We start from the raw sequence: 56,808 nt of genomic DNA, 5'->3' as shown, positions 1-56,808 counted from the left end.
GCACGGACTCGTCGGCGGCGAAGAGGACCGGGTCGCCCTTGCGCCGCGGGACGGGCACGGGGGCCAGCTCCGCGTCGAAGAGGCCGTCGGCCTGCGCCTTGGCGGCCTTGTGGTGGGAGGCGAGCGCGAACTCGTCCTGCTGCTCGCGGGTGATCCCGTGCTTGTCCGCGACGAGTTCGGCGGACTCGCCCAGCGGGACGGTCCAGCGCGGCTCCATCCGCGGGTTGACCATGCGCCAGCCGAGGGTGGTCGAGTAGAGCTCGGCGTGCCCGGCCGGGAACGGCCGCTCCGACTTGGGCAGCACGTACGGGGCGCGGGTCATGGACTCCACACCGCCGGCCACCGCGATCGAGGCGTCGCCGACGGCGATGGCGCGGGCGGCCTGGACGACCGCCTCCAGCCCCGAGGCGCACAGCCGGTTGACGGTGACGCCGGGCACGCTGGTGGGCAGCCCGGCCAGCAGGGCGGCCATCCGGCCGACATTGCGGTTCTCCTCGCCGGCGCCGTTGGCGTTGCCGAAGTACACGTCCTCGATCCGGGCCGGGTCCAGGCCGGGTGTCCGGGCGAGCAGTTCGCGGACGGCGTGGGCGGCCAGGTCGTCCGGGCGCACGCCCGCCAGGGCGCCGTTGTAGCGGCCGATCGGGGTGCGCACCGCGTCGACCAGGTAGACGGTCCTCACGGCGTCCCTCCCGACAGGTCCTGCGCGACGGTGAGCCGGGCATCGGTCCTGGCGGCGATCTCGTCCGCGGTGACGCCGGGCGCGGTCTCGACGAGGACGAGTCCGTCGTCGGTGACGTCGAGGACGCCGAGGTCGGTGATGATCCGGTCCACGCACGCCCTGCCGGTCAGCGGCAGCGCGCACTCCTCGAGGATCTTCGGCGAGCCGTCCTTGGCGGTGTGGGTCATCACCACGATGACCGTGCGGGCGCCGTGCACCAGGTCCATCGCCCCGCCGATCCCGGTGACCATCTTCCCGGGCACCGCCCAGTTCGCGAGGTCACCGCCGGCCGACACCTGCATGGCGCCGAGCACGGCGACGTCGATGTGGCCGCCGCGGATCATCGCGAACGAGAGCGCCGAGTCGAAGAAGGACGCCCCCGGCAGGACCGTGACGGTCTCCTTGCCGGCGTTGATCAGGTCCGGGTCGACCCGGTCCTCGGCGGGGTAGGGGCCGGTGCCCAGGATGCCGTTCTCCGACTCCAGGACCACCTCGACGCCGGGGGGCAGGTGGTTCGGGATCAGGGTCGGCAGTCCGATACCGAGGTTGACGTACTGGCCGTCGCGCAGCTCGCGCGCCGCGCGGGCGGCCATCTCCTGGCGCGTCCAGGCCATCAGCGGCTCACCGTCCCCTGCTCGGCGGGCGTGGAGACCGTCCGCTTCTCGATCTGCTTGTCGGCCGCCTGCCGCGGGGTCAGCGCCAGCACGCGCTGCACGAAGATCCCCGGCAGGTGCACCGCGTCCGGGTCCAGCTCGCCGGGCTCGACCAGCTCCTCCACCTCCGCGATCGTGACCTTGCCGGCCATCGCCGCGAGCGGGTTGAAGTTGCGGGTGGACCTGTTGAAGACGAGGTTGCCGTGCCGGTCGCCCTTCGCGGCGCGCACCAGCGCGAAGTCGGTGCGGATGCCGCGCTCCAGCACGTACTCGACGCCGTCGAACTCGCGGACCTCCTTGGGCGGCGAGGCCAGCGCGACGCCGCCGGAGCCGTCGTAGCGCCAGGGCAGCCCGCCGTCGGCGACCTGGGTGCCGACCCCGGCGGGCGTGTAGAAGGCGGGGATCCCCGCGCCGCCGGCCCGCAACCGCTCGGCCAGCGTGCCCTGCGGGATCAGCTCCACCTCCAGCTCCCCGGACAGGTACTGGCGGGCGAACTCCTTGTTCGCCCCGATGTACGAGCCGGTCACCCGGGCGATCCGCCCGGCCGCCAGCAGCACGGCGAGCCCGGACTCCATCGCGCCGCAGTTGTTGGAGACGACCGACAGTCCGCCGGCCCCGCGCTCGTGCAGCGCCTGGATCAGCACGTTGGGTACGCCGCTCAGCCCGAAACCGCCCACCGCCAACGACGCGCCGTCCGGCACGTCCGCCACCGCCTCCACGGCCGTGGCGACCACCTTGTCCATCGAAACAAGCCCCATCTCTACCGAGCGACACCCCGCGGCACGAAGGCCTCAGCGCCTAGATAGTCAGCGCACTGATTATTTCCGCGAGGACGCCCACACGCTGCCACTCGGTACGGGAACCGTCAAGAGCCCCATGAAATGGCCTTTCAGTCACCGGAGAGGGCTGATCCGCGGTGCGGCCACGCGCTGTATCGTTCAGTACACCTACGGATTCCTGTGGGGCAGCGACAAACTCTCGCGAGGAGCGCACATGGCCGCGGTGGACCTCACCACCCACCCCGGGCACCTGGCCCGGCGGCTGCAGCAGGCCCACTACCTGCTGTGGAACGCGATGGTCTCCGAGGAGATCACCTCGCCGCAGTTCGCCGTCCTGAACACCCTCGTCGCCGAGCCGGGGCTCGACCAGCGCACGGTGGGGGAGCGGGTCGGCCTGGACCGGTCCACCATCGCCGAGGTGATCAGCAGGCTCGGCCGCCGCGGGCTGCTCGACAAGGTCCGCGACCCGCGGGACGGCCGCCGCTTCCTGCTGCGGCTGACCGAGGACGGGGTGCGGACCCACCGGAAGCTCGCCGTGCGCACGGCCAGGATGAACCAGGTCTTCCTCGGCCCGCTCAGCGCGGCGGAGCAGACCCAGTTCTTCGACCTCATCCGGCGGGTGGCCGACGCGGCCGAGGGCCTGCGCAACCCGGCCGAACCGCCGCGGGCCTGAAGCCGGCGCGGGCCGCGGGCCGCCCGCGTGCGGCGCCGGTCACCGGTCCGGGACGAAGACCACCCACACCTGCCCCGCCGCGAAGTTCACGGGGGCGCCGTCGGCCGTCGTGAAATCGGTGCCGTCCGAGGCGCGCGGACGCTTCCAGACGGCCTCGTACACCCGGCCGTCGCGCAGCACCTGCGCCGTCCCCGACCCCACGGTGCGGGTGTACGGCGTGTAGTTGCCGAGCCTGTCGTGCAGGCTCGACCTGCGCACCCTCACGTGCTGCACCACGACCGTCCCCGGCGCGGGCCGCCCGCTGTCGGTCGTGGTGGCCGCCGCGCCGTCCATCGCGACCTGCCAGCCGCGGCGCGGCGCGGACCAGGTGAAGGTGAACCGGGCCGCCGGGTAGCGGACGGTGCGCGAGGCCACCGGACGGCCGCCCGCGGGGGCCGGGCCGTAGCGGAAGCCGGCGGGCAGCGCGTCCGCTCCCGGCGCGGCGGCGAGCAGCCGGTTGGGCCGTACGAAGAGGTTGTGCGGAGCCGCCCGGCCGGCGGCGCGGAAGTAGGCGTCGGGCTCGTCGTCCGGCGTCCTCGCGGTCAGCGGGGCCGCGTCGATCAGCGGCAGCAGCCTGGCCTGCGCGCCGGAGAAGGCGAGCGTGGGACGGCCGAACTGGCGCAGCAGCTCCAGGTCGGACTCGCGCGCGCTGCGCACCGGACCGACGACCGGCGGCAGCTTCGTGGCGTAGACGGCCAGCAGCCGACTCAGACCGCCCTCGACCTGTTCGGCGTAGACCACGTCGGCGGCGGCCAGGCCCGTCTGGGGGCGGGCCGGCGCCACATTGTCGATCTTGACGGCGAGCAGCGGACCCGTGTGCCCGGAACGCGGCGTCCGCGGCTGCCCGGACTCCCGACCCGGCCGGTCGGCGTGTCCGCCCCGTCCGTCCTGACCCCCGCCGTGCGGCGCCGTGCAGCCCGCCGCCACACAGGCGGCCGTCGCCGCCAGGGCGGCCAGCAGCGCCGCACCCACCGGGGCCCGCCGTCCGCGCGCTCTTCGTCCCATGCCCACGCTGCCCGCCGTCCTGGCCCGGCCGCCGCGCGTCCGTCCTCGCGCCCCGGCCCGCCGGTCATGTGCTCATCCGTTCATCGGTGGCCCTACCCGCTCGACTCCGGCCGCGCCTCCCGCACTGGGCCGGTCGGCCCCCGGCGGTTCGCCCGTACGGGGCCGGGTACCCGGCCGTCCGCGAAGGTGACGGACCGCGACGAAAGGGCGCGACACGATGAAGGCAGTGACCTGGCAGGGCAAGCGCGACGTCCGGGTGGAGGACGTCCCCGATCCCAGGATCGAGGAGCCGACGGACGCCGTCATCCGGATCACCTCCAGCGGCCTGTGCGGCTCCGATCTGCACCTGTACGAAGTCCTCACCCCGTTCATGACACCCGGCGACATCCTGGGCCACGAGCCGATGGGCATCGTCGAGGAGGTCGGCCCGGAGGTGCCCAACCTCAAGCGCGGCGACCGGGTCGTCGTCCCGTTCCAGATCTCCTGCGGCCACTGCTTCATGTGCTCCTCGGGCCTGCAGACCCAGTGCGAGACCACCCAGGTCACCAGCGAGGGCATGGGCGCGCCCCTGTTCGGCTACACCCGGCTCTACGGCGCCGTTCCCGGCGCTCAGGCCGAGTACCTGCGCGTCCCGCAGGCCCACTACGGGCCGATCAAGGTCCCCGTGGGCCCGGCCGACGACCGGTTCGTCTACCTCTCCGACGTGCTGCCCACCGCCTGGCAGGCGGTCGCCTACGCCGACGTCCCGCCCGGCGGGAGCGTCGCCGTCCTGGGCCTCGGTCCCATCGGAGACATGGCCTGCCGGATCGCCCGGGTGCGCGGCGCCGAGCAGGTGTTCGGCGTGGATCTGGTCCCCGAGCGGCTGGAGCGGGCGCGCCGGCGCGGCGTGAAGACGTACGACCTGCGCGACTTCGACAGCGAGAAGGAACTGGTCGCCGCCATCCGCGACGAGACCAACGGGCGCGGCCCCGACGCCGTCATCGACGCGGTCGGCACCGAGGCGCACGGCAGCGCGGTCGCCCGCATGGTGCAGCAGGCCGCCGCCGTGATGCCCCGCGCCCTGAGCGGACCGCTCGCCGAGCGCTTCAGCGTGGACCGGCTCGCCGCCCTCTACACCGCCATCGAACTGGTGCGCCGGGGCGGGACCATCTCGCTCTCCGGCGTGTACGGCGGCTCGGCGGACCCGCTGCCCATGCTCACCATGTTCGACAAGCAGCTCCAGATCCGGATGGGCCAGGCCAACGTGCGCCGCTGGACCGACGACATCCTGCCCTACCTGGCGGACGAGGACATCCTCGGCGTCGACGACTTCGCCACCCACCGGGTGCCGCTCTCGGACGCGCCGCACGCGTACGACATGTTCCAGCGCAAGCAGGACGGCGCGGTCAAGGTGCTGATGACGCCGTGACGTCCGGGCCCTCGGGCGGCCGGCCGAGGATCTCGGCGAGGTCGTAGCGGACGGGCTCCTCCAGCTGGGCGTAGGTGCAGCTGTGCGGGGTGCGGTCCGGGCGCCAGCGGCGGAAGCGCGCCGTGTGCCGGAACCGCGCCCCGTTCTCCATGTGGTCGTACGCCACCTCGGCGACCCGCTCGGGTCTCACCGGCACCCACGACAGGTCCTTCTTGCCCGACCAGCGGCTGGGCGCACCCGGCAGCCGGGCCGACTCGTGGGCCGCCTCCTCGGACCAGGCGGCCCACGGGTGGCCGGCCGTGTCGTCCATGCGCAGCGGCGCCAGCTCCTCGATCAGCTCGGCCCGCCGCTTCATCGGGAACGCCGCCGAAACGCCGACGTGCTGGAGCCGGCCCTCGTCGTCGTAGAGCCCGAGCAGCAGCGAGCCCACGACGGGGCCGCTCTTGTGGTGACGGTAGCCGGCCACGACGACGTCCGCCGTGCGCTCGTGCTTGATCTTGAACATGGCGCGCTCGTCCTGGAGGTAGCGCAGCCCCGGCGGCTTGGCGATCACCCCGTCCAGGCCCGCGCCCTCGTACTGCTCGAACCAGCGCCGCGCCACCTCGACGTCGGTCGTCGCGGGCGCCACATGGACCGGGGCCGTGACCCCCTCCAGCGCCCGGACCAGCAGCGCCCGCCGGTCCGACAGCGGCGCCTCCAGCAGCGACTCCCCGTCCAGCGCGAGCAGGTCGAAGGCCACGAAGGAGGACGGGGTCCGCTCGGCCAGCATCCGCACCCGGGAGTCGGCCGGGTGGATCCGCTCGGTCAGCGCGTCGAAGTCCAGCCGTCCCTCCCGGGCGATCACGATCTCCCCGTCCAGGACGCACCGCTGGGGCAACCGCTCCTTCAGCGCCGCCACCAGCTCGGGGAAGTACCTGGTCAGCGGCTTTCCGGTACGGCTGCCCAGCTCGACCTCGGCGCCGTCGCGGAACACGATCGCCCGGAACCCGTCCCACTTCGCCTCGTACTGCATGTCCGGCGGGATGCGCGCCACCGACTTGGCGAGCATCGGCTTGACGGGCGGCATCACGGGCAGATCCATGCAAGCGATTGTGCGCGCCCTCGATCGTTCCCGCGCGCCCGCCCGCGCACCGGCTCCGCCCGGTGTGCGGGGCGCTGCCGCCGCGCCTACCGTGGCTCGCATGGGCGAAGCGGTGGAACTGGACGTGGCCGGCCGGACCGTACGGCTGTCCAGCCCGGACAAGGTGTTCTTCCCGGAGCGCGGCTACACCAAGCTGGACGTGGCCCGCTACTACCAGGCGGTCGCCCCCGGCATCCTGCGCGCGCTGCGCGACCGCCCCACCACCCTGGAGCGCTACCCGGACGGCGTCACCGGCGAGTGGTTCTTCCAGAAGCGCGCGCCCAAGGGCATGCCCGACTGGATCCCGACCGCCCACATCACCTTCCCCAGCGGGCGCAGCGCCGACGAGATGTGCCCCACCGAACAGGCCGCCGTGGTGTGGGCCGCCCAGTACGGCACGCTCACCTTCCACCCCTGGCCGGTCCGCCGCGACGACGTCGACCACCCCGACGAACTGCGCGTCGACCTCGACCCGCAGCCCGGCACCGACTACGACGACGCGGTCCGCGCCGCCGGGGAACTGCGCGCCGTGCTGGAAGAGTTCGGCGGGCTGCGCGGCTGGCCCAAGACCTCCGGCGGGCGCGGACTGCACGTCTTCGTGCCCATCGAGCCGCGCTGGACCTTCACTCAGGTGCGGCGGGCCGCCATCGCGGTGGGCAGGGAGCTGGAGCGGCGGATGCCCGAGCAGGTGACGACCAAGTGGTGGAAGGAGGAGCGGGGCGCCCGGATCTTCGTGGACTACAACCAGACCGCCCGGGACCGCACCATCGCCTCCGCCTACTCCGTGCGCCCCCGCCCCGGCGCGCCCGTCTCGGCGCCCCTGCGCTGGGACGAGGTGGGCGTCGCGCACCCGGAGGACTTCGACATCGTCACCATGCCCGCCCGCTTCGCCGAGGCGGGCGACGTGCACGCCGACATGGACGACCACGCCTTCTCGCTGGACGCGCTGCTGGAACTGGCCGCACGCGACGAACGCGACCACGGCCTCGGCGACCTGCCCTACCCGCCCGAGTACCCGAAGATGCCGGGCGAGCCCAAGCGGGTGCAGCCCAGCCGCGCCCGGCACGCGGCCCCCGGGTCCTAGTGCCGCAACAGGCGACGTTCGCCCCGTCGCGACGCCCGGCACGCCTCCCCCAAGCTCTTCGAGCAGGGGGGACCCCCACTCGCCGCACCGGCCGAAAGCCCGAGTACGTCCAGTACGAGGGCTTCCGGCCGGCACGGCGAGAGCACGCACCGGACGCCGCTCCTCGACGGGCAAACGTCACCTGCCGCGGCACCAGGTGTATCGATCACGAGCGTTGTCGACGTTCGTAGGGTCCCTCTGACGCATTCCCGCCTGGCTCGCGGCGACGGGGATTCGTCAGACAGGCCCCATGGCCTCTCGAAAGACCCTGGAGCGTCGCCGGCCGAGGGCGCCGGCCGAGGCCGCGTCCCGGGCCCCGTCCGCCGCGCCGCTATCCTGATCCGCGTCCCGCGGTGAGGAGTGCGCAAGTGTCCGAGACAGCGTCGCGACCCACGCTGGAGGCCGTGGCCGCGCGGGCGGGGGTCTCCCGGGCCACCGTCTCCCGGGTGGTCAACGGCGCCGAGGGCGTCAGGAAACCGCTGGCCGAACGGGTCCGGCGCGCCGTGGCGGAACTCGGGTACGTGCCCAACCAGGCCGCCCGCAGCCTCGTGACCAAGCGCCACGACGCCGTCGCCGTGGTCATCGCCGAACCGGAGACCCGGGTCTTCGCCGACCCTTTTTTCGCGCTGCAACTGCGCGGCATCAGCAAGGAGTTGACGGCGCACGACGCCCAGCTCGTCCTGCTGCTGACCGAGGGGCGCGAGGACCATGCCCGGGTCGGGCGCTACCTGGCCGGCGGCCACGTCGACGGCGCGCTCGTCTTCTCCCTGCACCTCGACGACCCGCTGCCCGGGCTGATCCGGCGCGCCGAAGTGCCCACCGTGTTCGGCGGGCGGCCCGGCTGGAGCGACGGCCCGCAGCCCGGGGCCCCCGGCCGCGAACCCGACCCGGCCGGCGCGGGGCGCGCCGTGGTGTACGTCGACAGCGACAACCGGGGCGGGGCGCGCGAGGCCGTGCGCCATCTCCTCCGCACCGGACGCACCCGGATCGGGCACATCGCCGGTCCCCTCGACCAGACCTCGGCGGTGGACCGGCTCGACGGCTTCCGGGACGTCATGGGCGACGCCGGCCCCGAGCTGATCGTCCAGGGCGACTTCACCCCCGCCGGAGGCGAGCGCGCCCTGCGCGAACTCCTGGACCGGCGCCCGGACCTCGACGCCGTGTTCGCCGCCAACGACCTGGCGGCCTCCGGCGCCCTGCGCGCGCTGCGCGAGCGCGGGCTGCGGGTGCCCGAGGACGTCGCCGTGGTCGGCTTCGACGACATGCTGCCCGTGGCCGAGCAGACGGATCCGCCGCTGACGACCGTGCGCCAGGACATCGAGGAGATGGGGCGGCTGATGGCCCGTCTCCTGCTGCGCGGCCTGGACCGGCCGCAGCCCGGTGAGCACACCGGCGAGGACGCAGGCGACGGGCCGCGCAGCGTCGTCCTGCCGACGACCCTGGTGCGGCGCGCCTCGGCCTAGGGCCCGTCGCTCAGGGTTCCCGGCGCGGGGCGGGCCGGAGCACGGCGAAGCGGGCGCCGGCGGGATCGGCGAGCCGTGCCACGCGGCCGACGCCCGGGATGTCGGTGGCGGGCACGCGGACCGTACCGCCCAGTTCGCCGGTCCGGGCGACCGCGGCGTCCGCGTCCTCGACGGCGAAGTACGGCAGCCAGTACGCGCCGGCCGCCGCCTCCACCGGATCGTCGGCGAGCGGGACGACGCCGCCGAACATGGCGTCCGCGCCGCCCTCGGCGGGATTGACGCACGTGTACGTGCCACCGGGGAAGGACGCCGCGGAGGTCTCCAGCCCCAGCACCAGGTGGTAGAAGGCGGCGGCCGCCGGGACGTCCGGCGTGTACAGCTCGACCCAGCACAGCGCGCCGGGGGAGCCCGCCAGATCCACGCCCCCGGTCCGCCCCGGCTGCCACAGCCCGAACGCCACGCCCGCCCGGTCGGCGAGGACCGCCATGCGCCCCTGGTCCGTCACATCCGTCGGGCGGACCAGCACCGTGCCGTGCGCCCGCTCGGCGTTTCGGGCGGTCGCCCCGGCGTCGGCGCTGCGGAAGTACACGGTCCACGAGGGCGGCCCCTGCCCCGCCGCGAGCCCCGCGCAGCCGGCCACGGTCCGGCCGTCCAGCCGGAAGAGGCCGTAACCGCCGTCCCCGGGCCCCGCCGGCCGGAACTCCCAGCCGAACAGCCCGCCGTAGAAGGCGCGGGCGCCGTCGAGGTCGAAGGCGCCGACGTCGGTCCAGACGGGAGCGCCGTCGACGAAACGGGTGGTGAGCATCTGCGCCCTCCTCGCAAGGGACCCGCTGTCTGCTCTGCCGAGTCTCGCACCGCCCACCGGCGATCGCCGCCGGGGCGCGCGGCCGGGCGCGCCGCCGTGCGCGGCCGTCGCCGCCGGGCCATCATCGAGGTGGCCGGCGGCCCCGGGGTGCGGCGTTGAGCGCGCGTTGATCGAACGTTTTTCGCCGCCTGCCACGCTCTCGATCATGCACACCGAGACCATCACTCCGGCCGACCCCGCCTGGCAGGCCCAGGCCCTGTGCGCGCAGACCGGGGCCGACTTCTTCTTCCCCGAGCCGGGCAGTTCCGTCCGCGAGGCCAAGCGCATCTGCGCCATGTGCGAGATGCGCCCGGCCTGCCTGGAGTACGCGCTGGCGCACGACGAGCGCTTCGGCGTGTGGGGCGGCCTGTCCGAGAAGGAGCGGCTGAGCCTGCGCCGGACCGCGCGCTAGGCGCGCGGTCCCGGAGGCGGTCCCGGAGCCGGGGCGGAGAGCGGGGGCGGTCAGGCGCCCGCGCGCGCCGCCATCCGTGCCTTGCGCGCCGCGAGCTTCTCGTCGAACTTGGACGCCTCCGCGTTCAGCCCGCCCAGGAACAGGCCCAGTTCCTCCTGCGCGTGGCGGCCCTCGGGGCCGAGGCCGTCGATCTCCATCACCTTCAGGAAGCGCAGCACCGGCTGCAGCACGTCGTCGTGGTGGATGCGCAGGTTGTAGACCTCGCCGATGGCCATCTGCGCCGCGGCCCGCTCGAAGCCGGGGATGCTGTGGCCCGGCATGCGGAAGTTCACCACCACGTCCCGCACCGCCTGCATGGTCAGGTCGGGGGCGATCTCGAAGGCCGCCTTGAGCAGGTTGCGGTAGAAGACCATGTGCAGGTTCTCGTCGGTCGCGATGCGCGCGAGCATGCGGTCGCACACGGGATCGCCGGACTGGTGGCCGGTGTTGCGGTGCGAGATGCGGGTGGCGAGCTCCTGGAAGGCGACGTAGGCGATCGAGTGCAGCATCGAGTGGCTGTTGTCGGACTCGAAGCCCTCGCTCATGTGCGCCATCCGGAACCGCTCCAGCTTGTCCGGGTCGACCGCGCGCGAGGCGAGCAGGTAGTCGCGCATCACGATGCCGTGCCGGCCCTCCTCCGCCGTCCAGCGGTGCACCCAGGTGCCCCAGGCCCCGTCGCGGCCGAAGAGGCTGGCGATCTCGTGGTGGTAGCTGGGGAGGTTGTCCTCGGTCAGCAGGTTGACGACGAGGGCGGTCCGGCCGATCTCCGTGACCTTGGACTGCTCCTTGTCCCACGCCTCGCCGTCGGCGAAGATACCGGGGAAGTTGCGGCCGTCGCTCCACGGGACGTACTCGTGCGGCATCCAGTCCTTGGCGACCTTGAGGTGCCGGTTGAGTTCGTTCTCGACCACTTCCTCCAGCGCGTACAGCAGCCGGGCGTCGGTCCAGACGGACGGGCTGCCGAGGTGAGGGGAAGTGATCGTCATGGAGACTCCAGGGGGACGTGCGAGCCGGGCGGGAGCCGGCACAGACAAGCGGGGGACGGACAAGCGAACCGGCGAGCGGTGCCGGGAACCTACGGGATCGTAGGCTACGAACCCGTAGGTTACGAAGCCGTAGGTTAAGGCGGCTGTAAAGACCGCTGATCAGGCCACCGCACCAGGGCGCATGACGGTACGTGAGCGGACCCGGCCGGACCCCAGCCGAACGATCCGGACGCGCGGACGTCACGCGGCGACCGTACGACACCTGCCCCGCACGCCGAGTCCTACTCGCGCACCGGAGCCCGCCCCGCACGCCGAGTCCCACTCGCGCAGCGGACCCCGCCCCGCGCACGCCGCGTACCCGGCCCCCGGTGTTCCGGGCCGGGTACACGGTCCTCGTCGCGCTTTCACGCCGTGGCCGCGACCGCCTCCCACGTGGTCTCCCTCAACTCCCCCTCCTCCACGATCAGCCAGCGGGTGACCCCGATGGACCGCAGGAACGGCAGGTCGTGGCCGGCCACGATCAGCGCGCCCTCGTAGGACTCCAGCGCGCTCGTCAACCGGCGCACGCTCGCCATGTCGAGGTTGTTCGTCGGCTCGTCGAGCAGCAGCAGCTGCGGCGCGGGCTCGGCCAGCATCAGCGCGGCCAGCGCGGCCCGGAAGCGCTCGCCGCCCGACAACGTCGCCGCCTTCCGGTCGGCCCGGGCGCCCCGGAACAGGAAGCGGGCCAGCCGGGCCCGGATCCGGTTGGCGGTGGCGTCCGGCGCGAACCGGGCCACGTTCTCGACGACGCTCAGCTCGTCGTCGAGGACGTCCAGCCGCTGCGGCAGGAACCGCAGCGGCACATGTGCCACCGCCTCGCCGGACACCGGCGGCAGTTCCCCCGCGATGGTGCGCAGCAGGGTCGTCTTGCCCGCGCCGTTGCGCCCGACCAGCGCCACCCGCTCGGGACCGCGCAGGTCGAGCCCGCCGGTCACACGCGCGCCGTACGCCGGCCGGAGGTCCCGCAGGGTGAGGACGTCACGGCCGGGCGGGACCGCCGTGCGGGGGAGCTCGACGCGGATCTCGTCGTCGTCGCGCACCGCCTCCACCGCCTCGTCCAGACGTTCCCTGGCCGCGGAGAGCTTCTCCTCGTGCAGGATGCGGTGCTTGCCGGCGGACTCCTGGGCGGCCCGTCTGCGCGCGCCCATCACGATCTTCGGCTCGCGCCTGTTGTCCCACATCTTCTGCCCGTACCGCTTGCGGCGGGCCAACTTGACCTGTGCGTCGGCCAGTTCGCGCTTCTGTCGGCGCAGATCGGCCTCGGCGACACGCACCATCCGCTCGGCGGCGTCCTGTTCGACGGCGAGGGACTCCTCGTACGCCGAGTAGTTGCCGCCGTACCAGGTGACCCGACCGGCGCGCAGGTCGGCGATCTGGTCGACCAGTTCGAGCAGGTCGCGGTCGTGGCTGACCACGACCAGCACGCCGGGCCAGGCCGCGACGGCCTCGTACAGCCGCCGGCGCGCGTACAGGTCCAGGTTGTTCGTCGGCTCGTCCAGCAGCAGGACGTCCGGGCGGCGCAGTAGCAGCGCGGCCAGCCGCAGCAGCACCGACTCACCGCCGGAGACGTCGCCGACGGTGCGGTCCAGGCCGATGTGGCCGAGACCGAGTTCGCCGAGCGTGGCCAGGGCGCGTTCCTCGACGTCCCAGTCGTCGCCGACGGCCTCGAAGTGCTCCTCGGCCGCGTCGCCCGCCTCGATGGCGTGCAGGGCGGCCCGCCGCGCGGCGATGCCGAGGGCCTCGTCGACCCGCAGGCCGGTGGCGAGCGTGACGTTCTGCGGGAGGTGGCCGACCTCGCCGGTGACGCGGACGACGCCGTCGGACGGCGTCAGCTCGCCCGCGATCAGCTTCAACAGGGTCGATTTACCGGTTCCGTTGACGCCGACGAGTCCGGTGCGGCCGGGGCCGAAGGCGATGTCGAGGCCGGTGAGGACGGAGGTGCCGTCGGGCCAGGAGAAGGACAGGGAGGTACAGGTGACGGATGCTGACATGGGCGCCTCGCGGTTGCTGGGTGCGGTCTGGGGCAGACGCGTGTCGAGACACCGCTGGGCGGGACGCCGTGTGGGAGAGGAGCCGCGGGGCATGAGAAAAGCCCTGGGCCGGTCTTCCGGAGGACGGCTCGGACGCCGAGGTCGCACGCGACGCACACACCTGTTCGGTGTGACGCGGTGTCTCAGGACCTCAGACGAGCAACGTCCTTCTCCAATCGACGGCAACAGGACCGCTGTAAACCGTACGAGCGGGCCGGTGCGGCTGTCAACGAATTACCGGCGTGGGCCGGCCCCCGGGCCCACCGTGCGAAGGAGGCCCGCCCCGTGTCCGACGTGTCCGACGGTCCGCTCCCGCCGTCCCCGCTCTCGCTGCCGGCCCGCCTGTGCCTGCTGGCCTGGGACACCGACCGGCAGCACGCCCCCGACGCCCCGCACCTGTGCCACCTGGTGCGGGCCGGTGCGCTGACCGAGCTGGCCCTCAGCGGGCTGCTCGTCGACGACGACGGCGTCGCCACCCCCGTCGACCTGGACTCGCGCTCCGGCGACGCGGTGCTCGACGGCCTCCTCGACCTGGTGCGGGAATCCTGCCCCCGCCGCTGGGGGACCTGGGTGACGCTGCGCGCCCGGCACACCCTCGCGGACCTGCGGGAGCAGCTGGCCGCCGAGGGGTACCTGCGCACCGAGAGGCGGCGCGTCCTCGGGCTCTTCCCGTCCGTGGCGTACGGCCTGGAGCGCGTCGCCGCGGCGGAGGCGCTGCGCGCGGAGGCCCGGCAGGCACTGGAAGGGGCCCGCCCGGCCGCGGAGGTCGCCGAGCGGACCGCCGCCGCGGTCGCCCTAGCCGCCGCGGCGCGGCTGCGCACCGTCGTTCCCGATCCGGGCCGCGAGCCCGACCGGTGGCGCGTCGAGGAGCTGGCAGAACGCGGCGCGGCGGCGGCCCCCGCCCTGCGCGGCGTCGTCAGCGAGGTCCGCGCGGCGCTCACCGAGGCGACGACGGCGCCCGCCGCTTCGGCGGCGGGCTGACCGGCCATCGGGTCGATGTGGGCACTCCGCCCGGACGGCCGTTCCGCGCGGGCCGGCGGCCGGGACCGGGGCCACCGGCTCCGTCCGTCACTCCCGGCACGGGTCCGGACCCGGATTCGGGTCCGGACCCGGGTGAACGACCTAGCAGGCGTCCCGCATCAACTCGGCCAGGCCGTGGTCGAGGTCCAGCTGAAGGTGCTCCAGACCGGTGGGCACCAGCTCGCTCGCGGCCCGCAGGAACCGGCGTATCTCACCGCTGCGGACGTGGATCACGGCGGTTCCCTCGGGGGCGTGGAACTCCAGGACGGTGCGGTCGTACCCGTACGGCCGCACCCGCACGTCGCCGTCGCCCTCGGGCTCGTCGAGACCGGCCTCCAGGAGCTCGCGGGCGAAGGTCCAGCAGACCTCGACGCCTTCGAGGGTGGCCGGGGCCGGGAAGGTCATGCGGACGGCGAACGGGTCCCGGCGGTCGTAGTGCAGCGTGGCGGGAATGCTGGGCATCCGCGGCGCGGCGGCGACGAGGCGCGCCTCGACGGGCTGCTCGATGACGGTGGACAACGCCTTGCTCCCTTGTGACGTATGACGTACGACGGCTGGACGGACGTTCGGGTGGACGAGGCCGGGCACTGGAGGAGACGACGGAACCAGCCGGTCCGTGCACACGAGAAGCGAGTGACCTCTGTCACCGCCTTCATGCACGGACGTGATCCGCCTTACGCGCTCCGGCCGCGTTCGCGTGCGCGGCCCCCGGGTATCCGGCGACAAGGGACACTTCGCTCGACTGGGGGATTGAATATCGCCTGATATGACGAACTGTTCCAGGATGCGGGTATCCGTCCCTTGACAGAGAGGAAGTGAACGGCATGCCACGCGGATCCAGTTCCAAGCGGGAGCGCCAGTACGAGCACATCAAGGAGAGCGCGCAGGACCGGGGCGAGAGCACCGGCCGCGCCAAGGAGATCGCCGCCCGCACGGTGAACAAGGAGCGTGCCCGCTCGGGCGAGTCGAAGACCTCCAGCCGCACCTCTACACAGGACATGTCCTCCGGCAAGCGCGGCGGACAGCGCTCGGGCCGGGGCTCCGAGGGCCCCACCTACGACCAGCTCTACGAGGAGGCCAAGCGGCGCGACATCCACGGCCGCTCGGACATGAACAAGCAGCAGCTGCGGCAGGCGCTCGACAAGGGCTGATGCCGGGCCCGCGGGCAGGACGGGCCCCGCGCCCGGCCTCCCGCGAGCCCGCCCGCGCCGGCTTCCCGCACGCGGCCCCCGCGCGCCGCCCGCGTCGCCTCCCTGGGCCCGATCTCCGCGGACCCGCCTGGCGACGCGCCCCGTGAACCGGACAGCCTCCGCGAGTCGCCCCGCCACGCCGGCCGCCCCCGGCACGGCCCCGCCGCATCCGCCGTGGTCGGCGAAGCCGTACGCTCGTCACCACCATGACGACGACCGTAGGCATACCCGCGGGCTGGCCCGCGACGACGGAACAGGCACGTGCCGTGCAGGACGAGTTGCGCGCGCGGGTGGTGCTGGACGAGCCCGGCCCGCCGCCCGGGACGGGGCACGTCACGGGGGTGGACGTCGCCTACGACGACGAGCGGGACGTCGTCGCGGCGGCCGCCGTCGTGCTGGACGCGGCCACGCTGCGGGTGGTCGCCGAGGCCACCGCCGTCGGCCGGATCTCCTTCCCCTACGTGCCCGGACTGCTGGCCTTCCGGGAGATCCCCACCGTGCTCGCCGCCCTGGACGCCCTGGACCGCCCGCCCGGCCTGGTCGTCTGCGACGGCTACGGCCTCGCCCACCCCCGCCGGTTCGGCCTCGCCAGCCACCTCGGCGTCCTGACCGGCCTCCCGACGATCGGCGTCGCCAAGAACCCGTTCACCTTCGCCTACGACGACCCGGGCACCGCGCGCGGCAGCGCCTCCCCGCTGCTGGCCGGCGCCGACGAGGTCGGCCGCGCCCTGCGCACCCGCGACGGCGTCAAGCCGGTCTTCGTCTCCGTGGGCCACCGCACCACGCTGGACGACGCCTGCGCCCACACCCTCGCCCTGACCCCGGCCTACCGCCTGCCGGAGACCACCCTCCGGGCCGACGCCCTGTGCCGCCGCGCCCTGCGGGAGGCCACCGGAGGACCCGGGAGGCCCGCCCCGCGGGCGAACGACGGGGATGCGTCAGACAGGCCCTAGTGCCGCAACAGGCGACGTTCGCCCCGTCGCGACGCCCGGCACGCCTCCCCCAAGCTCTTCGAGCAGGGGGGACCCCCACTCGCCGCACCGGCCGAAAGCCCGAGTACGTCCAGTACGAGGGCTTCCGGCCGGCACGGCGAGAGCACGCACCGGACGCCGCTCCTTGACGGGCAAACGTTGCCTGCCGCGGCCCTAGCGGGCCGCCGCCGTGCGGAAGGTGAGGCCGGACGCGCGCAGCCGGTCGATGAGGGCATCGCCCATCGCCACGGCCGTCGTCACCTGGCCGGCCGTGGCGGGCAGGTCGTCCAGGGCCAGGCACAGGGCCGACTCGGCGAACATCCGCGCCGTCTCGTCGTAGCCGGGGTCGCCGCCCGCGACCTCGGTGAGCACCCGTCGGCCGCCACCCTCGCCCACGAACCGCACCGAGAACCAGCTCCTGGCCCGCCTCTCGGCGCTCGGTCCGTCCCCCGGCTTGAGCCGGCCGGACAACCAGTCGCGCACGGGCGCGAGTTGGGCCGCGGCGGCGAGGGCTCCCACGGCGGCGACCCCACCCACGGCGACCGGCAGGCGGCGTACGGCCGCGTAGTGGCGGTAGCGGAAGTCGGGGCCGTAGCGCTCCAGAGCCCGGGCGGAGCGGACCACGATCTGCGGATCGATGGTCGGCAGCGGCAGCGCCCACGCGCCGACCTCCCCGGCGAACCGAGGCGCGGCCACCGGCGCCGAGGCCCGCCGCCCCACCAGCCGCGGTTCGTGGCGCGCCCGGTCCCGCGCGGCGGCCCGCATCCGCAGCGGACGGGAGAACTGGCCCAGCGCCGAGGCGAACGTGCCGCCCGAGAAGGCCGCGTCGACGCGGACGAACCCGTCCACGGTCAGCGGCACGCCCTCCGGCAGCTGCCGCACCGTGTAGTACACGCCGAGATCGTGCGGGACCGAGTCGAACCCGCACGCGTGCACCAGCCGCGCCCCCGTCTCCCGCGCGCGTGCGTCGTGCCGGACATACACCAAATCCACGAACTCGGGCTCGCCGGTCAGGTCCAGACAGTCCGTACCGCTGTCAGCGCAGGCGGCGACCAGCTCCTCGCCGTACGTCACGTAGGGGCCGACGGTGGTGGCCACCACGCGCGCCTGCCGGGCCAGCGCGCGCAGGGAGTCCGGTTCGGCCACGTCCGCCCGCAGCACCCCGACGGACGCCCCGCCGGGCAGCCGCTCGCGCAGCTCCTCCAGTTTGCGTTCGCTGCGGCCCGCCACGGCCCAGCGCAGTCCCTCGGGGGCGTGCGCCGCCAGGTACTCGGCGGTCAGCCTCCCCACGAAACCGGTGGCCCCGAAGAGCACGACGTCGTACGGACGCTCCGACCTTTTCAGCCTGCTCATGACACCCCTCGCTCCCGCAGCCCGCGCCGCTGTCGGTGGCCGAGGCTAGCGCGAGGGCGCGGAGCGCTCACGGCGAGGGGGTGCGCCGGCCGCCGGCGCGCTCACGGTAAGGAGGGCGCGCCGGCCGCCGGGAACCGTGGCGAGGGAGTGCGCCGGCCTCCCGGGGTGCGGCGGCGAGGGGGTGGTCCCTGGTACGGCCGGCGCCGCGCCGGGTACGACTTCGGTGCGCCTTGGCTAAGCGCTTGCTCGTGCGGGGCTTGTGCCGGGTGGAACACGTTCTTAACATCGGCGGTGTCACATCGGTTGTGTCACAGTGGTCGCGACGAGGGGGCCCACAGGATGGCAACGGCACAGACGCCGGGGCGGCACGGCCCGCTGACCGGCGTGCGCGTCGTCGAACTGGCCGGCATCGGCCCCGGCCCGTTCGCCGCGATGCTGCTGGCCGACCTCGGCGCGGACGTGGTCCGGGTGGACCGCCCCGGCGGCGCCGGCCTCGGCATCGACCCGGCCCGCGACGTCACCAACCGCAACAAGCGCTCGGTCGTCCTCGACCTGAAGTCCCCCGAGGGCCGGGCCGGCGTCCTCGGCCTCGTCGCGCGCGCCGACGTCCTCATCGAGGGCTACCGCCCGGGCGTCGCCGAGCGCCTCGGCGTCGGCCCCGAGGCCTGCCACGCCCGCAACCCCCGGCTCGTCTACGGCCGGATGACCGGCTGGGGCCAGGACGGGCCGCTCGCACCGCGCGCGGGACACGACATCGCCTACATCGCCGTCACCGGCGCCCTCGGCATGATCGGCGCCCCCGACGGCCCCCCGGCCGTCCCCGCCAACCTCCTCGGCGACTACGCGGGCGGCTCCCTCTACCTCGTCGTCGGCGTCCTCGCCGCCCTGCACCACGCCCGCGAGAGCGGCGCCGGCCAGGTCGTGGACGCCGCCATCGTGGACGGCACCGCCCATCTGGGCGCGATGATCCACGGCATGCTCGCCGCCGGCGCCTGGCAGGACCGGCGCGGCTCCAACCTCCTGGACGGCGGCTGCCCGTACTACGGCGCCTACGAGACCGCCGACGGCGCGTACATGGCGGTCGGCGCCCTGGAGCGGCGCTTCTACGACGAGTTCGCCGCCCTCCTCGACCTGCCCTCCGGCCTCGCCGGCGCGCACGCCGACCTCACCCGCTGGGGCGAGCTGCGCGAGGCCGTCGCCGCCCGCTTCAAGTCCCGTACCCGCGAGGAGTGGACCGCCGTCTTCGCGGGCTCCGACGCGTGCGTGGCCCCCGTTCTGTCGCTGCGCGAGGCGCCGCACCACCCGCACCTCGCCGCCCGCGGCACCTTCACCGACCACGGCGGGATCACCCAGCCCGCCCCCGCGCCCCGCTTCTCGGCCACCCCCACCGCCGTCCGCACCGGCCCGGCCCTGCCCGGCGACCACGCGGCCGAGGTGGCCCGCGACTGGGACCTGCCGGCGGACGCCTGACCGAGCGGCCCGGCCGCGCCCCTCCGCACCGCACAGCCACCGAAACCCTCATCGAAAGGCCTGTCAGTGAGCACCGAAGCGTACGTGTACGACGCGATCCGCACCCCGCGCGGGCGCGGCAAGGCAGGCGGCGCCCTGCACGGCACCAAGCCCATCGACCTGGTCGTCGGTCTCATCCACGAGATCCGCCGCCGCTTCCCGGACCTGGACCCGGCGGCCGTCGACGACGTCGTGCTCGGCGTCGTCGGCCCGGTCGGCGACCAGGGCTCCGACATCGCCCGCATCGCCGCGCTCGCGGCCGGACTGCCCGACACGGTCGCCGGCGTGCAGGAGAACCGCTTCTGCGCCTCGGGCCTGGAGGCCGTGAACCTGGCCGCCGCCAAGGTCCGTTCGGGCTGGGAGGACCTGGTCCTCGCCGGCGGCGTCGAGTCGATGTCCCGGGTGCCGATGGCCTCCGACGGCGGCGCATGGTTCAACGACCCGATGACCAACCTCGCCGTCAACTTCGTGCCCCAGGGCATCGGCGCCGACCTGATCGCCACCGTCGAGGGCTTCTCCCGGCGCGACGTCGACGAATACGCGGCGCTGTCCCAGGAGCGCGCGGCGGCGGCCTGGAAGGACGGCCGCTTCGAGCGCTCCGTCGTCCCGGTCAAGGACCGCAACGGCCTCGTCGTCCTCGACCACGACGAGCACCCGCGCCCCGGCACCACCGCCGACTCCCTGGCCAAGCTGAAGCCGTCCTTCGCGGACATCGGCGAGCTGGGCGGCTTCGACGCCGTCGCCCTCCAGCAGTACCACTGGGTGGAGAAGATCGACCACGTCCACCACGCCGGCAACTCCTCCGGCATCGTGGACGGCGCCTCGCTCGTCGCCATCGGCTCCAAGGAGGTCGGCGAGCGCTACGGCCTCACCCCGCGCGCCCGGATCGTCTCCGCCGCCGTCTCCGGCTCCGAGCCCACCATCATGCTCACCGGCCCCGCCCCCGCCACCCGCAAGGCGCTCGCCAAGGCCGGCCTCACCATCGACGACATCGACCTCGTCGAGATCAACGAGGCCTTCGCCGCCGTCGTCCTCCGCTTCGTCAAGGACATGGGCCTGTCCCTGGACAAGGTCAACGTCAACGGCGGTGCGATCGCCCTCGGCCACCCGCTCGGCGCCACCGGCGCGATGATCCTCGGCACCCTCGTCGACGAGCTGGAGCGCCAGGACAAGCGCTACGGCCTCGCCACCCTCTGCGTCGGCGGCGGCATGGGCGTCGCCACCGTCGTCGAGCGCCTCTGACTCCCAGCGCAGCCCTCAGCACCGGACCTCAACGGAGACCCCTGACATGACCGAGAGCAACACCATCCGCTGGGAACAGGACGACACCGGCGTCGTCACCCTCGTCCTGGACGACCCGAACCAGTCCGCGAACACCATGAACCAGGCGTTCCGCGACTCCTTCGCCGCGATCGCCGACCGCCTCGAAGCCGAGCTCCAGGCCGACCCGGACTCCGTCCGCGGCATCATCCTCACCTCCGCGAAGAAGACCTTCTTCGCCGGCGGCGACCTGCGCGACCTGATCCGCGTCACCCCCGACACCGCGCAGGACCTGCTCGACGGCGGCCTCGCCGTCAAGCGGAACATGCGCCGCATCGAGACCCTCGGCAAGCCGGTCGTCGCCGCGATCAACGGCGCGGCCCTCGGCGGCGGCTTCGAACTCGCCCTGGCCTGCCACCACCGCGTCGCCCTCGACACCCCCGGCACCAAGATCGGCTGCCCCGAGGTCACCCTCGGCCTGCTCCCCGGCGGCGGCGGTGTGGTGCGCACCGTACGACTGCTCGGCATCACCGACGCGCTGCTGAAGGTCCTGCTTCAGGGCACCCAGTACAACGCGCGCCGCGCCCAGGAGAACGGCCTCGTCCACGAGGTGGCCGCCACGCCCGAGGAGCTGATCGCCAAGGCGCGCGCCTTCATCGACGCCAACCCCCAGTCGCAGCAGCCCTGGGACAAGCCCGGCTACCGCATCCCGGGCGGCACCCCGTCGAACCCCAGGTTCGCCGCCAATCTGCCCGCCTTCCCGGCCAACCTCCGCAAGCAGACGGGCGGCGCGCCCTACCCGGCGCCCCGCAACATCCTGGCCGCCGCCGTCGAGGGCGCCCAGGTCGACTTCGAGACCGCCCAGGTCATCGAGGCCCGCTACTTCGTGGAGCTGGCCGCCGGGCAGACCTCGAAGAACATGATCCAGGCGTTCTTCTTCGACCTCCAGGCCGTCAACTCCGGCGCCAACCGCCCCAAGGGCGTCGAGCCCCGCAAGGTCGCAAGGGTCGCCGTCCTCGGCGCCGGCATGATGGGCGCCGGCATCGCCTACAGCTGCGCCCGCGCCGGCATCGAGGTCGTCCTCAAGGACGTCTCCCTGGAGGCGGCCGTCAAGGGCAAGGCCTACTCCGAGAAGCTGTGCGCCAAGGCCGTCTCCCGGGGCCGTACCAGCCAGGAGAAGGCGGACGCGCTGCTCGCCCGCATCACTCCGACCGCCGACGCGGCCGACCTCGCCGGCTGCGACGCGGTGATCGAGGCCGTCTTCGAGGACCCCTCGCTCAAGCACAAGGTGTTCCAGGAGATCGAGCACGTCGTCGCGCCGGACGCGCTGCTGTGCTCCAACACCTCCACGCTGCCCATCACCGTCCTCGCCGAGGGCGTGGAGCGGCAGGGCGACTTCATCGGCCTGCACTTCTTCTCGCCGGTCGACAAGATGCCGCTGGTGGAGATCATCAAGGGCGAGCGCACCGGCGACGAGGCCCTGGCCCGCGCCTTCGACCTGGTCCGCCAGATCAACAAGACGCCCATCGTCGTCAACGACTCGCGCGGCTTCTTCACCTCCCGCGTCATCGGCCACTTCATCAACGAGGGCGTGGCGATGGTCGGCGAGGGCATCGAGCCCGCCTCCGTCGAACAGGCCGCCGCCCAGGCCGGCTACCCGGCCAAGGTGCTCTCCCTGATGGACGAGTTGACCCTCACGCTGCCCCGCAAGATCCGCAACGAGTCGAAGCGGGCCGTCGAGGAGGCCGGCGGCACCTGGCCCGCCCACCCCGCCGAGGCGGTCATCGACCGCATGGTGGACGAGTTCGGCCGCACCGGCCGCAGCGGCGGCGCCGGCTTCTACGAGTACGGCGAGGACGGCAGGCGGGCGGGCCTGTGGCCGGGCCTGCGCGAGCACTTCGCGAAGGCCGGGCACGAGATCCCGTTCCGGGACATGCAGGAGCGCATGCTCTTCGCGGAGGCCCTGGACACGGTCAAGCTGCTGGAGGAGGGCGTCCTGACCTCGGTCGCCGACGCCAACATCGGCTCGATCTTCGGCATCGGCTTCCCCGGCTGGACCGGCGGCGTGCTCCAGTACGTCAACGGCTACGAGGGCGGGCTGCCCGGCTTCGTGGCCCGCGCACGGGAACTCGCCGAGCGCTACGGCGAGCGGTTCACCCCGCCCGCCCTGCTGGTGGCCAAGGCGGAGCGCGGGGAGACCTTCACCGACGCCCGCTGAGCCGCCGCGCTCAGCCGGAGGACGCGTCCCCACCACCGGACGGCGCGCCCCGCGTGCGACCGGGCGGCGCCTCCCGCGCATCCCTGGACGGCGCGCCCTCCGTACCACCGAAGGACGCGCCCTCCGTGTCACCGGAGGGCGCGTCCTCCGCCCGGGCCGTGTCGACCCACTCCCGCAGCTCCTCCTTCAGCGACCGCTGGAAGGTGGTCAGCAGCGCCTGCACCACCAGGGGGTGCATATGGGCCGACAGCGACTTCACGTCCTCGGTGTCCCGCTCGACGACCGCGTCGCGCAGCAGTCCCGACAGATCGCGGGCGGCGGCGCGCGCGTGCTCGACCAGCGCGGTGCGGGCCGCGAGGATCGTCTCCTGGGACAGCGGCACGTCCAGCAGCCGCACGCCCAGCCGGAACAGCCCGGCGTCGACGCGGAACGCCTGGCCGTCCGGCACCAGCACGTTCATCGCCGCCAGCCGCTCGAGCTCCTCGTCGGTGAGCGGCCGGCCGGCCCGCCGCCCCAGCTCGCGCCGGGACACCGTCTCCACGCTCTCCGGGGCCCAGGAGGCGACGACCGCCCGGTGCACGGCCAGATCGTGGGGGGTCAGGTCCGGCGGGAGCTGGCGCAGGTGCCGCTCGATCGCGGCGAGCGTCATGCCCTGGTGCTGCATCTCCTCGATCAGGGCCAGGCGCGCCAGGTGGTCCCTGCCGTAGCGGCCCACCCGGCGCGGACCGATCTCGGGCGGCGGCAGCAGACCGCGGCCGCTGTAGAAGCGGACCGTGCGCACCGTGACGCCGGCCCGCGCGGCCAGCTCGTCGATCGTGAGGGCCGGCTCCCCGGTGTCGGTCGTCGTCATGTGCAGCAGTATCGCTGTTACACCATTGGTGTGAAAGCCGGTGACCGATCTGCGCAGGTCATGTGAGAAGTCCCGCTCTGTGACATCGGCCATCGCATGAAAGTGATCTCGCTGGGAAGCTGGTTTCCTGGTCTGTACCGCGCCCATGGGCAGTGCGGGCCGGAAACGTACGGACACCCGGGCCCACCCCGCCCGGGGCACCAGAGAGTGGATCTTCCCCTTGAGCAAGGACGTGCACACGGCGCCGGTCGTCGAACATCCCGGGACGACCGGAACCCCCGCCGACGCGGGCGACGCCGGGTACAGCAAGGACCTCAAGCACCGCCACGTCAACATGATCGCCATCGGCGGTGCGATCGGCACCGGGCTCTTCCTGGGCGCCGGCGGCCGCCTGCACAACGCGGGACCGGCACTGGCCCTGGCCTACCTGGTCTGCGGCGTCTTCGCGTTCTTCGTCGTCCGCGCCCTCGGCGAGCTGGTCCTGTACCGGCCCTCCTCCGGCTCCTTCGTGTCGTACGCGCGCGAGTTCCTCGGCGAGAAGGGCGCCTACGTCGCCGGCTGGATGTACTTCCTGAACTGGTCGACCACCGGCATCGCCGACATCACCGCGATCGCGCTCTACACGCACTACTGGAGCTTCTTCACCCCCATCCCGCAGTGGGTGCTGGCCCTGATCGCCCTCGCCGTCGTCCTCACCGTCAACCTGATCTCGGTGAAGATCTTCGGCGAGATGGAGTTCTGGTTCGCGATCGTCAAGGTGGCCACCCTGGTCGCCTTCATGCTGATCGGCATCTTCCTGCTGGCCACCCAGCACCAGGTGGACGGGCACACGCCGGGCCTGAGCGTGATCAGCGACCACGGCGGGCTGCTGCCGCACGGCGCGATGCCGGTGGTCCTCGTCATGCAGGGCGTGATCTTCGCCTACGCCGCGCTGGAGCTGGTCGGCGTCGCCGCGGGCGAGACCGCCGAGCCGGAGAAGGTCGTCCCGCGCGCGGTGAACTCCATCATGTGGCGGGTCGCCCTCTTCTACGTCGGCTCGGTCGTGCTGCTGGCGCTGCTGCTGCCGGGCTCGGTCTACTCGGGCGACGAGAGCCCCTTCGTCACGGTCCTGTCGAAGATCGGCGTGCCCGCGGCCGGCGACGTCATGAACCTGGTGGTGCTCACCGCCGCGATGTCGTCGCTGAACTCCGGCCTCTACTCCACCGGCCGCATCCTGCGCTCCATGGCGATGGCGGGCTCCGCGCCCAAGTTCACCCGTGTGATGAGCCGCAGCCAGGTGCCCTACGGCGGCATCCTGCTCACCTGCGCGGTGTGCGTGCTCGGTGTCGGCCTGAACTACTGGGTGCCCAGCCAGGCCTTCGAGATCGTGCTGAACGTCGCCTCGCTCGGCATCGTCAGCACCTGGGTGATCATCATGATCTGCCACCTGGTCTTCGTCCGCCGCGCCAAGGCGGGCCTCATCACCCGTCCGAACTTCCGCCTGCCCGGCAGCCCGGTCACCGAGATCGCCACGGTCGCCTTCCTGCTGGCCTGCCTCGGCCTGATGTGGAACGACCCGGACGTGGGCCGCAAGACCCTCTTCATCATCCCCTTGATCGCGCTCCTGCTGGTGGCCGGCTGGTTCGGGGTGCGCCGCAGGGTGACCGAGGAGTCCGCCCTCACGCGGTAGCCCGCCCGGCGCCACTGTCAGTGGCAGCGCTTACGGTGGCGTCATGCCGGAGATCGGCCATGTCCGGGGTGACGCCACCGCGCCGTCGGCAAAGGGCGTCACGGCGATCGCCCACGTCCGCGATGACATCGGGGGCTGGGGCGAGGGCTTCGTCCTGGCCCTCTCCCGCCGCCGGCCCGAGCCGGAGGCCGCCTGCCGGGCCCGGCACCGTGGCCGCGCGGCGAACGCCTTCGGCCTCGGCGCCGTCCAGCTGGTCCAGGCCGAGCGGGACGTGTGGGTGGCCGACATGATCGGCCGGCGCGGCACCCGAGGGGCGGCGACGGCGTCCCCGTCCGGTACGAGGCGATCGACACGGCCCTCGGCAGGCTCGCCGATCGGGTGGTCGAGCTGGACGCCTCCGTGCACATGCCCCGTACAGGCTGCGGCCTCGCCGGTGGCAGCTGGGAGCGCAACGAGCCGCTGATGACGGACCGGCCGGTGCGGCGCGGGATCGCCGTCACGGTCCACGACCACGAGGGGTAGGCCGGGCGCCCGCGTGGGGCGCCCGGCCGTCGTTCATCCCCTGTGCGCCTCGTGGGCGGCCTCGATCTTCTTCCAGGACTTCGGCCGCGCGATCGCCGCGCCCGCCTTCGCCCCGGCGAGCGACCGGGCCGCGGACGCGGCCGGCTTCGTCGGCTGGAAGAGCCAGGTGTCGAACAGGGCCGCCAGCGGCTTGCCGGAAACCTGCTCCGCGTACTTCTCGAAGTCGGCCACCGACGCGTTGCCGTACGCGTGCGCCTGCGGCCAGCCCTTCAGGATGCGGAAGAACGCGGTGTCGCCGACCTCGTCGCGCAGCGCCTGGAGGGCGGCCGCGCCGCGGTCGTAGACGGCGTCGTCGAACTGGTCGTCCGCTCCCGGGTCACCGGGCGCGACCGTCCAGAACGGGTCGTCGGCCGGGTGCGAGGCGTACACGTAGTCGGCGAGCTGCCGCGCCGTGCCCTCGCCCTCGTGCTCCGACCACAGCCACTGCGCGTACGTCGCGAAGCCCTCGTTGAGCCAGATGTCCTTCCAGTCCTTCACCGACACGTCGTCGCCGTACCACTGGTGGGCCAGCTCGTGCACGACCACCGAGACGTTGGAGCCCTTCGCGAACTGCTTGGGGCTGTAGAAGACGCGGGTCTGCGTCTCCAGCGCGTACCCGGTGGTCGTGTTCGGGACGTAGCCGCCGGCCGAGCTGAAGGGGTACGGCCCGAAACGGTCGCTCAGCCAGTCGACGATCTCCCCGGTGCGCTCCACGCTCGCCCGGGCCGCCCCGTCGTTGTCGCCGAGGTCCTTGCTGTAGGCGTTGACGACGGGCACCCCGCCCTCGGAGACGCCGGTGGTGATGTCGAACTTCCCGAGCGCCAGCGTGGCCAGGTAGGTCGCCTGCGGCTTGTTCTGGCGCCAGCTGTAGCGGGTCCAGCCCAGCTGGGACGAGGTCGACTGGAGGGTGCCGTTGGAGATCGCCTGGGTGCCGTCCGGCACCGCCACCGACACGTCGTAGGTGGCCTTGTCGCTCGGGTGGTCGTTGCTCGGGAACCACCACCAGGCGGCCTCGGGCTCGTCGGCCGCGATCGCGCCGTCCGGGGTGCGGTGCCAGGTGGTGAAGCCGTACGCGCTCTTCGTGGAGGGAACGCCGCTGTAGCGGACGACCACGGTGACCGGCGTGCCCTTGTCCAGCGGCGTTCTCGGCGTGACCACCAGCTCGTGCTGCCCGGACGCGGTGAAGGCGGCCTTCGCGCCGTTGACCCGCACCTCGCTCACGTCCAGCAGGAAGTCCAGATCGAAGCTGGAGAGGTCCTGCGTGGTCCGCGCGGTGATCGTCGCCGTGCCCTCCAGCTCGTCCGTCACGGGCTGGTACTTCAGCCTGAGGTCGTAGTGGGAGACGTCGTAGCCGCCGTTGCCGTAGTCGGGGTAGTAGGGGTCGCCGATGCCCGGCGCGCCGGGGGAGTGGCTCGCGGCCGATGCCGGGATCGCCAGCAGGAGGGAGGCCGCCGCCAGTGCGCCCGGCGCGAGGATTCTGCGGTGCACGTCAGCTCCAAGTCGTAGGAACGTGAAGTCTGTTCGGAGCCTATTGAGTCCCTGTGGGCGCAGGCATGTCCATGGCCACCCTTGTCACACGATCGCCATTCGGCCGACATGCGCCGGGCACGCGGCTCCGTCTCTTCCCGGCGAATGGGGCGACACGTCAGTCGCCTTCTTCTGCACGGGAGTTGTCCGCTGTACCGTCCCGCTCATGCCGAACAGCATGCGCATGACCATCTGGAGATGGCTGATCGTGACGGCCACCGCCGTCCTGGCGGCCGCCTTCCTCACCCCGGCGGCGGCGCAGGGCGCCCCGCACGACGGCCGGGCTCCGCGCGAGAGCCGGCCCGTCTACTCCTACGCGGACGCCGTCCGCGAGTCCGTGTGGGTCGACACGGGTCTCGACGGCGACGGCGACGGACGCACCGACCGCGTCGCCGCCGATGTCGTCCGTCCCCGCGAACCCGCCCTGCGGGGCCGGAAAGTGCCCGTCATCATGGACGCCAGCCCGTACTACTCCTGCTGCGGGCGCGGCAACGAGAGCCAGACCAAGACGTACGACGCGGCCGGCCACGTCGTCCAGATGCCGCTGTTCTACGACAACTACTTCGTGCCCCGCGGCTACGCCTTCGTCGGCGTCGACCTCGCCGGCACCGACCGCTCCGACGGCTGCGTCGACGTCGGCGGCAAGTCCGACGTCCGGTCCGCCAAGGCGGTGATCGACTGGCTGAACGGCCGCGCCCGCGCCTACACCACCCGCACCGGCTCCACCACCGTCAGGGCCACCTGGACCAACGGGAAGACCGGCATGATCGGCAAGAGCTGGGACGGCACCATCGCCAACGGCGTCGCGGCCACCGGCGTCAAGGGCCTGAAGACCATCGTGCCGATCAGCGCCATCTCCTCCTGGTACGACTACTACTTCGCCCAGGGCGCCCCGCTGTACGACTCCGGTCCCGACTGGCTGTCCGACTACGTCGAGAGCGACGCCGCCCGCGCCCACTGCGCCGCCGTGCAGCGGAAGATGGTCGACGGCGCCCCGCGCACCGGCGACTGGACGTCCTGGTGGACCGAGCGCGACTACGTCAAGGACGCGGCCAAGGTGCGGGCCAGCGTCTTCCTCGTCCACGGCATGCAGGACCTCAACGTCCGCACCAAGAACTTCGGCCAGTGGTGGGACGCCCTCGCCGAGAACGGCGTGCACCGCAAGATCTGGCTCTCCCAGACCGGCCACGTCGACCCCTTCGACTACCGCCGCGGCGCCTTCGTCGACACCCTGCACCGCTGGTTCGACCACGAACTGCTCGGCTACGACAACGGCGTCGACCGCGAGCCCGTGGCCGACGTCGAACGCCACCCCGACCAGTGGGCCACCTCCGCCCTCTGGCCGCCGCGCGGCACCGCCGCCACCACCCTGCGCCCCGCCCCCGGCGGCCGGGCGGGCGTCGGCACGCTCGGTCTGCGCACGGCCCGCGGCACCGAGACCTTCACCGACGATCCCTCGCTGAGCGAGACCGACTGGGCGGCGCGCGTCGACCGGCCGACGCCGGAGAAGGCCGGCTTCGTCACCGGGCCGCTCAGCCGGGACCTGCGGCTCGCCGGCTCCTCCGAGGTGACCGTCACCGCGACGCCGACCACCCCCACGGCCCACCTCTCGGCCGTCCTGGTCGACCTCGGCCCCGACACCATCCGCGACTACGGCGACGCCGACGAGGGCATCACCACCCTCGCCGACCGCACCTGCTGGGGCGCGAGCACCGCGGGCGACAGCGCCTGCTACAAGGAGACGAAGGCGAAGACGAAGGCCGTGGACCACACGGTCGTCAGCCGCGGCTGGGCCGACCTCGGGAACTACGCGGGCGACGGCAGGGGCCGTCCGCTCACCCCCGGCAAGGCGTACACGATCACCCTCGACCTGGCGGCGACCGACCACGTCGTGCCCGCGGGCCACCGCCTGGCGCTGATCGTGGCGGGCACCGACAAGGACCTCATCGACCCTCCGTCGAGCACCCCCACCCTCACGGTGGACCTGTCCCGTACGTCGGCCAGGGTCCCGCTGGTCGGCGGCGCGGCGGCGTTCGCCCGCGCCACGGCGGGCGGCGCGGCGGGCACTGCGGCGGGCGCCACCACGGGGGCCACGACGGCGGCCGGCGCGGCAGGATCCGCGGCACTCCCCGCCGTGAAGTCCCCGGACGCCGTCCGGGAAGGGGGCGCCGCGCGGCGGGTGCCCGGCCAGTGACCCGGTGACGGGCTCAGGCGGGCGGGCCCACCAGCCCGGCCGCCTGACGCGCGCACCCCCAGGCCACGGTGACCCCGGCGCCCCCGTGCCCGTAGTGGTGCACCAGGATCCGCCCGCCCGGCAGCGCCTCGCGCTCGATGCGCACCGCGTGCCGGGCCGGCCGCAGTCCGACCCGGTGCTCCAGCACCCGCGCCCCGGCGATCTCCGGCCGCAGGGCGGCACAGCGGGCGACGATCGCCTCGGCCACCGCCGGATCGGGCGTCAGGGACCAGTCGTCCTCCTCGGCCGTCCCGCCGAGGACGAGGCCGCCCGGCTGCGGAAAGAAGTAGACGGAGGCCGCCGCGGCGTGGTCGACACAGGTCAGCCAGGTCGTGATCCCCGGGTTCTCCACCACGACGAGCTGGCCGCGCACGGGCCGCACCGCCGGGTCCGGCACCAGATCGCGGGCGCCGAGCCCCGTGCAGTTCACCACCACCGGCGCGTCCACCGCGGACAGATCCGTGACCGTGCGCTCCTCGACGACACCGCCCGCCGCCCGCAGCCGCTCCCGCAGCCAGGCCAGGTGGACCGGCATGTCGATCAGCGGCAGCCGCCCCCACAGCGCCGTCCCCGGATACTCGCCGGCCGACGCCACGCGCAGGTGCGGCACCCGCGCCGCCCACGGGCCAAGCTCGTCGAAGCGGGTCTCGCCGTGCACGCCGTCGACCATCCGCACACCCGTCCGCGCGGGGCGCGCGGCCATCCCCGCGTACACGGCCAGCGACTGGAGCGCCCAGTCGCCGACCAGCGACTCCGGCTCGATCCGGTACGGCCACCACAGGGCGCCCGCCACGGCCGACGTCGTCCGCTCGGCCGGCTCACGCGTCCACATCCGCACCCGCCGGCCGCGCTCGGCCAGCACGAGCGCCGTGGTCAGCCCGATGACCCCGCCACCGACCACCACGACATCGTCACTCGGCCCACTGCCCGGTCCACCGTCCACGTCAGGACCGTAGCCGACCGTGTCACGCGGTGCCCACCGCGCCCCCGCGCCGGAAGGAGCCACGGCGTCCCCGCCTGCCACGCGGCCCCGGCACCGGCCCCGGCACGGGCCCGGTGGCCGGTGCGGGGCCAGGGGCAGGGCCGGCACCCGGGCCCGCGCCGACGGCGTCCGGCGGGCACTAGGATCTGCTGCCTGATGACTGCCACCCTCGTCGCCAAGAACCTCACCGCCGGACACGGCGACCGCGCGCTGTTCACCGGGCTCGACCTCGTCGTCGCCCCCGGGGACGTCATCGGGCTGGTCGGCGCCAACGGCGCGGGCAAGTCCACGCTGCTGCGGATGCTCGCCGGACTCAGCACCCCCGAACAGGGCGAACTCACCCTCTCCCCGCCCACCGCCGCCGTCGGCCACCTGCCGCAGGAGCCCGACCGGCGGCCGGGCGAGACCGTGCGGGAGTTCCTGGCCCGCCGCACCGGCGTCGCCGCCGCCCAGCGGACGATGGACGAGGCCACCCAGGCCCTCGTCGACTCCGCGCCCGGCGCGGACGACGCCTACGCGAGCGCCCTGGAGCGCTGGCTCGGCCTCGGCGGCGCCGACCTCGACGAGCGGGCCGAGGAGACCGCCGACTCCCTCGGTCTGGCCGTCGACCTCGACCAGCCGATGACCTCCCTGTCCGGCGGGCAGGCGGCCCGCGCCGGCCTCGCCTCGCTGCTGCTGTCCCGCTACGACGTCTTCCTGCTGGACGAGCCCACCAACGACCTCGACCTGGACGGCCTCGAACGCCTCGAACGCTTTGTGACCGGCCTGCGCGCCGGGACGGTCGTCGTCAGCCACGACCGCGAGTTCCTCACCCGCACCGTCACCAAGGTCCTCGAACTCGACCTCGCACAGGGGCGGATCAACCTCTACGGCGGCGGCTACGCGGCCTACCTGGAGGAGCGCGAGGTGGCGCGCCGGCACGCCCGCGACGAGTACGAGGAGTACGCCGACAAGAAGGCCGCCCTCCAGGACCGGGCCCAGACGCAGCGCTCCTGGATGGACAAGGGTGTGAAGAACGCCCGGCGCAAGGCGGGCAACGACAACGACAAGATCGGCCGCAAGTTCCGCAGCGAGGCCAGCGAGAAGCAGGCCGCCAAGGCCCGGCAGACCCAGCGCATGATCGAACGCCTGGAGGTCGTCGAGGAGCCCCGCAAGGAGTGGGAGCTGCGCATGGAGATCGCGGCGGCCCCGCGTTCCGGCGCGGTCGTCGCCACGCTGCGGGACGCCGAGGTGCGGCGCGGCGGCTTCGTGTTCGGTCCGGTCTCCCTCCAGATCGACTGGGCGGACCGGGTCGCGGTCACCGGAGCGAACGGCGCGGGCAAGTCGACGTTGCTGGCCGCGCTGCTGGGGCGACTGCCGCTGGACGCCGGGCACGCGGCCCTGGGCTCCGGCGTCCTGGTCGGCGAGGTCGACCAGGCGCGCCGTCTCTTCCACGGCGACGAGACGCTGCTGGACGCCTTCCGGGCGTCGGTCCCGGACACCGAACCGGTGGAAGTCCGTACGCTGCTGGCCAAGTTCGGGCTGAAGAGCGAGCACGTGCTGCGACCTGCCGCGACCCTGTCGCCCGGCGAGCGCACCCGGGCCGCCCTCGCCCTCCTCCAGGGCAGGGGCGTCAACCTCCTGGTCCTGGACGAACCGACCAACCACCTGGACCTGCCCGCGATCGAACAGCTGGAGTCCGCCCTGCACTCCTACGAGGGAACACTGCTGCTGGTCACCCATGACCGCCGCATGCTGTCGGCGGTCCGGACGACCCGTCACCTGGAGGTGACCGACGGCAAGGTGACGGAGCATCAGGTGTAGGGGTGTGGGTCCGGCGGCGGTGCGGCGGGTGTACCGGCCATAAGGGCGGTCGGTGCGGGGGCCTACACTCGGCAACCGTTGCCCAGCGGAGAGAGACCGCCGACCGAAAGGCCTGGTTGCCCATGTTCCAAGACGCCCCCATCTACCACCAGCTCGTCGCCGAGCGGGGCGATGTGCCCGCACGTGTGCGCGACGCGGCCACGAGCATACTTCGGGAGCTCGAGGAAGTGATGCGGGTGGGGCAGCCGCCGGGTCCGTTCCTGCCCGGCCCGGCGTCGCGCGGCGCGGCCGCCCCACGGCCCCACTCGGCCCTGCCCCCGGGGCCGCACGCCCGCTGACGGTGCGGCGGCGGGGGCGCGTGGGGCCGGGAGGGGCGGGACGCGCGGGCGCCGGCTCGGGTGCGGGTCCAGAGGTTCTCGCCACCGCCGCCCCTATCCGTTCCCCTCCTCGAGAGGGGCTCCGTCCCCTCGACCGCGGCGGGGATTCCGCCCCCGGGCCTGGGCGGGGCCTCTGCCCGTGATGCCTCCGGGATTCCGCCCTCGGGCCTCGGCCGGGGGCTCCGCCCCCCGCACCCCAGGGGGCTCTGCCCGTGGGTGTCCTCCAGGGGCTCCGCCTCCGCATCCCCGACAGGGGCTTCGCCCCGCGCCCTCGAAGGCGTCGCCTCTCGGAACCCCTGTCCGGGCTCAGTGCCCCACGGAGGTTCGCCCCCCGGGTCCCGGGCCCGCCCGGGTGTGCGGCGAGCCCGGGGGCGGGGGGCGTCGCGTCAGCGGCGGGCGTTCTTCGTGTCGAGGAGGCCCGCGCGGCGCAGGGCGTCGGCCATCGCGCTGTTGGCGGGCGCCGCGGCCTGGCGGGAGCCGCCGCCGGCCGCGCCGCCGCCCCGGCCCTGCCGCTGCTGCGGCGGACGCCCGCCGCGCCGGCGCCGGTCACCGCCGCCCTGCTTCTCCTGCGGGGCCGCCTCGTCGTCCAGGCGCAGCGTCAGCGAGATCCGCTTGCGCGGGATGTCGACGTCCAGCACCTTCACCTTGACGATGTCGCCCGGCTTGACGACGTCGCGCGGGTCCTTGACGAACGTCCGCGACATCGCCGAGACGTGCACCAGACCGTCCTGGTGGACACCGACGTCCACGAACGCGCCGAAGGCCGCCACGTTCGTCACCACACCCTCCAGGACCATCCCCGAGGACAGGTCGGAGATCTTCTCCACGCCCTCCTTGAAGGTGGCGGTCCTGAAGGCGGGCCGAGGGTCGCGGCCCGGCTTCTCCAGCTCCGCGAGGATGTCGGTCACCGTCGGCAGACCGAACGTGTCGTCCACGAAGTCGGCCGGCCGCAGCGAGCGCAGCACCCCGGTGTTGCCGACGAGGGACGCCACCTGCTGACCCGTGGTCTTCACCATCCGCCGCACCACCGGATACGCCTCCGGGTGCACGCTGGAGGCGTCCAGCGGGTCGTCGCCGCCGCGGATGCGCAGGAAGCCCGCGCACTGCTCGTAGGCCTTCGGGCCGAGCCGGGAGACCTTCTTCAGCTGCGTGCGCGAGGTGAACGGGCCGTTGGCGTCCCGGTGCGCGACGATGTTCTCCGCGAGCGAGCCGGTGATGCCCGAGACGCGCGCCAGCAGCGGCACGGACGCCGTGTTGACGTCCACGCCCACGCCGTTCACGCAGTCCTCGACCACCGCGTCCAGCGAGCGGGACAGCTTCACCTCGGACAGGTCGTGCTGGTACTGCCCGACACCGATCGACTTCGGGTCGATCTTCACCAGCTCGGCCAGCGGGTCCTGCAGCCGGCGCGCGATGGACACCGCGCCGCGCAGCGACACGTCCATGTCCGGCAGTTCCTGCGAGGCGTAGGCGGAGGCCGAGTACACGGAGGCTCCCGCCTCCGACACCATCACCTTGGTGAGCTTCAACTCCGGGTGCTTGGAGATGAGTTCACCGGCGAGCTTGTCGGTCTCGCGGGACGCGGTGCCGTTGCCGATGGCGATCAGCTCGACCGCGTGCTCCTTCGCCAGCCGGGCCAGCCCGGCCAGCGCCTCGTCCCACTTGTTGGCCGGGACGTGCGGGTGGATCACGTCCGTGGCGACGACCTTGCCGGTCGCGTCCACCACGGCGACCTTCACACCCGTACGGAAACCGGGGTCCAGGCCCAGCGTCGCGCGGGTGCCGGCCGGGGCGGCCAGCAGCAGGTCGCGCAGGTTGGCCGCGAACACGTCGACCGCCTCGTCCTCGGCGGCCGTACGCAGCCTCAGCCGCAGGTCGATGCCCAGGTGGACGAGGATGCGGGTGCGCCAGGCCCAGCGGACGGTGTCCTTGAGCCACTTGTCGGCGGGCCGGCCCCGGTCGGCGATGTCGAACCGGTGGGCCACGACGCCCTCGTAGGACGACGGGCCGTCGGTCGGCTCCTCGGGCTCCAGGACGAGGTCGAGGACCTCCTCCTTCTCGCCGCGGAGCATCGCCAGGATCCGGTGCGAGGGCAGCTCCGTGAAGGGCTCGGTGAAGTCGAAGTAGTCGGCGAACTTCGCGCCCGCCTCCTCCTTGCCCTCCCGGACCTTCGCCGCCAGCCGCCCGCGCGTCCACATGCGCTCGCGCAGCTCGCCGATCAGGTCCGCGTCCTCCGAGAACCGCTCGGTGAGGATCGCCCGCGCGCCGTCCAGGGCGGCCTGCGGATCGGCGACGCCCTTGTCCGCGTCCACGAAGGCCGCCGCCGCGGCGAGCGGGTCCACGGACGGGTCGCCGAGCAGGCCGTCGGCCAGCGGCTCCAGACCCGCCTCGCGCGCGATCTGCGCCTTGGTGCGCCGCTTCGGCTTGTACGGCAGGTAGACGTCCTCCAGCCGCGCCTTGGTCTCCGCGCCCCGGATCCGCGCCTCCAGCTCGTCGGTGAGCTTGCCCTGCTCGCGCACCGACTCCAGGATCGCGCCCCGCCGCTCCTCCAGCTCCCTCAGATAGCGCAGCCGTTCCTCGAGCGTACGCAGCTGCGCGTCGTCGAGCATCTCGGTCGCTTCCTTGCGGTAGCGGGCGATGAAGGGCACCGTCGAACCGCCGTCGAGCAGCTCCACGGCGGCCTTGACCTGCCGCTCCCGTACGCCGAGCTCCTCGGCGATCCTGCCTTCGATGGACCCTGTGAGGGGTGTCGTCACGTTCCCGTACCGCCTTCTCCACTTCGGGTTGCGCCGCAATTGTGGCAGGTGGCGCCGACAATCGGGGATCAGGGCGGCGGGAACGGCGGGGCGGATCACGGCCTGCCGGGCCGCGCGGCCGGGACCGGCCTCCGGGCGGCGGCGCCACCCCGCGGCCACGGGCCGCCATGGCGGGAAAGGTGGGGAACCCGTCGTCGCCGCCACCACGCGGCCCGCCGAGAATCGTCCGCACGGCGCAGCGAACCGTTCTCGTCGTCCTCTTCGACGACGTCCAGAGCCTCGACGCCACCGGCCCCGTGGAGGTCTTCGCCGGTGCCGAACGGCACACCCCGGGCATGGGCTCCCTGCTGCTGGGAGCCGCCGGACCGCTCAAGGGGGGCGCGACCTCCCACTGGCCGGCCCTGGAACAGCTGACGGCCCGGGGCGCCGAACCCACGGGCGGGCGCGTCGTCGTCGACGGCAAGTGCGTCACCGGGGCGGGCGTCTTGGCCGGGATCGACGGGGGACCGACCCTGGTCGGCCGGATCGGCGGCGACGACCTCGCCCGGTCCGTCCCGCCGGGCACGGAGTACGAATCCCGGCCGCCCTGCGACGCCGGATCCCCGGACAAGGCGCCCGCCCACCTGGTCGAGGCCCTGCGGGCCCGCGGCCGGTTCACCCTCCGGTGGACGCGCTCCAGGTGAAGTGCGGCGCCCTGCGCTCCAGGAACGCGGCGACCCCCTCGGCGGTGTCGCCGCTGCCGCGCGCCTGCCGCGCCCAGTGGGCGTCCCGGTCCGTGCGGCCGTCGGCGAACTCCTTCGCCGCTGCCTGGGTCAGCTGCGAGCGCGCCGTCAGGATCCGGGTGAACTCGGCGACCCGCTTGTCGAGTTCGCCCTCCGGCAGCACCTCGTCCACCAGGCCGGTGCGCAGCGCCCGCTCCGCGTCGACCAACTCGCCGGAGAACAACAGGTACTTGGCGGTGGCCGGCCCCACCAGGGAGACCAGCCGCCGAGTGGCGGAGGCGGGGTAGACGATCCCCAGCTTCGCGGGGGTCACCCCGAACAGCGCGCCGGCCTCGGCGAACCGCAGGTCGCAGGCCGCCGCGAGCTGCGCGCCGCCGCCCACGCAGTGCCCGCGCACCGCCGCCAGCGTCGGCTTCGGGAACGCCGCGAGGGCCTCCTCGGCACGCACCGCCAGCCGCTGCGCCTCGTCGGGCGAGCCGCGCAGCGTGGAGATGTCCGCGCCGGCGCAGAACGTGCCGCCCGCGCCCGTGAGCACCAGTGCCCGCACCCGCGGATCGGCCGCCAGGGCGTCCAGGAGGGGCGGCAGCGACCGCCACATCGCGGCCGTCATGGCGTTGCGCTTGGCCGGGTGGTGGACGACGACGGTGGCGACCGCGTCGGTGACCTCGTGCAGCAGCTGCGGCTCCATGCGCCGGATGCTATCCGCCCGGCCGGGCGGGCGATCACCGCGGGGCCCGGGCGGCAGCGGGCGGCGGCCGGCTCCGTGAAGGAACGGTTCGGCGGTGGCCGGTGCCGCGAGCGGTCCGGGCGGCCGGCGGTCGGTCCTGCGGCCGGCGCGGAACCCGTACAACCCGAAGAGTTCACGAAGCCGATCCGGACCGGACAGGAATGGTCACGTACGGGAAGAGGCCGTCCACATACGACCGCAATGTGCCGGGAAGCAGCTGACTTGTGTTCAGTGCTTGGGGCCGGGCACCGGGGCGCCAACACTCGACGGGTGGGGACAATCGAGCGCGAGGGCGGCGACCGGACGATGGACGACCACGGGCACGGGGACGGCCCGCGCCCAGCAGGCGGCACACAGGCACCCCGCGACGCCGAGCCGCCGGACCCGCTGCCGTACGAGGGAGTGTGGCGGTTCACCGCGCCGGCCGTCGACGCCTCCGTCCCGCAGGCCCGGCACGCGGTGCGGGACCTGCTGCGGCGCCAGGGCGTCCCGGCGCCGGGCGACCTCGTCCACGGACTGCTGCTGATCGTGTCGGAGCTGGTCACCAACGCCGTGCGGCACGCGGCGGTGCTGTCGCCGATGCTCGCGGTGGAGGTGGCCGTCGGCGCCGACTGGGTGCGGGTCGCCGTGGAGGACGCGCACCCCTACCGGCCGACCGCGCTCGAGACCGACCACGCCCGGACCGGCGGGCGCGGGCTGCTGCTGGTCCGCGAGATCGCCCGGGAGGCGGGCGGGGTCTGCGACGTCGAGCACACGGCGAGCGGCGGCAAGGTGATCTGGGCCGCCCTGCCGCTGGCCCCCAAGCGCTGAACCGCGGGCGTCACAGCCGTCCGCTCTCACGCGCCGGGACCGCCCACGCCACAGCCGCCCACGCCGGGCCGTCCCGTGACAGAACCGTCCCGTCCGTCGAGCGCCCGCACCGCGCGCCGGGTCCGCCTGTGCCGGAACCGCCCCCACCGACGAGCACCCGCGCGCCGGGCCGGGCCGTGTCACAGCCGCCCCGTCCGTCGAGCGCCCGCACCCGCACGCCGCTCCTGTCCCCTTACTGCCCGGCCGGGCCCGCGGACCTCACCACCCCGCGGGACCCGTCAGCTCCCTGATCGCCGGACGGGCCGCTTCGAGCACGGTCATGAACCAGGAGGAGAACGGGACCCGGGCGTGCCGCTCGGCCAGCTCGACGGGCGTCACGAACGCCGTGTCGCCGACCTCCTGCGCGTCCGGCCGCAGCGGGGCCTGCACCAGGCCGACGAAGAGGTGGTTGTACTCCTGCTCCACCAGGCCCGAGGCCGGGTCCGGGTGGTTGTAGCGGACCGTGCCCGCCTCGGCCAGCAGCGACGGCGAGATCCCCAGCTCCTCGTACGTGCGCCGGGCCGCGGCGGCGAAGGGCGCCTCACCGGGGTAGGGGTGGCCGCAGCAGGTGTTGGACCACACACCGGGGGAGTGGTACTTGCCGAGCGCGCGCTGCTGCAGCAGCAGCCTGCCCTGCTCGTCGAAGAGGAACACGGAGAAGGCGCGGTGCAGCTGCCCCGGCGGCTGGTGGGCGGCGAGCTTCTCCGCGGTGCCGATCGTCACACCGTCCTCGTCGACGAGTTCCAGCAAGATCGTGTCCACGGTGCCGTTCGACGAGTTGTGCGCAGCGGTGGCAGGTGTGATCGGCATACCCATCCTTCACATCGGTCCTCGAGCCCCAAGTCTGCCGCACGCGACCGGCACTCCCGGCACTTCCGGCCCGCCCGCATGTCCCGCGCGGGGCGTGGACGGCGGCCGGCACCGGCCGGCGCCGGCCGGTGCCGGAAGAGGGACCCGGTAGATGATCGTGCCCTGCGCGGCGCCCCCGGAACCGTCCGGGGACACCGCGCGGGGCGGGAGCGCGGGGGCGCTCAGTGGCACAGACCCGCCTCGTGCTCGGCGTGCCCGCCGGGCTCCAGCTGGAAGGTGCAGTGCTCCACGTCGAAGTGGTCCCCGAGGCAGCCCTGCAGTTCGTGCAGCAGCTTCTCGTGGCCGATGGCGCCCAGCAGCTCGGAGCTGACCACCACGTGCGCGGACAGCACGGGCAGACCGGAGGTGATCGTCCAGGCGTGCAGGTCGTGCACGTCCTCGACTCCGTCAAGGGCCAGGATGTGCGCCCGGACCTCGTCCATGTCGACGTCCTTCGGGGCCGCCTCCAGCAGCACGTCGAGGGTCTCGCGCAGCAGCTTGACGGTGCGCGGCACGATCAGCAGCCCGATGGCCAGCGAGGCGATCGGGTCGGCGGTCCGCCAGCCGGTGAGCAGGATCACCGCCGCCGAGATCATGACCGCCAGCGAACCGAGCGCGTCCGCGGCCACCTCCAGGAACGCGCCGCGCACGTTGAGGCTCTCCTTCTGGCCCCGCATCAGCAACGTCAGCGAGACGGAGTTCGCCACCAGGCCGATCAGACCGAACACGATCATCAGCCCGCCGTGGGTCTCGGCCGGGGTGACGAACCGCTGGATCGCCTCGAAGAGGACGTAACCGCCGACGCCGAGGAGCAGCAGGCAGTTGGCGAGCGCGGCGAGGATCTCGGCGCGGGCCAGGCCGAAGGTGCGGTTGCGGCTCGGCGGGCGGTTCGCGATGCGGATGGCGAACAGCGCCATCCCGAGCCCCAAGGCGTCGGTGGCCATGTGAGCGGCGTCCGCCACCAGCGCGAGGGAGTCCGCGAGCACACCGCCGACGATCTCCACCACCGTCACGGCGAGCGTGATCGACAGCGCGATGCGCAGGGTGCCGACGTGCGCGGCGGCCGCCGTGCCGGTGGCGCCGTGCGTGTGTGCGTGCCCGTGGTCGTGACCGGCCCCCATGAGACTGCCCGCCCTCCTGTGTTCCGTCCGGGATCACAGTGAACTACGGGGCGGGGGTATCGGGCAACGCGGCACTGAACACCGTTGTCATGTGCTCTGACCTGCGCAAACGAACCGCAGGTCAGAGCGCGACCACCCCGCGCGCCCCGGCGCGCACCCCGCGCGGGCCCACCGCCGTGACGCCCGCCCGGGCGTCCGCCCGGGGCGTCCGCCCGGATCGTCCGAGGTGGTGCGCCCGACGGCTCGTGGCGTGCACGACGGCTCGGGTGTGCGTGACGGCTCGGGGCGGCCCGGAGCGCGACGGCTCGCACCCCGCGGCGCGAGCGCCCCGGCGCGCGGACCGGCGGAGGCGGCGTGACGCGCCGGGCGTCCCCGCCCCCCGTCTCCCCGTCCCGTCCCCGCCACCCGCCGCACTGCCAGCCCGCGCCGAACCCCGCCACCGCGCGTATGCGACGTATGCCCGTTCTGGGGCGGTGGCGGGCGGCCGGAGTTTGTGGCCCGGCGCTCCTATCGCCCATGATGATCGCGGCGCAGGCTGGGGCGGACGACGTCGAGCGGTCCGTGAACGGGCGGTGAACGCGGCCCTTCGGGCATCCGATAGCCTTCGCCGACATGCCGCCCGGGTGCCTCAGGCAAGCGGCGCCCCATCATGCACATGACCGGCGCGGACGCGTCGGCACAGGGAGTGAGTTCGGTTGTCGACCGCCATCCTCACCGGTCAACCGGTCCCCGGTTCGTCGATCGAGGGCGATCTGCGGTCCCTCGGCTTCGAGGTCCGCCCCGCCGCCGACGCCGGCGACGCAGAGGCCCTCCTCGCCCAGGTGCCCGCCGGCCACCGTGTCGCCGTCGTCGACGCCGCCTTCGTCGGCCATCCGCACGCGCTGCGTCTGGGACTGACCGACCCCCGCTTCCCGCTGGCCGCCGTCCCCGGCGCCGTCACCGCGCAGCCCGCCGCCCGGCAGGCCCTCACCCGCGCGATGGCCCGGGAGACCACCGACCAGACCGGCGCCGCGCCGGCCGCCGACAGTCTCGCCGACCGGATCGCCGCCGCCCTCGACGCCGACGGCGCCGACGTGCACCGCCCGGAGCTGGGCAGTCTCGTGGCCGCCGTCCCCGCCGACCCCCAGGCGCGCAACGAGGCGCGGCAGGCCGTCGCCGCCGTCGACGACGAGGCCGTCCGCCTCAAGTCGGCCGTCAAGGCCCGCGACGGCTTCTTCACCACCTTCTTCATCAGCCCGTACTCGCGCTACATCGCCCGCTGGTGCGCCCGCCGCGGCCTGACCCCCAACCAGGTCACCACCGCCTCCCTGCTCACCGCCCTCATAGCGGCCGGCTGCGCCGCCACCGGCACCCGCGGCGGCTTCGTGGCCGCCGGCGTGCTGCTGATCGCCTCGTTCGTCCTGGACTGCACCGACGGACAGCTCGCCCGCTACTCCCTGCAGTACTCCACGCTCGGCGCCTGGCTGGACGCCACCTTCGACCGGGCCAAGGAGTACGCCTACTACGCCGGCCTCGCCCTCGGCGCGGCCCGCGGCGGCGACGACGTGTGGGCCCTCGCGCTGGGCGCCATGGTCCTGCAGACCTGCCGGCACGTGGTCGACTTCTCCTTCAACGAGGCCAACCACGACGCCACCGCCAACACCAGCCCCACCGCCGCCCTCTCCGACAAGCTCGACAGCGTCGGCTGGACGGTCTGGCTGCGCCGCATGATCGTCCTGCCCATCGGCGAACGCTGGGCGATGATCGCCGTCCTCACCGCGGTCACCACCCCCCGCATCACCTTCTACGCGCTGCTCGTCGGCTGCGCCTTCGCGGCGGCGTACACCACCGCGGGCCGGCTGCTGCGGTCGGTCACCCGCCGGGCCACCCGCACCGACCGCGCGGCCGCGGCGCTCGCCGACCTCGCCGACGGCGGACCGCTCGCCGGGGGCCTCGCACGCCTCTTCCGCGGCCCCGCCCGCCGGCTCCCCGGCGTCGCCGCCCCCGCCGTCGCCCTGCTCGGCGCCCTCGCCGTCGTCGCCGCGTCCGCGCTGACCGACTTCGGCGGGCCCTGGCCGCTCCTCGGCGCCCTCGTGTACGTCCTCACCTCGGCCCTCGCCGTGGCCCGCCCCCTCAAGGGCGCCCTGGACTGGCTGGTGCCGCCCTTCTTCCGCGCCGCCGAGTACGGCACCGTCCTGGCCCTGGCCGCCAGGGCCGATGTGAACGGGGCCTTGCCGGCGGCTTTCGGCCTGGTGGCGGCCGTCGCCTACCATCACTACGACACGGTGTACCGCATCCGCGGCGACGCCGGAGCGCCACCGGCCCGCCTGGTGCGCGCCATCGGGGGGCAGGAGGGGCGGACGCTGCTCGTCACCGTGCTCGCCGCGCTGCTCACCGCTGTCCAGTTCAAGGTCGCGCTCACGGCCCTCGCCGTGTTCGTGGCCGTGCTGGTGCTCACCGAGAGCATCCGCTTCTGGGTGGCCGCCCACAAGGACGGTGCACCCGCCGTACACGACGAAGGAGAACCCGCATGATCGGCCTCGTGCTGGCGGCCGGCGCCGGACGGCGCCTGCGCCCCTACACCGACACCCTGCCCAAGGCACTGGTGCCGGTGGGGCCCGAGGGTGCGGAGGACAGCATCACCGTGCTCGACATAGCGCTCGGCAACTTCGCCGAGGTGGGCCTGACCGAGGTCGGGATCATCGTCGGCTACCGCAAGGAGGCCGTCTACGAGCGCAAGGCCGCGCTGGAGCAGAAGTACGGCCTGAAGATCACCCTGATCGACAACGACAAGGCCGAGGAGTGGAACAACGCCTACTCCCTGTGGTGCGGCCGTGACGCCCTCAAGGACGGCGTCATCCTCGCCAACGGCGACACCGTCCACCCGGTCTCGGTCGAGAAGACCCTGCTCGCCGCGCGCGGCGACGGCAAGAAGATCATCCTCGCGCTGGACACCGTGAAGTCCCTGGCCGAGGAGGAGATGAAGGTCGTCGTCGACCCCGACAAGGGCGTCCAGAGGATCACCAAGCTGATGGACCCCGCGGAGGCCACCGGCGAGTACATCGGCGTCACCCTGATCGAGGGCGAGGCGGCCGAGGAGCTGGCCGACGCGCTGAAGGCCACCTTCGAGCGCGACCCGCAGCTCTACTACGAGGACGGCTACCAGGAGCTGGTCAACCGCGGCTTCAAGGTCGACGTGGCTCCGATCGGCGACGTCGCGTGGGTCGAGATCGACAACCACGACGACCTCGCCAAGGGCCGGGAGATCGCGTGCCGGTACTGACGAGGCTCATCCCCTCGCCGATCGTCGTCGACATCCGGCCGGGGGCGCTCGACGACCTGGCCGTGATCCTCTCCGACGAGCGGATCTCGCCCTCGGGACGGCTGGCCTTCGCCATCAGCAACGGCTCCGGCCGGGTGCTGCGCGAGCGGTTCGGCCCGGCCTTCCCGGGCGCCGACTGGTTCGCGGACGCGGACGGCACCATCGACGGTGCCGTCCGGCTCGCCGACTCCATCAAGAAGGCCGGCCGCTACGACGCGGTGGTCGGCGTCGGCGGCGGCAAGGTCATCGACTGCGCCAAGTACGCGGCGGCCCGCGTGGGCCTGCCGCTGGTCGCGGTCGCCACCAACCTGGCCAACGACGGACTGTGCTCGCCGGTCGCCACGCTCGACAACGACGCGGGCCGCGGCTCGTACGGGGTGCCCAACCCGATCGGCATCGTCATCGACCTCGACGTGATCCGCGAGGCGCCGGTGCGCTACGTCCGGGCCGGCATCGGCGACGTGATCTGCAAGATCTCCGCCGTGGCCGACTGGGAGCTGTCGCACCGCGAGACCGGCGAGAAGGTCGACGGCCTGGCCGCGGCCATGGCCCGCCAGGCCGCCGAGGCGGTGCTTCGCCACCCCGGCGGCATCGGCGACGACAAGTTCCTGACGACCCTCGCCGAGTCCCTGGTGCTGTGCGGCATCTCGATGTCGGTGGCCGGGGACAGCCGCCCCGCGTCGGGCGCCTGCCACGAGATCAGTCACGCGTTCGACCTGCGGTTCCCCAAGCGCAACGCGCTCCACGGCGAGCAGTGCGGCCTCGGCGGCGCCTTCGCCACGTACCTGCGCGGCGACACGGAGACGGCCGGGCGGATGGCCGACGTACTGCGCCACCACGGCCTGCCCGTCCTGCCGGGCGACATCGGCTTCGACCTGGACGAGTTCGTGCAGGCAGTCGACTTCGCCCCGCACACCCGCCCCGGCCGCTACACCATCCTCGAACACCTCGACCTCTCCACCGACCAGATCAGGGACGCATACGCCGACTATGCAAAAGCCATCGGTAGCTGAGCTCCGCCCGGTCGTCCACCCCGCGGGGGTGAAGGACCGGCGCAGCGGTGAGCACTGGGCCGGCCGGCTCTACATGCGCGAGCTGTCGCTGCGCATCGACCGGCACCTGGTGAACACCCGGGTCACGCCCAACCAGCTGACCTACCTGATGACCGTGTTCGGGGTCCTCGCGGCCCCGGCCCTCCTGGTGCCGGGGATCCCCGGCGCCGTGCTCGGCGTCGTCGCCGTCCAGCTCTACCTGCTGCTGGACTGCGTCGACGGCGAGGTCGCGCGCTGGAAGCAGCAGTTCTCGCTCGGCGGGGTCTACCTGGACCGGGTCGGGGCGTACCTGACCGACGCCGCCGTCCTGGTCGGGCTCGGCCTGCGCGCCGCCGACCTGTTCGGCAGCGGCCGGATCGACTGGCTGTGGGCCTTCCTCGGCACCCTGGCCGCCCTCGGCGCCATCCTGATCAAGGCGGAGACCGACCTCGTCGGCGTCGCCCGGCACCAGGGCGGACTGCCGCCGGTGAAGGAGGCCGCCTCCGAGCCGCGCTCCTCCGGCATGGCGCTGGCCCGCCGGGCCGCCGGGGCGCTGAAGTTCCACCGCCTGATCCTCGGGATCGAGGCGTCGCTGCTCATCCTGGTTCTCGCGATCGTGGACCAGGCCAGGGGCGACCTGTTCTTCACCCGGCTCGGCACCGCCGTCCTCGCGGGCATCGCCCTGCTGCAGACGCTGCTGCACCTGGTGTCCATCCTCGCCTCCAGCAGGCTGAAGTGAGCGGCGGCATGGACAGGGCACTGAAGGTCGGCGCGGTGATCATCACCATGGGCAACCGCCCCGACGAGCTGCGCGCGCTGCTGGACTCGGTGGCGAAGCAGGACGGCGACCGCGTCGAGGTCGTCGTCGTCGGCAACGGCTCGCCCGTCCCGGACGTCCCCGAGGGCGTACGGACGGTCGAGGTGCCGGAGAACCTCGGCATCCCCGGCGGCCGCAACGTCGGCATCGAGGCCTTCGGCCCCGGCGGCCGGGACGTCGACATCCTGCTGTTCCTCGACGACGACGGACTGCTGGCCCGGCCCGACACCGCCGAGCTGTGCCGGCAGGCCTTCGCGGCAGACCGGAAGCTGGGCATCGTCAGCTTCCGCATCGCCGACCCGGAGACCGGCGTCACCCAGCGCCGCCACGTGCCCCGGCTGCGCGCCTCCGACCCGATGCGATCCTCGCGGGTCACCACGTTCCTCGGCGGCGCGAACGCCGTGCGCACCCAGGTCTTCGCCGAGGTCGGCGGCCTGCCGGACGCGTTCTTCTACGCCCACGAGGAGACCGACCTGGCCTGGCGCGCCCTGGACGCGGGCTGGATGATCGACTACCGGTCCGACATGGTGCTGTACCACCCGACGACCGCGCCCTCCCGGCACGCCGTCTACCACCGCATGGTCGCCCGCAACCGGGTCTGGCTGGCCCGCCGCAACCTGCCCGCCCTCCTCGTCCCGGTCTACCTCGGGGTGTGGCTGCTGCTCACCCTCGCCCGCCGGCCCTCGCGCCCGGCCCTGAAGGCCTGGTTCGGCGGATTCCGGGAAGGCTGGAGCAGCCCGTGCGGACCGCGCCGGCCCATGAAGTGGCGCACGGTGTGGCGGCTCACCCGGCTGGGCCGGCCGCCGGTCATCTGAGAAGCTCGTTCCCGGCAGGGCCGGCCATCGCCCGGCCCGTGCCCGCGCCCCGCCGTGCAGCCGCGCCGGCTGCGCACGAGAAGACGAAAGCAAACCTTGTGAGTGAGACAACGCATGACGGCGGAGTCGCCCTCGGCGCGGCCGCGCCGCCCGACGAGGGCCTCCCGGCGGCGAAGCTCGCCGCCAAGTACGGGCTGTCCGTCAGCGGCGCCCGGCCTCCGCTCAGGGAGTACGTACGCCAGCTCTGGGGCCGGCGCCACTTCATCCTCGCCTTCTCCCAGGCCAAGCTGACCGCCCAGTACAGCCAGGCCAAGCTGGGCCAGGTCTGGCAGGTGGCGACCCCGCTGCTGAACGCGGCCGTGTACTACTTCATCTTCGGCCTCATCCTCAAGGCCAGTAAGGGGATGAGCCACGACGCGTACATCCCGTTCCTGGTGACCGGGGTGTTCGTGTTCACCTTCACCCAGAGCTCGGTCATGGCGGGCGTGCGCGCCATCTCCGGCAACCTGGGCCTGGTGCGGGCGCTGCACTTCCCGCGCGCCTCCCTGCCGATCTCCTTCGCGCTCCAGCAGCTCCAGCAGCTGCTGTTCTCGATGATCGTGGTCTTCGTCATCACGATCGGGTTCGGCAGCTACCCCAAGCCGTCCTGGCTCCTGATCGTCCCGGCGCTGGCGCTGCAGTTCCTGTTCAACTCCGGCCTGGCGCTGGTCCTGGCCCGGCTCGGCGCCAAGACCCCCGACCTCGCCCAGCTCATGCCGTTCGTCATGCGCACCTGGATGTACGCCTCAGGTGTGATGTTCTCCATCAGCGGCATGCTCGCCGGCAAGCCCGAGTGGTTCATCCGGCTGATGCAGGCGAACCCCGCCGCCGTCTACATGGACCTCGTGCGGTTCGCGCTGATCGACGGCTACGCCTCCTCGAACCTCCCGCCGCACGTGTGGGCGATCGCCCTGTTCTGGGCCGTGGTCGTGTTCGCCGGCGGCTTCGTGTTCTTCTGGAAGTCCGAGGAGAGGTACGGCCGTGGCTGAGCACAACACGACGGCGGGCGTCGCGCCGCAGGCCGGGGCACGGGTCCCCACCGTCATCGCGGACGAGCTGCACATCGTCTACCGCGTCAACGGCGCCCGGTCCGGCAAGGGCAGCGCCACCGCCGCCCTCAGCCGCATCGTCAAGCGCGGCTCGGGCGACTCGGCGCGGGGCGTGCGCAAGGTGCACGCCGTGCGGGGCGTCTCCTTCGTCGCCTACAAGGGCGAGGCCATCGGCCTGATCGGCTCCAACGGCTCCGGCAAGTCCACCCTGCTGCGCGCCATCGCGGGCCTGCTCCCGGCCGAGAAGGGCAAGGTCTACACCGACGGCCAGCCCTCCCTGCTCGGCGTGAACGCCGCCCTGATGAACGACCTGACCGGCGAGCGCAACGTCATCCTCGGCGGCCTGGCCATGGGCATGTCCCGCGAGGAGATCAAGGAGCGCTACCAGGACATCGTCGACTTCTCGGGGATCAACGAGAAGGGCGACTTCATCACCCTGCCGATGCGGACGTACTCCTCCGGCATGGCGGCCCGCCTGAGGTTCTCCATCGCCGCCGCCAAGGACCACGACGTCCTCATGATCGACGAAGCGCTGGCCACCGGCGACCGCGCCTTCCAGACCCGCTCCGAGGAGCGCATCCGGGAGCTGCGCAAGGAGGCCGGCACCGTCTTCCTGGTGAGCCACAACAACAAGTCGATCCGGGACACCTGCGACCGGGTGCTGTGGCTGGAACGCGGGGAACTGCGCATGGACGGCCCCACCGACGAGGTGCTCAAGGAGTACGAGAAGTTCACGGGCAAGTGAGCCCGGCCGCCGCGGGCCCCGCCGGAATCCTTCCGGCGGGGCCCGGCGTGTGCAAAGGAAACGTCAACTCCCGTGTCGCCAAGGAATCTTGATGGCGATCGGTGTGTTGTTGTGATGTGCAGGACACCCCCATGCGGCTCGCTGCGTTGTACAACGTAAGCTGTACCGGTCCCGGAAAGCGGCAAGTGGGGAGATAATGCGCGACACCCTCCATCAGAGCCGCCCCGCGGACGGCAGGGCGGCGTGTCCGAAATAGTGTGTGTCGGGTCGGCAGTGTAGAACGGGAGATGTGACGGCAATGGCTACGGAAACTCCCCAGCTCAACGCAGCATGTGCCGTCCACGCCCCGGGCAGCGGGCGATGACGCGAACCGTCACGGCGCGCGATGCGGAACGCGCCACCCTCGACAAGGCCGCGGGCGAGAACTTCCCCGTGGCACCGTTCTTCCTGCCCCGCCCCTGGCGCGCCGACCTCATGGCCGTCTACGGCTTCGCCCGGCTCGTCGACGACATCGGCGACGGCGACCTGGCCCCCGGCGGCGCCGACGCCCGGCTCCTCGGCGTGTCCGCCGCCGACGCGGAGGACCGCCTCGTCCTCCTCGACGCCTTCGAGGCCGACCTGCGCCGGGTCTTCACCGGCACGCCCCGCCACCCGCTGCTGCGCCGGCTGGAGCCCACCGTCCGCCGGTGCTCCCTGACCCCCGAGCCGTTCCTCGGCCTGATCGCCGCCAACCGCCAGGACCAGCTCGTCACCCGGTACGAGTCCTACGACGACCTCCTCGCCTACTGCGAGCTGTCCGCCAACCCCGTCGGCCGTCTGGTCCTCGGCGTCACCGGCACCTCGACCCCCGAGCGGATCCGCCGCTCCGACGCGATCTGCACCGCCCTGCAGATCGTCGAGCACCTCCAGGACGTCAAGGAGGACCTCGGCCGCGACCGCGTCTACCTGCCCGCCGCCGACATGAAGCGCTTCCACGTCCGGGAGACGGACCTCGCGGCGCCCACCGCCGGCGCATCGGTGCGCGCCCTGGTCGCGTACGAGGCGGAACGCGCCCGCGATCTCCTGAATGAAGGCGCCCCCCTGGTGGGTAGCGTCCACGGCAGGCTGAAGCTGCTGCTCGCGGGGTTCGTGGCGGGGGGAAGGTCGGCGATCGACGCGATCACCGCCGCCGGATACGACGTACTTCCCGGCCCGCCCAAGCCCGGCAAGGTCCAGTTGCTGCGCGAGGTGGGCGTGACTCTGCGAGGAGAGGGGTGATCCGGGCAGTGGAGTCGGAACAGCACGCGTCCGCACCGGTACTCGCCGCCTACAGCTACTGCGAGGCCGTCACCGGGCAGCAGGCCCGCAACTTCGCCTACGGCATCAGGCTGCTGCCGACGTCCAAGCGCCGCGCGATGTCGGCGCTGTACGCGTTCTCCCGGCGCGTCGACGACATCGGCGACGGCGCGCTGGCGGACGACGTCAAGGCCGCCCGGCTCAAGGACACCCGGGTGCTGCTCGACAGGATCCGCGACGGCGCGGTCGAGGACGACGACACCGACCCCGTCGCCGTGGCCCTCGCCCACGCGGCCCGCGCCTTCCCGATCCCGCTCGACGGCCTCGACGAACTCATCGACGGCGTCCTCGCCGACGTCCGCGGCGAGACCTACGAGACCTGGGACGACCTCAAGGTCTACTGCCGCTGCGTGGCCGGGGCCATCGGACGGCTCTCCCTCGGCGTGTTCGGCACCGAACCCGGCGCGCGGGGCGCCGAGCGCGCCCCCGAGTACGCCGACACGCTGGGGCTCGCGCTCCAGCTCACCAACATCCTCCGCGACGTCCGCGAGGACGCCGAGGGCGGGCGCACCTACCTGCCCGCCGACGACCTCGCCAAGTTCGGCTGCTCGGCCGGGTTCGACGGACCGAACCCGCCGGAGGGCTCCGACTTCGCGGGCCTGGTCCACTTCGAAGTACGGCGCGCCCGCGCCCTGTTCGCCGAGGGCTACCAGCTGCTGCCCATGCTGGACCGGCGCAGCGGCGCCTGCGTCGCCGCCATGGCCGGCATCTACCGGCGGCTGCTCGACCGCATCGCCCGCGACCCCGAGGCCGTGCTGCGCGGCCGGGTCTCCCTGCCCGGCCGGGAGAAGGCGTACGTGGCCGTGCGCGGGCTGTCCGGCCTCGACACCCGGCATGTGAGCAGGCAGGCCGTCAGGAGGCGTGCCTGATGGACGCACAGGTCTTCACCGCCCGATCCGGCGAGGGCCGGCGGGCAACCCCGCGGTGCCGGACGGCGTCACTGACGGCGACGACCGGCCGCGGGGCACCCGCGCACCGCGGCGGACGCACCGGGGAGGGCGCACGATGACCGACGGCACGCGACCGCAGCAAGCGCTCGCCGGCACGCACCGCCCCTCGGGCCGGCACGCGGTCGTGGTCGGCGGCGGGCTGGCCGGGCTCACCTGCGCGCTCGCGCTCGCCGACGCGGGCGTGCGCGTGACGCTGCTGGAGGGCCGGCCCCGTCTGGGCGGGCTCGCCTTCTCCTTCCGGCGCGGCGACCTCACCGTCGACAACGGGCAGCACGTCTACCTGCGCTGCTGCACCGCCTACCGCTGGTTCCTCGACCGCATCGGCGGCGCGGCCCTCGCCCCGCTGCAAAGCCGCCTCGACGTACCCGTCCTGGACCTCGCGAGGCCCGAGGGACGACGGCTCGGCAGACTCCGCCGCGACCCGCTGCCCGTACCCCTGCATCTGGGGCGCAGCCTCGCCTCCTACCCGCACCTCTCGCTCGCCGAGCGCGCCCGGGTCGGCCGCGCCGCACTCGCGCTCAAGGCCCTCGACCTCACCGACCCGGCCCTGGACGACGTGGACTTCGGCAGCTGGCTGGCCGCGCACGGCCAGTCCGCGCGGGCCGTCGAGGCACTGTGGGACCTCGTCGGGGTCGCCACCCTCAACGCGAGAGCCGCCGACGCCTCACTGGGGCTCGCCGCGATGGTGTTCAAGACCGGTCTGCTGTCCGACCCGGGCGCCGCCGACATCGGCTGGGCCCGCGTCCCGCTGGGCGAACTGCACGACCGGCTGGCCCGCAGGGCGCTCGACTCCGCGGGCGTGCGTACCGAGGTCCGTACACGCGTCACCTCCGTCTCCTTCGACGAGAACGGCGGCTGGAGCGTTCAGATTCCCGGCGAGACGCTCGAGGCCGACGCGGTCGTCCTCGCCGTACCGCAGCGCGAGGCGCACGACCTGCTGCCGGCGGGCGCCCTTGACGCGCCGCAGCGGCTGCTGGAGATCGGCACCGCGCCCATCCTCAACGTCCACGTCCGCTACGACCGCAAGGTGCTCGACGCGCCCTTCGTGGCCGCCCTCGGCACCCCGGTGCAGTGGGTCTTCGACCGCACCGAGGCCTCCGGACTGACGCACGGCCAGTACCTGGCGCTGTCCCAGTCGGTGGCGCAGGACGAGATCGACACGCCCGTCGCCGTCCTGCGCGAGCGCTACCTGCCCGAGCTGCGGCGTCTGCTGCCCCGTTCGCGCGACGCCGAGGTCGTGGACTTCTTCGTGACCCGGGAGCGCACGGCGACGTTCGCCCCCACCCCCGGCGTCGGCCGGCTGAGGCCCGGCGCCCGCACCAAGGCACCCGGCCTGTACCTGGCCGGAGCGTGGACCGCCACCGGGTGGCCCGCGACCATGGAGAGTGCGGTCCGCAGCGGCGTGAGCGCGGCGGACGCCGCGCTGCCCGCGCTCGGCAGGCCCCGCCCGACCCGCCTCTTCCTCCCCGAGGAGGCGGCCGCATGACGCTCGACCAGCAGCCGGCGGCAGGCCCCCGTACCTCCGGCACCGTGACAAGAGGAGAGACTGTGCCCACTGTGCCCCCGGCCTCGACGGCCGCTCGGACCGCGGTGGACGTGACCGCGCTGTTGGAGCGCGGCCGGACCCTGGCCACCCCGGTCCTTCGGGCGGCCGTCGACCGACTGGCCCCTCCGATGGACACCGTCGCCGCCTACCACTTCGGCTGGATCGACGCCGCGGGCAACCCGGCGCACGGGGACGGCGGCAAGGCCGTGCGCCCCGCCCTCGCCGTCCTGTCCGCCGAGGTCACCGGCGCCGCGCCCGAGGCCGGCGTGCCCGGCGCGGTCGCCGTGGAACTCGTGCACAACTTCTCGCTGCTGCACGACGACCTGATGGACGGCGACGAGCAGCGCCGGCACCGCGACACCGTCTGGAAGGTGCACGGCCCCGCCCAGGCCATCCTGGTCGGTGACGCCCTGTTCGCCCTGGCCAACGAGGTCCTGCTGGAGCTCGGCACGGTCGAGGCCGGCCGCGCCACCCGCCGGCTGACCACCGCGAGCCGCGCCCTGATCGACGGCCAGGCGCAGGACATCTCCTACGAGCACCGCGACCGGGTCAGCGTCGAGGAGTGCCTGGAGATGGAGGGCAACAAGACCGGCGCCCTGCTCGCCTGCGCCTCCTCCATCGGCGCCGTGCTCGGCGGCGCCGACGACCGCACGGCCGACACCCTGGAGAAGTACGGCTACCACCTCGGCCTGGCCTTCCAGGCCGTCGACGACCTCCTCGGCATCTGGGGCGACCCGGACGCCACCGGCAAGCAGACCTGGAGCGACCTGCGCCAGCGTAAGAAGTCCCTGCCGGTCGTGGCCGCGCTCGCGGCGGGCGGCGACGCCTCCGAGCGGCTCGGCGAGATCCTCGCCGCCGACGCCAAGAGCAGCGACTTCGAGAACTTCTCCGAGGAGGAGTTCGCGGCCCGCGCCGCCCTCATCGAGGAGGCGGGCGGCCGCGAATGGACGGCCGAGGAAGCGCGCCGTCAGCACACCATCGCCATCGAAGCCCTCGACGCCGTGGACATGCCCGACCAGGTGCGGTCCGCCTTCACGGCGCTCGCCGACTTCGTCGTCGTACGAAAGAGATGATCCCTATCGGTCGAACCACCCTCGCTTAGTCGCCGGCCGGTGCAGGAAGGTTTCGGGCACCGGCCGACGGCGGACCCACAGCAGCACGACTTGCACGACTGCACGAAGGGGAAGCCATGACAGCGACGACCGACGGAAGCACCGGGGCGACACTGCCGACCCGCGCTGCCGCGGCCAGCGAACCCGTACTCACCACCCCCGTCGCGGCCGGGGTACAACAAGCCGCGGAGCACGCCGTGAGGCGTGCCACCGACTTCCTGCTGAGCAAGCAGGACGCCGAGGGCTGGTGGAAGGGCGACCTCGAGACCAACGTCACGATGGACGCCGAAGACCTGCTCCTGCGCCAGTTCCTGGGCATCCAGGACGAGGCGACCACCCACGCCGCCGCGCTCTTCATCCGCGGCGAGCAGCGCGAGGACGGCACCTGGGCCACCTTCTACGGCGGACCCGGCGAGCTGTCCGCCACCATCGAGGCCTACGTCGCCCTGCGCCTGGCCGGCGACGCGCCCGACGCCCCGCACATGGCGAAGGCCGCCGCCTGGGTCCGCGCCGCGGGCGGCATCGCCGCCGCGCGCGTCTTCACCCGGATCTGGCTCGCCCTGTTCGGCTGGTGGAAATGGGAAGACCTGCCCGAACTCCCGCCCGAGCTCATCTACTTCCCCACGTGGGTCCCGCTCAACATCTACGACTTCGGCTGCTGGGCCCGGCAGACCATCGTGCCGCTCACCATCGTCTCCGCGAAGCGGCCGGTGCGCCCCGCGCCGTTCCCGCTGGACGAGCTGCACACCGACCCCGTCCACCCCAACCCGGTCAAGCCCCTGGCACCGGCGGCGAGTTGGGACGGCGCCTTCCAGCGCATCGACAAGGTCCTGCACGCCTACCGCAAGGCGGCGCCCAAGCGGCTGCGCCGGAACGCCATGAACACCGCCGCCCGCTGGATCATCGAAAGGCAGGAGAACGACGGCTGCTGGGGCGGCATCCAGCCGCCGGCCGTGTACTCGATCATCGCGCTGCACCTGATGGGTTACGACCTGAAGCATCCCGTGATGCGCGCGGGCCTGGAGTCGCTGGACCGTTTCGCCGTGTGGCGCGAGGACGGCTCGCGGATGATCGAGGCCTGCCAGTCGCCGGTCTGGGACACCTGCCTGGCCACCATCGCGCTCGCCGACGCCGGACTGCCCGCCGACCACCCGCAACTGGTGAAGGCGGCGGACTGGATGCTGGGCGAGGAGATCGTCCGGCCCGGCGACTGGTCGGTGCGCCGCCCCGGACTGCCGCCCGGCGGCTGGGCGTTCGAGTTCCACAACGACAACTACCCCGACATCGACGACACCGCCGAGGTGGCCCTCGCCCTGCGCCGGGTCCGCCACCACGACCCGGAGCGGGTGGACCGGGCCATCGGACGCGGGGTCCGCTGGAGCCTCGGCATGCAGTCGAAGAACGGCGCCTGGGGCGCCTTCGACGTCGACAACACCAGCCCCTTCCCCAACCGGCTGCCGTTCTGCGACTTCGGCGAGGTCATCGACCCGCCGTCGGCCGACGTCACCGCGCACGTGGTGGAGATGCTCGCGGCCGAGGGCCTCGCCCACGACCCGCGCACCCGGCGCGGCATCCGGTGGCTGCTGGCCGAACAGGAGCCGGACGGCTCGTGGTTCGGCCGCTGGGGCGTCAACTACCTGTACGGCACCGGGTCCGTCGTCCCCGCCCTGACCGCCGCCGGCCTGCCCGGCTCCCACCCGGCCATCCGCCGCGCGGTGGCCTGGCTGGAGAGCGTGCAGAACGACGACGGCGGCTGGGGCGAGGACCTGCGCTCCTACAAGGACGCCCGGAAGTGGGGCGGCAAGGGCGCCTCCACCGCCTCGCAGACCGCGTGGGCGCTGATGGCGCTGCTGGCGGCAGGGGAGAAGGACTCCAAGGCCGTGGAGCGCGGCGTCGCGTGGCTGGCGGACACCCAGCGGGAGGACGGTTCCTGGGACGAGCCGTACTTCACCGGCACCGGCTTCCCCTGGGACTTCTCCATCAACTACCACCTCTACCGACAGGTGTTCCCGCTCACCGCGCTCGGCCGGTACGTCCACGGCGACCCGTTCGCCGAGAAGGCGCCGGCCGGCCGCCCCCTCGCCGAGGCCAAGGGCAGCTGATGGCGACCCAGCCCGCCCCGGCCCCGCTGCTGATCGCCTGCGCGCTCGGCATCGAGCACCTCGCTCTGCGCATGGGCGAGAGGGGCGCGCGGCGCCGGGGCGGCGTCCTGCACCCCGGCACCGCGCCGGACGGGTGGGGCGCGGGCGGGTCCGTCACCGTCCTGCGCACCGGCATGGGACCCCGCGCGGCGGAGAGCTCCGTCGCCGGGGCCCTGGCTGGGCCGGAGCTGGAGCGGGCCGCCGTACTGGCCACCGGCTTCTGCGCCGGACTCGCCCCCGGCATGCACCCCGGCGACCTGGTCGTCGCCGAGGAGACCCGGGACCCGCGCGGGACCGTCCCGTGCGTGGGCGCCGAACTGCTCGTCAAGGAACTCAGCCGCGCCCTGCCCGGACGCACCGTCCACACCGGGCCGCTCACCGGCTCCGACCACGTCGTGCGGGGCCCGGAGCGGTCCGATCTGCGCGCCACCGGCGCGATCGCGGTCGACATGGAGTCGGCCGCCACCCTGCTGAGCGCCGTGCGCACGGGCGTGCGCCCGGTTGCGGCCGTCCGGGTGGTCGTGGACGCCCCGGAACACGAACTCGTCCGGATCGGCACCGTGCGCGGTGGAATATCAGCCTTCCGTGTACTCCGTTCCGTACTGCCGACTTTCTTCGAATGGCACCGCAATGTGCTACTCCACAGGAGGTGAGCCAGATGGCCATGCCACTGCGCCAGTCCATCAAGGTCGCTACATATCTGGCCGAACAGAAGCTCCGCAAGCGGGACAAGTTCCCGCTGATCGTGGAGCTGGAACCGCTTTTCGCCTGCAACCTGAAGTGCGAGGGCTGCGGCAAGATCCAGCACCCGGCCGGGGTGCTGAAGCAGCGCATGCCGGTCGCCCAGGCCGTCGGGGCGGTGCTGGAGTCGGGCGCGCCGATGGTGTCCATCGCCGGCGGTGAACCCCTGATGCACCCCCAGATCGACGAGATCGTGCGTCAGCTGGTGGCCAAGCGGAAATACGTCTTCCTGTGCACCAACGCGATGCTGCTGCGCAAGAAGATGGACAAGTTCCGGCCCTCTCCCTACTTCGCCTTCGCCGTGCACATCGACGGGCTGCGCGAGCGGCACGACGAGTCGGTGGCGAAGGAAGGCGTGTTCGACGAGGCCGTGGCGGCCATCAAGGAGGCCAAGCGGCGCGGCTTCCGGGTGACCACCAACTCCACGTTCTTCAACACCGACACCCCGCAGACCATCGTCGAGGTCCTCGACTTCCTCAACGACGACCTCAAGGTGGACGAGATGATGATCTCGCCCGCCTACGCCTACGAGAAGGCGCCCGACCAGGAGCACTTCCTGGGCGTGGAGCAGACCCGCGAACTGTTCAAGAAGGCCTTCTCGGGCGGCAACCGGCGCAAGTGGCGGCTCAACCACTCCCCGCTCTTCCTGGACTTCCTGGAGGGCAAGGTCGACTTCCCGTGCACCGCGTGGGCGATCCCGAACTACTCGCTCTTCGGCTGGCAGCGCCCCTGCTACCTGATGAGCGACGGTTACGTGCCCACCTACCGCGAGCTCATCGAGAAGACCGACTGGGACAAGTACGGCCGGGGCAAGGACCCGCGCTGCGCCAACTGCATGGCGCACTGCGGCTACGAGCCCACCGCCGTGCTGGCCACCATGGGGTCGCTGAAGGAGTCCCTGCGCGCCATGCGCGAGACCGTCTCAGGAAACCGGGACTGAGGCCATGACCGCCATCTCCTTGGGAGTCCCCGAGGTACCGGCCCGGCCGATCGCCGAGCGGCGCGTGTCGCGGCAGATCCACGTCGGGCCGGTGGCGGTCGGGGGCGGCGCGCCGGTGTCGGTGCAGTCGATGACGACGACGCGTACGTCGGACATCGGTGCGACGTTGCAGCAGATCGCGGAGCTGACGGCGTCGGGCTGTCAGATCGTGCGGGTGGCGTGTCCGACGCAGGACGACGCGGACGCGCTGGCGACGATCGCGCGGAAGTCGCGGATTCCGGTGATCGCGGACATCCACTTCCAGCCGAAGTACGTGTTCGCCGCGATCGAGGCGGGGTGTGCGGCGGTGCGGGTGAACCCGGGGAACA

48 protein-coding genes and 2 pseudogenes (1 of these 50 only partly in view) are annotated in these 56,808 nt (G+C 73.3%); 33 read left to right on the top strand and 17 right to left on the bottom strand.

Annotated features, from left to right (window positions below; genetic code table 11):
- The 3 genes in view from ACH5A8_RS05795 to ACH5A8_RS05785 are tightly spaced (each overlapping or abutting the next) and all read right to left on the bottom strand, a layout consistent with a single transcriptional unit that may run on beyond the window.
- Window positions 1–679, bottom strand: the 5' portion of a protein-coding gene (locus ACH5A8_RS05795; RefSeq protein WP_398998383.1) for a thiolase family protein. It extends 524 nt beyond the left edge of the window; only the first 679 of its 1,203 coding nucleotides appear in the window; its start codon is at window positions 677–679; its stop codon lies off the left edge, out of view.
- Window positions 676–1,332 (bottom strand): CoA transferase subunit B, encoded by a 657-nt coding sequence (locus ACH5A8_RS05790; protein ID WP_398998381.1) that lies wholly within the window; start codon window positions 1,330–1,332, stop codon window positions 676–678. The genes ACH5A8_RS05795 and ACH5A8_RS05790 overlap by 4 nt, the downstream gene beginning before the upstream one ends.
- Window positions 1,332–2,114: a CoA transferase subunit A gene (locus tag ACH5A8_RS05785; protein ID WP_398998379.1), complete on the bottom strand. Its 783-nt coding sequence runs from the start codon at window positions 2,112–2,114 to the stop codon at window positions 1,332–1,334. Before ACH5A8_RS05785 ends, ACH5A8_RS05790 begins: the two co-directional genes overlap by 1 nt.
- 250 nt (window positions 2,115–2,364) lie before the next feature.
- On the opposite strand from ACH5A8_RS05785, the gene ACH5A8_RS05780 reads away from it, so the two are divergent.
- The gene (locus ACH5A8_RS05780) at window positions 2,365–2,823 is read left to right on the top strand and encodes a MarR family winged helix-turn-helix transcriptional regulator (RefSeq protein ID WP_398998377.1); all 459 of its coding nucleotides are present in this window, start codon (window positions 2,365–2,367) and stop codon (window positions 2,821–2,823) included.
- Window positions 2,824–2,862: 39 nt separating this feature from the next.
- Here the strand turns inward: ACH5A8_RS05780 and ACH5A8_RS05775 are convergent, their stop codons facing one another.
- Window positions 2,863–3,867, bottom strand: a complete 1,005-nt coding sequence (locus tag ACH5A8_RS05775; protein ID WP_398998375.1) for a DUF3048 domain-containing protein — start codon at window positions 3,865–3,867, stop codon at window positions 2,863–2,865.
- 217 nt (window positions 3,868–4,084) lie between these two features.
- On the opposite strand from ACH5A8_RS05775, the gene ACH5A8_RS05770 reads away from it, so the two are divergent.
- A complete protein-coding gene (locus ACH5A8_RS05770) occupies window positions 4,085–5,275 on the top strand; it encodes a zinc-dependent alcohol dehydrogenase (protein ID WP_398998373.1) in 1,191 nt (396 codons plus the stop codon).
- On the opposite strand, the gene ACH5A8_RS05765 is transcribed toward ACH5A8_RS05770, so the two are convergent.
- Window positions 5,253–6,356 (bottom strand): ATP-dependent DNA ligase, encoded by a 1,104-nt coding sequence (locus ACH5A8_RS05765; protein WP_398998371.1) that lies wholly within the window; start codon window positions 6,354–6,356, stop codon window positions 5,253–5,255. The genes ACH5A8_RS05770 and ACH5A8_RS05765 overlap by 23 nt on opposite strands.
- A 100-nt stretch (window positions 6,357–6,456) precedes the next feature.
- Here ACH5A8_RS05765 and ligD point away from each other — a divergent pair, with 100 nt between their 5' ends.
- Both ligD and ACH5A8_RS05755 read left to right on the top strand, forming a co-directional pair.
- On the top strand, window positions 6,457–7,479 hold the full coding sequence (gene ligD / locus ACH5A8_RS05760) for a non-homologous end-joining DNA ligase (protein ID WP_398998369.1): 1,023 nt from the start codon (window positions 6,457–6,459) through the stop codon (window positions 7,477–7,479).
- A 407-nt stretch (window positions 7,480–7,886) separates the two neighbouring features.
- Window positions 7,887–8,981 (top strand): LacI family DNA-binding transcriptional regulator, encoded by a 1,095-nt coding sequence (locus ACH5A8_RS05755; protein WP_398998367.1) that lies wholly within the window; start codon window positions 7,887–7,889, stop codon window positions 8,979–8,981.
- A 10-nt stretch (window positions 8,982–8,991) separates the two neighbouring features.
- Here ACH5A8_RS05755 and ACH5A8_RS05750 read toward each other — a convergent pair whose 3' ends face one another.
- Window positions 8,992–9,786, bottom strand: coding sequence for a VOC family protein (locus tag ACH5A8_RS05750; protein WP_398998365.1), 795 nt, complete (start codon window positions 9,784–9,786; stop codon window positions 8,992–8,994).
- 205 nt (window positions 9,787–9,991) lie between these two features.
- Here ACH5A8_RS05750 and ACH5A8_RS05745 point away from each other — a divergent pair, with 205 nt between their 5' ends.
- Window positions 9,992–10,237 carry a WhiB family transcriptional regulator gene (locus tag ACH5A8_RS05745; protein WP_398998362.1) on the top strand — a complete coding sequence of 82 codons (246 nt, stop codon included), beginning with the start codon at window positions 9,992–9,994 and terminating at the stop codon, window positions 10,235–10,237.
- A 50-nt stretch (window positions 10,238–10,287) separates the two neighbouring features.
- Here the strand turns inward: ACH5A8_RS05745 and ACH5A8_RS05740 are convergent, their stop codons facing one another.
- The gene (locus ACH5A8_RS05740; protein ID WP_398998360.1) at window positions 10,288–11,262 is read right to left on the bottom strand and encodes an acyl-ACP desaturase; all 975 of its coding nucleotides are present in this window, start codon (window positions 11,260–11,262) and stop codon (window positions 10,288–10,290) included.
- A gap of 404 nt (window positions 11,263–11,666) precedes the next feature.
- The gene (locus ACH5A8_RS05735; protein WP_398998358.1) at window positions 11,667–13,292 is read right to left on the bottom strand and encodes an ABC-F family ATP-binding cassette domain-containing protein; all 1,626 of its coding nucleotides are present in this window, start codon (window positions 13,290–13,292) and stop codon (window positions 11,667–11,669) included.
- Between the two features lie 324 nt (window positions 13,293–13,616).
- On the opposite strand from ACH5A8_RS05735, the gene ACH5A8_RS05730 reads away from it, so the two are divergent.
- Entirely contained in the window at window positions 13,617–14,312 is a 696-nt protein-coding gene (locus tag ACH5A8_RS05730) for a GPP34 family phosphoprotein (RefSeq protein WP_398998356.1), read from the top strand.
- 141 nt (window positions 14,313–14,453) lie between these two features.
- On the opposite strand, the gene ACH5A8_RS05725 is transcribed toward ACH5A8_RS05730, so the two are convergent.
- A complete protein-coding gene (locus ACH5A8_RS05725) occupies window positions 14,454–14,870 on the bottom strand; it encodes an SsgA family sporulation/cell division regulator (RefSeq protein WP_398998354.1) in 417 nt (138 codons plus the stop codon).
- A 305-nt stretch (window positions 14,871–15,175) separates the two neighbouring features.
- Between ACH5A8_RS05725 and ACH5A8_RS05720 the strand changes: the two genes are divergently transcribed.
- Together ACH5A8_RS05720 and ACH5A8_RS05715 are read left to right on the top strand one after the other, a co-directional pair.
- A complete protein-coding gene (locus ACH5A8_RS05720; protein ID WP_398998352.1) occupies window positions 15,176–15,502 on the top strand; it encodes a plasmid stabilization protein in 327 nt (108 codons plus the stop codon).
- Between the two features lie 245 nt (window positions 15,503–15,747).
- Window positions 15,748–16,494: an endonuclease V gene (locus ACH5A8_RS05715; protein WP_398998350.1), complete on the top strand. Its 747-nt coding sequence runs from the start codon at window positions 15,748–15,750 to the stop codon at window positions 16,492–16,494.
- Window positions 16,495–16,686: 192 nt separating this feature from the next.
- Here ACH5A8_RS05715 and ACH5A8_RS05710 read toward each other — a convergent pair whose 3' ends face one another.
- Window positions 16,687–17,865, bottom strand: a complete 1,179-nt coding sequence (locus ACH5A8_RS05710) for a saccharopine dehydrogenase family protein (protein ID WP_398998348.1) — start codon at window positions 17,863–17,865, stop codon at window positions 16,687–16,689.
- Window positions 17,866–18,204: 339 nt separating this feature from the next.
- Here ACH5A8_RS05710 and ACH5A8_RS05705 point away from each other — a divergent pair, with 339 nt between their 5' ends.
- The 3 genes from ACH5A8_RS05705 (at window position 18,205) to ACH5A8_RS05695 (ending at window position 22,852) form a co-directional block, all read left to right on the top strand.
- Window positions 18,205–19,335 carry a CaiB/BaiF CoA transferase family protein gene (locus ACH5A8_RS05705; RefSeq protein WP_398998346.1) on the top strand — a complete coding sequence of 377 codons (1,131 nt, stop codon included), beginning with the start codon at window positions 18,205–18,207 and terminating at the stop codon, window positions 19,333–19,335.
- Window positions 19,336–19,401: 66 nt separating this feature from the next.
- The gene (locus ACH5A8_RS05700; RefSeq protein ID WP_398998344.1) at window positions 19,402–20,616 is read left to right on the top strand and encodes an acetyl-CoA C-acetyltransferase; all 1,215 of its coding nucleotides are present in this window, start codon (window positions 19,402–19,404) and stop codon (window positions 20,614–20,616) included.
- A gap of 46 nt (window positions 20,617–20,662) precedes the next feature.
- On the top strand, window positions 20,663–22,852 hold the full coding sequence (locus ACH5A8_RS05695; protein WP_398998343.1) for a 3-hydroxyacyl-CoA dehydrogenase NAD-binding domain-containing protein: 2,190 nt from the start codon (window positions 20,663–20,665) through the stop codon (window positions 22,850–22,852).
- Between the two features lie 10 nt (window positions 22,853–22,862).
- Here ACH5A8_RS05695 and ACH5A8_RS05690 read toward each other — a convergent pair whose 3' ends face one another.
- Window positions 22,863–23,702 (bottom strand): MerR family transcriptional regulator, encoded by an 840-nt coding sequence (locus ACH5A8_RS05690; RefSeq protein ID WP_398998341.1) that lies wholly within the window; start codon window positions 23,700–23,702, stop codon window positions 22,863–22,865.
- Window positions 23,703–23,922: 220 nt separating this feature from the next.
- Here ACH5A8_RS05690 and ACH5A8_RS05685 point away from each other — a divergent pair, with 220 nt between their 5' ends.
- Both ACH5A8_RS05685 and ACH5A8_RS05680 read left to right on the top strand, forming a co-directional pair.
- Complete coding sequence (locus ACH5A8_RS05685; protein WP_398998339.1) at window positions 23,923–25,371, top strand: amino acid permease; 1,449 nt, start codon at window positions 23,923–23,925, stop codon at window positions 25,369–25,371.
- Between the two features lie 43 nt (window positions 25,372–25,414).
- Window positions 25,415–25,893: pseudogene (locus ACH5A8_RS05680) on the top strand (Appr-1-p processing protein).
- A gap of 33 nt (window positions 25,894–25,926) precedes the next feature.
- On the opposite strand, the gene ACH5A8_RS05675 reads toward ACH5A8_RS05680, so the two are convergent.
- Window positions 25,927–27,420, bottom strand: a complete 1,494-nt coding sequence (locus tag ACH5A8_RS05675) for a M1 family metallopeptidase (RefSeq protein WP_398998337.1) — start codon at window positions 27,418–27,420, stop codon at window positions 25,927–25,929.
- A gap of 205 nt (window positions 27,421–27,625) precedes the next feature.
- Here ACH5A8_RS05675 and ACH5A8_RS05670 point away from each other — a divergent pair, with 205 nt between their 5' ends.
- Complete coding sequence (locus ACH5A8_RS05670) at window positions 27,626–29,653, top strand: Xaa-Pro dipeptidyl-peptidase (protein ID WP_398998335.1); 2,028 nt, start codon at window positions 27,626–27,628, stop codon at window positions 29,651–29,653.
- Window positions 29,654–29,666: 13 nt separating this feature from the next.
- On the opposite strand, the gene ACH5A8_RS05665 is transcribed toward ACH5A8_RS05670, so the two are convergent.
- Window positions 29,667–30,635 carry an FAD-dependent oxidoreductase gene (locus ACH5A8_RS05665; protein ID WP_398998333.1) on the bottom strand — a complete coding sequence of 323 codons (969 nt, stop codon included), beginning with the start codon at window positions 30,633–30,635 and terminating at the stop codon, window positions 29,667–29,669.
- A 195-nt stretch (window positions 30,636–30,830) separates the two neighbouring features.
- On the opposite strand from ACH5A8_RS05665, the gene abc-f reads away from it, so the two are divergent.
- Window positions 30,831–32,477 carry a ribosomal protection-like ABC-F family protein gene (abc-f, locus tag ACH5A8_RS05660; RefSeq protein ID WP_398998332.1) on the top strand — a complete coding sequence of 549 codons (1,647 nt, stop codon included), beginning with the start codon at window positions 30,831–30,833 and terminating at the stop codon, window positions 32,475–32,477.
- Window positions 32,478–33,240: 763 nt separating this feature from the next.
- Here abc-f and ACH5A8_RS05655 read toward each other — a convergent pair.
- Window positions 33,241–35,610, bottom strand: a complete 2,370-nt coding sequence (locus ACH5A8_RS05655; RefSeq protein ID WP_398998330.1) for a Tex family protein — start codon at window positions 35,608–35,610, stop codon at window positions 33,241–33,243.
- Window positions 35,611–35,789: 179 nt separating this feature from the next.
- Here ACH5A8_RS05655 and ACH5A8_RS05650 point away from each other — a divergent pair, with 179 nt between their 5' ends.
- The gene (locus ACH5A8_RS05650) at window positions 35,790–36,293 is read left to right on the top strand and encodes a hypothetical protein (RefSeq protein WP_398998328.1); all 504 of its coding nucleotides are present in this window, start codon (window positions 35,790–35,792) and stop codon (window positions 36,291–36,293) included.
- Here ACH5A8_RS05650 and ACH5A8_RS05645 read toward each other — a convergent pair.
- On the bottom strand, window positions 36,265–37,020 hold the full coding sequence (locus tag ACH5A8_RS05645) for an enoyl-CoA hydratase/isomerase family protein (RefSeq protein ID WP_398998326.1): 756 nt from the start codon (window positions 37,018–37,020) through the stop codon (window positions 36,265–36,267). The genes ACH5A8_RS05650 and ACH5A8_RS05645 overlap by 29 nt on opposite strands.
- Window positions 37,021–37,365: 345 nt before the next feature.
- Here ACH5A8_RS05645 and ACH5A8_RS05640 point away from each other — a divergent pair, with 345 nt between their 5' ends.
- On the top strand, window positions 37,366–37,869 hold the full coding sequence (locus ACH5A8_RS05640) for an ATP-binding protein (RefSeq protein ID WP_398999745.1): 504 nt from the start codon (window positions 37,366–37,368) through the stop codon (window positions 37,867–37,869).
- Window positions 37,870–38,127: 258 nt separating this feature from the next.
- On the opposite strand, the gene idi is transcribed toward ACH5A8_RS05640, so the two are convergent.
- Both idi and ACH5A8_RS05630 read right to left on the bottom strand, forming a co-directional pair.
- Window positions 38,128–38,718 carry an isopentenyl-diphosphate Delta-isomerase gene (idi, locus tag ACH5A8_RS05635; RefSeq protein ID WP_398998324.1) on the bottom strand — a complete coding sequence of 197 codons (591 nt, stop codon included), beginning with the start codon at window positions 38,716–38,718 and terminating at the stop codon, window positions 38,128–38,130.
- A 221-nt stretch (window positions 38,719–38,939) separates the two neighbouring features.
- The gene (locus ACH5A8_RS05630; protein ID WP_398998322.1) at window positions 38,940–39,878 is read right to left on the bottom strand and encodes a cation diffusion facilitator family transporter; all 939 of its coding nucleotides are present in this window, start codon (window positions 39,876–39,878) and stop codon (window positions 38,940–38,942) included.
- Window positions 39,879–40,573: 695 nt separating this feature from the next.
- Here ACH5A8_RS05630 and ACH5A8_RS05625 point away from each other — a divergent pair.
- From ACH5A8_RS05625 to ACH5A8_RS05550, 16 genes and pseudogenes are all read left to right on the top strand, one after another.
- Window positions 40,574–42,391: a DUF5941 domain-containing protein gene (locus tag ACH5A8_RS05625; protein WP_398998320.1), complete on the top strand. Its 1,818-nt coding sequence runs from the start codon at window positions 40,574–40,576 to the stop codon at window positions 42,389–42,391.
- Window positions 42,388–43,140, top strand: coding sequence for a sugar phosphate nucleotidyltransferase (locus ACH5A8_RS05620; RefSeq protein ID WP_398998318.1), 753 nt, complete (start codon window positions 42,388–42,390; stop codon window positions 43,138–43,140). Before ACH5A8_RS05625 ends, ACH5A8_RS05620 begins: the two co-directional genes overlap by 4 nt.
- Complete coding sequence (locus tag ACH5A8_RS05615) at window positions 43,128–44,192, top strand: iron-containing alcohol dehydrogenase family protein (RefSeq protein WP_398998316.1); 1,065 nt, start codon at window positions 43,128–43,130, stop codon at window positions 44,190–44,192. Before ACH5A8_RS05620 ends, ACH5A8_RS05615 begins: the two co-directional genes overlap by 13 nt.
- Window positions 44,170–44,949 (top strand): CDP-alcohol phosphatidyltransferase family protein, encoded by a 780-nt coding sequence (locus ACH5A8_RS05610; RefSeq protein WP_398998313.1) that lies wholly within the window; start codon window positions 44,170–44,172, stop codon window positions 44,947–44,949. The genes ACH5A8_RS05615 and ACH5A8_RS05610 overlap by 23 nt, the downstream gene beginning before the upstream one ends.
- 8 nt (window positions 44,950–44,957) lie before the next feature.
- Window positions 44,958–45,842 (top strand): glycosyltransferase family 2 protein, encoded by an 885-nt coding sequence (locus ACH5A8_RS05605; protein ID WP_398998311.1) that lies wholly within the window; start codon window positions 44,958–44,960, stop codon window positions 45,840–45,842.
- A gap of 98 nt (window positions 45,843–45,940) precedes the next feature.
- Window positions 45,941–46,870 carry an ABC transporter permease gene (locus ACH5A8_RS05600; protein WP_398998309.1) on the top strand — a complete coding sequence of 310 codons (930 nt, stop codon included), beginning with the start codon at window positions 45,941–45,943 and terminating at the stop codon, window positions 46,868–46,870.
- Complete coding sequence (locus ACH5A8_RS05595) at window positions 46,863–47,675, top strand: ABC transporter ATP-binding protein (protein WP_398998307.1); 813 nt, start codon at window positions 46,863–46,865, stop codon at window positions 47,673–47,675. Before ACH5A8_RS05600 ends, ACH5A8_RS05595 begins: the two co-directional genes overlap by 8 nt.
- A gap of 360 nt (window positions 47,676–48,035) precedes the next feature.
- Window positions 48,036–48,932, top strand: a complete 897-nt coding sequence (gene hpnC, locus ACH5A8_RS05590; RefSeq protein WP_398998305.1) for a squalene synthase HpnC — start codon at window positions 48,036–48,038, stop codon at window positions 48,930–48,932.
- The gene (hpnD, locus tag ACH5A8_RS05585; protein WP_398998303.1) at window positions 48,929–49,879 is read left to right on the top strand and encodes a presqualene diphosphate synthase HpnD; all 951 of its coding nucleotides are present in this window, start codon (window positions 48,929–48,931) and stop codon (window positions 49,877–49,879) included. Before hpnC ends, hpnD begins: the two co-directional genes overlap by 4 nt.
- Window positions 49,879–49,956, top strand: a pseudogene (locus ACH5A8_RS05580) (hypothetical protein); the annotation flags it as partial. The gene hpnD and the pseudogene ACH5A8_RS05580, both read left to right, overlap by 1 nt.
- Window positions 49,935–51,446 carry a hydroxysqualene dehydroxylase HpnE gene (gene hpnE, locus ACH5A8_RS05575; RefSeq protein WP_398998301.1) on the top strand — a complete coding sequence of 504 codons (1,512 nt, stop codon included), beginning with the start codon at window positions 49,935–49,937 and terminating at the stop codon, window positions 51,444–51,446. The pseudogene ACH5A8_RS05580 and the gene hpnE, both read left to right, overlap by 22 nt.
- A 71-nt stretch (window positions 51,447–51,517) precedes the next feature.
- Window positions 51,518–52,579: a polyprenyl synthetase family protein gene (locus ACH5A8_RS05570; RefSeq protein WP_398999743.1), complete on the top strand. Its 1,062-nt coding sequence runs from the start codon at window positions 51,518–51,520 to the stop codon at window positions 52,577–52,579.
- A 116-nt stretch (window positions 52,580–52,695) separates the two neighbouring features.
- The gene (shc, locus tag ACH5A8_RS05565; RefSeq protein WP_398998299.1) at window positions 52,696–54,720 is read left to right on the top strand and encodes a squalene--hopene cyclase; all 2,025 of its coding nucleotides are present in this window, start codon (window positions 52,696–52,698) and stop codon (window positions 54,718–54,720) included.
- Entirely contained in the window at window positions 54,720–55,412 is a 693-nt protein-coding gene (locus tag ACH5A8_RS05560; protein WP_398998297.1) for a 1-hydroxy-2-methyl-2-butenyl 4-diphosphate reductase, read from the top strand. Before shc ends, ACH5A8_RS05560 begins: the two co-directional genes overlap by 1 nt.
- A 5-nt stretch (window positions 55,413–55,417) precedes the next feature.
- Window positions 55,418–56,440, top strand: a complete 1,023-nt coding sequence (gene hpnH, locus ACH5A8_RS05555) for an adenosyl-hopene transferase HpnH (protein WP_398998295.1) — start codon at window positions 55,418–55,420, stop codon at window positions 56,438–56,440.
- 4 nt (window positions 56,441–56,444) lie between these two features.
- Window positions 56,445–56,808: flavodoxin-dependent (E)-4-hydroxy-3-methylbut-2-enyl-diphosphate synthase (locus ACH5A8_RS05550; protein ID WP_398998294.1), on the top strand; the 364-nt coding region annotated here is incomplete at its 3' end.

Source organism: Streptomyces sp. NPDC018610, from assembly GCF_044391765.1.
In the GTDB taxonomy this organism is placed as follows: Bacteria; Actinomycetota; Actinomycetes; order Streptomycetales; family Streptomycetaceae; genus Streptomyces.
This window is presented reverse-complemented; position numbering and strand designations above follow the sequence as displayed.

Bases quoted from the DNA above. Each gene is read 5' to 3' on its own strand.
- ACH5A8_RS05790 (WP_398998381.1), bottom strand. From the start codon at position 1,332: ATGGCCTGGACGCGCCAGGAGATGGCCGCCCGCGCGGCGCGCGAGCTG.
- ACH5A8_RS05785 (WP_398998379.1), bottom strand. From the start codon at position 2,114: ATGGACAAGGTGGTCGCCACGGCCGTGGAGGCGGTGGCGGACGTGCCG.
- ACH5A8_RS05780 (WP_398998377.1), top strand. From the start codon at position 2,365: ATGGCCGCGGTGGACCTCACCACCCACCCCGGGCACCTGGCCCGGCGG.
- ACH5A8_RS05775 (WP_398998375.1), bottom strand. From the start codon at position 3,867: ATGGGACGAAGAGCGCGCGGACGGCGGGCCCCGGTGGGTGCGGCGCTG.
- ACH5A8_RS05770 (WP_398998373.1), top strand. From the start codon at position 4,085: ATGAAGGCAGTGACCTGGCAGGGCAAGCGCGACGTCCGGGTGGAGGAC.
- ACH5A8_RS05765 (WP_398998371.1), bottom strand. From the start codon at position 6,356: ATGGATCTGCCCGTGATGCCGCCCGTCAAGCCGATGCTCGCCAAGTCG.
- ligD (WP_398998369.1), top strand. From the start codon at position 6,457: ATGGGCGAAGCGGTGGAACTGGACGTGGCCGGCCGGACCGTACGGCTG.
- ACH5A8_RS05750 (WP_398998365.1), bottom strand. From the start codon at position 9,786: ATGCTCACCACCCGTTTCGTCGACGGCGCTCCCGTCTGGACCGACGTC.
- ACH5A8_RS05745 (WP_398998362.1), top strand. From the start codon at position 9,992: ATGCACACCGAGACCATCACTCCGGCCGACCCCGCCTGGCAGGCCCAG.
- ACH5A8_RS05740 (WP_398998360.1), bottom strand. From the start codon at position 11,262: ATGACGATCACTTCCCCTCACCTCGGCAGCCCGTCCGTCTGGACCGAC.
- ACH5A8_RS05735 (WP_398998358.1), bottom strand. From the start codon at position 13,292: ATGTCAGCATCCGTCACCTGTACCTCCCTGTCCTTCTCCTGGCCCGAC.
- ACH5A8_RS05720 (WP_398998352.1), top strand. From the start codon at position 15,176: ATGCCACGCGGATCCAGTTCCAAGCGGGAGCGCCAGTACGAGCACATC.
- ACH5A8_RS05715 (WP_398998350.1), top strand. From the start codon at position 15,748: ATGACGACGACCGTAGGCATACCCGCGGGCTGGCCCGCGACGACGGAA.
- ACH5A8_RS05710 (WP_398998348.1), bottom strand. From the start codon at position 17,865: ATGAGCAGGCTGAAAAGGTCGGAGCGTCCGTACGACGTCGTGCTCTTC.
- ACH5A8_RS05705 (WP_398998346.1), top strand. From the start codon at position 18,205: ATGGCAACGGCACAGACGCCGGGGCGGCACGGCCCGCTGACCGGCGTG.
- ACH5A8_RS05695 (WP_398998343.1), top strand. From the start codon at position 20,663: ATGACCGAGAGCAACACCATCCGCTGGGAACAGGACGACACCGGCGTC.
- ACH5A8_RS05690 (WP_398998341.1), bottom strand. From the start codon at position 23,702: ATGACGACGACCGACACCGGGGAGCCGGCCCTCACGATCGACGAGCTG.
- ACH5A8_RS05670 (WP_398998335.1), top strand. From the start codon at position 27,626: ATGCCGAACAGCATGCGCATGACCATCTGGAGATGGCTGATCGTGACG.
- abc-f (WP_398998332.1), top strand. From the start codon at position 30,831: ATGACTGCCACCCTCGTCGCCAAGAACCTCACCGCCGGACACGGCGAC.
- ACH5A8_RS05645 (WP_398998326.1), bottom strand. From the start codon at position 37,020: ATGGAGCCGCAGCTGCTGCACGAGGTCACCGACGCGGTCGCCACCGTC.
- ACH5A8_RS05640 (WP_398999745.1), top strand. From the start codon at position 37,366: ATGGACGACCACGGGCACGGGGACGGCCCGCGCCCAGCAGGCGGCACA.
- idi (WP_398998324.1), bottom strand. From the start codon at position 38,718: ATGCCGATCACACCTGCCACCGCTGCGCACAACTCGTCGAACGGCACC.
- ACH5A8_RS05630 (WP_398998322.1), bottom strand. From the start codon at position 39,878: ATGGGGGCCGGTCACGACCACGGGCACGCACACACGCACGGCGCCACC.
- ACH5A8_RS05620 (WP_398998318.1), top strand. From the start codon at position 42,388: ATGATCGGCCTCGTGCTGGCGGCCGGCGCCGGACGGCGCCTGCGCCCC.
- ACH5A8_RS05610 (WP_398998313.1), top strand. From the start codon at position 44,170: ATGCAAAAGCCATCGGTAGCTGAGCTCCGCCCGGTCGTCCACCCCGCG.
- ACH5A8_RS05605 (WP_398998311.1), top strand. From the start codon at position 44,958: ATGGACAGGGCACTGAAGGTCGGCGCGGTGATCATCACCATGGGCAAC.
- hpnC (WP_398998305.1), top strand. From the start codon at position 48,036: ATGACGCGAACCGTCACGGCGCGCGATGCGGAACGCGCCACCCTCGAC.
- shc (WP_398998299.1), top strand. From the start codon at position 52,696: ATGACAGCGACGACCGACGGAAGCACCGGGGCGACACTGCCGACCCGC.
- ACH5A8_RS05560 (WP_398998297.1), top strand. From the start codon at position 54,720: ATGGCGACCCAGCCCGCCCCGGCCCCGCTGCTGATCGCCTGCGCGCTC.
- hpnH (WP_398998295.1), top strand. From the start codon at position 55,418: ATGGCCATGCCACTGCGCCAGTCCATCAAGGTCGCTACATATCTGGCC.